Annotated in this window: 51 protein-coding genes (2 of these 51 running past the window's edge); 24 read left to right on the top strand and 27 right to left on the bottom strand. The window is 60.4% G+C overall.

The features are described from left to right. The 3 genes from addB to trxA form a co-directional block, all read left to right on the top strand. Window positions 1-1,509 carry the final stretch of a double-strand break repair protein AddB gene (addB, locus tag FHT75_RS29040; protein ID WP_183845302.1) on the top strand. The gene continues 1,686 nt to the left of window position 1, outside the view, so the window shows 1,509 of its 3,195 coding nt (coding positions 1,687-3,195); its start codon lies beyond the left edge, outside the window; its stop codon occupies window positions 1,507-1,509. After that, a complete protein-coding gene (gene addA, locus FHT75_RS29035; protein ID WP_097596026.1) occupies window positions 1,502-5,053 on the top strand; it encodes a double-strand break repair helicase AddA in 3,552 nt (1,183 codons plus the stop codon). The genes addB and addA overlap by 8 nt, the downstream gene beginning before the upstream one ends. 74 nt (window positions 5,054-5,127) lie before the next feature. After that, window positions 5,128-5,448, top strand: a complete 321-nt coding sequence (trxA, locus tag FHT75_RS29030) for a thioredoxin (RefSeq protein WP_063473894.1) — start codon at window positions 5,128-5,130, stop codon at window positions 5,446-5,448. A gap of 71 nt (window positions 5,449-5,519) precedes the next feature. Here trxA and FHT75_RS29025 read toward each other — a convergent pair whose 3' ends face one another. From FHT75_RS29025 to FHT75_RS28980, 10 genes are all read right to left on the bottom strand, one after another. Further along, the gene (locus FHT75_RS29025) at window positions 5,520-6,872 is read right to left on the bottom strand and encodes a folylpolyglutamate synthase/dihydrofolate synthase family protein (protein ID WP_176707334.1); all 1,353 of its coding nucleotides are present in this window, start codon (window positions 6,870-6,872) and stop codon (window positions 5,520-5,522) included. 27 nt (window positions 6,873-6,899) lie between these two features. Next, on the bottom strand, window positions 6,900-7,805 hold the full coding sequence (gene accD, locus FHT75_RS29020) for an acetyl-CoA carboxylase, carboxyltransferase subunit beta (RefSeq protein ID WP_047615946.1): 906 nt from the start codon (window positions 7,803-7,805) through the stop codon (window positions 6,900-6,902). 137 nt (window positions 7,806-7,942) lie between these two features. Then, window positions 7,943-8,782 carry a tryptophan synthase subunit alpha gene (trpA, locus tag FHT75_RS29015; protein ID WP_047615944.1) on the bottom strand — a complete coding sequence of 280 codons (840 nt, stop codon included), beginning with the start codon at window positions 8,780-8,782 and terminating at the stop codon, window positions 7,943-7,945. Window positions 8,783-8,785: 3 nt separating this feature from the next. Beyond that, window positions 8,786-10,006 (bottom strand): tryptophan synthase subunit beta, encoded by a 1,221-nt coding sequence (gene trpB, locus FHT75_RS29010; RefSeq protein WP_063473892.1) that lies wholly within the window; start codon window positions 10,004-10,006, stop codon window positions 8,786-8,788. A gap of 2 nt (window positions 10,007-10,008) precedes the next feature. After that, the gene (locus FHT75_RS29005; RefSeq protein WP_063473891.1) at window positions 10,009-10,677 is read right to left on the bottom strand and encodes a phosphoribosylanthranilate isomerase; all 669 of its coding nucleotides are present in this window, start codon (window positions 10,675-10,677) and stop codon (window positions 10,009-10,011) included. Between the two features lie 75 nt (window positions 10,678-10,752). Continuing rightward, window positions 10,753-11,511, bottom strand: coding sequence for a M48 family metallopeptidase (locus tag FHT75_RS29000; RefSeq protein ID WP_063473890.1), 759 nt, complete (start codon window positions 11,509-11,511; stop codon window positions 10,753-10,755). Between the two features lie 108 nt (window positions 11,512-11,619). After that, window positions 11,620-12,054, bottom strand: coding sequence for a DUF2852 domain-containing protein (locus tag FHT75_RS28995; RefSeq protein WP_063473889.1), 435 nt, complete (start codon window positions 12,052-12,054; stop codon window positions 11,620-11,622). 144 nt (window positions 12,055-12,198) lie between these two features. Continuing rightward, window positions 12,199-13,476, bottom strand: a complete 1,278-nt coding sequence (locus tag FHT75_RS28990; RefSeq protein WP_183845303.1) for a polyhydroxyalkanoate depolymerase — start codon at window positions 13,474-13,476, stop codon at window positions 12,199-12,201. A gap of 204 nt (window positions 13,477-13,680) precedes the next feature. After that, a complete protein-coding gene (locus FHT75_RS28985; protein ID WP_047615929.1) occupies window positions 13,681-14,523 on the bottom strand; it encodes a fumarylacetoacetate hydrolase family protein in 843 nt (280 codons plus the stop codon). Window positions 14,524-14,672: 149 nt separating this feature from the next. Then, entirely contained in the window at window positions 14,673-15,626 is a 954-nt protein-coding gene (locus tag FHT75_RS28980) for a glutathione S-transferase family protein (RefSeq protein WP_082849667.1), read from the bottom strand. Window positions 15,627-15,796: 170 nt separating this feature from the next. On the opposite strand from FHT75_RS28980, the gene FHT75_RS28975 reads away from it, so the two are divergent. Together FHT75_RS28975 and FHT75_RS28970 are read left to right on the top strand one after the other, a co-directional pair. Further along, on the top strand, window positions 15,797-16,081 hold the full coding sequence (locus FHT75_RS28975) for a DUF2218 domain-containing protein (RefSeq protein ID WP_047616089.1): 285 nt from the start codon (window positions 15,797-15,799) through the stop codon (window positions 16,079-16,081). Window positions 16,082-16,127: 46 nt separating this feature from the next. Beyond that, window positions 16,128-16,727, top strand: a complete 600-nt coding sequence (locus FHT75_RS28970) for a nitroreductase family protein (protein WP_047615924.1) — start codon at window positions 16,128-16,130, stop codon at window positions 16,725-16,727. 87 nt (window positions 16,728-16,814) lie between these two features. On the opposite strand, the gene gyrB is transcribed toward FHT75_RS28970, so the two are convergent. From gyrB to FHT75_RS28945, 5 genes are all read right to left on the bottom strand, one after another. Further along, entirely contained in the window at window positions 16,815-19,250 is a 2,436-nt protein-coding gene (gyrB, locus tag FHT75_RS28965; protein WP_047615921.1) for a DNA topoisomerase (ATP-hydrolyzing) subunit B, read from the bottom strand. A 134-nt stretch (window positions 19,251-19,384) separates the two neighbouring features. Next, on the bottom strand, window positions 19,385-19,762 hold the full coding sequence (locus FHT75_RS28960; protein WP_047615918.1) for a helix-turn-helix domain-containing protein: 378 nt from the start codon (window positions 19,760-19,762) through the stop codon (window positions 19,385-19,387). After that, entirely contained in the window at window positions 19,759-20,325 is a 567-nt protein-coding gene (locus FHT75_RS28955; RefSeq protein WP_047615916.1) for a Smr/MutS family protein, read from the bottom strand. Before FHT75_RS28955 ends, FHT75_RS28960 begins: the two co-directional genes overlap by 4 nt. Beyond that, entirely contained in the window at window positions 20,325-21,464 is a 1,140-nt protein-coding gene (locus FHT75_RS28950; protein ID WP_063473887.1) for a murein transglycosylase A, read from the bottom strand. Before FHT75_RS28950 ends, FHT75_RS28955 begins: the two co-directional genes overlap by 1 nt. Then, window positions 21,457-22,161 carry a Tim44/TimA family putative adaptor protein gene (locus tag FHT75_RS28945; RefSeq protein WP_047615912.1) on the bottom strand — a complete coding sequence of 235 codons (705 nt, stop codon included), beginning with the start codon at window positions 22,159-22,161 and terminating at the stop codon, window positions 21,457-21,459. Before FHT75_RS28945 ends, FHT75_RS28950 begins: the two co-directional genes overlap by 8 nt. Window positions 22,162-22,292: 131 nt before the next feature. On the opposite strand from FHT75_RS28945, the gene FHT75_RS28940 reads away from it, so the two are divergent. Both FHT75_RS28940 and secB read left to right on the top strand, forming a co-directional pair. Then, window positions 22,293-22,799 carry an FxsA family protein gene (locus tag FHT75_RS28940; RefSeq protein WP_048338427.1) on the top strand — a complete coding sequence of 169 codons (507 nt, stop codon included), beginning with the start codon at window positions 22,293-22,295 and terminating at the stop codon, window positions 22,797-22,799. Between the two features lie 101 nt (window positions 22,800-22,900). Then, a complete protein-coding gene (gene secB / locus FHT75_RS28935) occupies window positions 22,901-23,383 on the top strand; it encodes a protein-export chaperone SecB (protein ID WP_047616084.1) in 483 nt (160 codons plus the stop codon). Between the two features lie 66 nt (window positions 23,384-23,449). On the opposite strand, the gene dnaQ is transcribed toward secB, so the two are convergent. The 5 genes from dnaQ to FHT75_RS28910 are packed head-to-tail and all read right to left on the bottom strand — an operon-like array spanning window position 23,450 to window position 27,080. Then, entirely contained in the window at window positions 23,450-24,172 is a 723-nt protein-coding gene (dnaQ, locus tag FHT75_RS28930) for a DNA polymerase III subunit epsilon (RefSeq protein WP_063473886.1), read from the bottom strand. Further along, window positions 24,165-24,776: a dephospho-CoA kinase gene (gene coaE / locus FHT75_RS28925; protein WP_047615905.1), complete on the bottom strand. Its 612-nt coding sequence runs from the start codon at window positions 24,774-24,776 to the stop codon at window positions 24,165-24,167. The genes dnaQ and coaE overlap by 8 nt, the downstream gene beginning before the upstream one ends. Then, entirely contained in the window at window positions 24,776-25,633 is an 858-nt protein-coding gene (locus tag FHT75_RS28920; RefSeq protein ID WP_063473885.1) for a shikimate dehydrogenase, read from the bottom strand. Before FHT75_RS28920 ends, coaE begins: the two co-directional genes overlap by 1 nt. Beyond that, the gene (locus FHT75_RS28915; protein WP_063473884.1) at window positions 25,626-26,225 is read right to left on the bottom strand and encodes a Maf-like protein; all 600 of its coding nucleotides are present in this window, start codon (window positions 26,223-26,225) and stop codon (window positions 25,626-25,628) included. The genes FHT75_RS28920 and FHT75_RS28915 overlap by 8 nt, the downstream gene beginning before the upstream one ends. Window positions 26,226-26,258: 33 nt before the next feature. Further along, window positions 26,259-27,080 (bottom strand): pyruvate, water dikinase regulatory protein, encoded by an 822-nt coding sequence (locus tag FHT75_RS28910; RefSeq protein WP_047615900.1) that lies wholly within the window; start codon window positions 27,078-27,080, stop codon window positions 26,259-26,261. Between the two features lie 31 nt (window positions 27,081-27,111). Here FHT75_RS28910 and FHT75_RS28905 point away from each other — a divergent pair, with 31 nt between their 5' ends. The 9 genes from FHT75_RS28905 (at window position 27,112) to FHT75_RS28865 (ending at window position 36,275) form a co-directional block, all read left to right on the top strand. Beyond that, window positions 27,112-27,414, top strand: a complete 303-nt coding sequence (locus FHT75_RS28905; RefSeq protein ID WP_176707332.1) for a hypothetical protein — start codon at window positions 27,112-27,114, stop codon at window positions 27,412-27,414. A gap of 66 nt (window positions 27,415-27,480) precedes the next feature. Continuing rightward, entirely contained in the window at window positions 27,481-28,527 is a 1,047-nt protein-coding gene (hemE, locus tag FHT75_RS28900) for a uroporphyrinogen decarboxylase (RefSeq protein ID WP_063473883.1), read from the top strand. Between the two features lie 2 nt (window positions 28,528-28,529). Then, window positions 28,530-29,066: a protoporphyrinogen oxidase HemJ gene (gene hemJ / locus FHT75_RS28895; RefSeq protein ID WP_047615896.1), complete on the top strand. Its 537-nt coding sequence runs from the start codon at window positions 28,530-28,532 to the stop codon at window positions 29,064-29,066. A 199-nt stretch (window positions 29,067-29,265) separates the two neighbouring features. Continuing rightward, window positions 29,266-30,531, top strand: a complete 1,266-nt coding sequence (rho, locus tag FHT75_RS28890; protein WP_011654069.1) for a transcription termination factor Rho — start codon at window positions 29,266-29,268, stop codon at window positions 30,529-30,531. 104 nt (window positions 30,532-30,635) lie between these two features. After that, window positions 30,636-31,955 carry a tRNA uridine-5-carboxymethylaminomethyl(34) synthesis GTPase MnmE gene (gene mnmE / locus FHT75_RS28885; protein WP_063473882.1) on the top strand — a complete coding sequence of 440 codons (1,320 nt, stop codon included), beginning with the start codon at window positions 30,636-30,638 and terminating at the stop codon, window positions 31,953-31,955. A 74-nt stretch (window positions 31,956-32,029) separates the two neighbouring features. Next, window positions 32,030-33,907 carry a tRNA uridine-5-carboxymethylaminomethyl(34) synthesis enzyme MnmG gene (gene mnmG / locus FHT75_RS28880; RefSeq protein ID WP_063473881.1) on the top strand — a complete coding sequence of 626 codons (1,878 nt, stop codon included), beginning with the start codon at window positions 32,030-32,032 and terminating at the stop codon, window positions 33,905-33,907. A gap of 25 nt (window positions 33,908-33,932) precedes the next feature. Continuing rightward, on the top strand, window positions 33,933-34,550 hold the full coding sequence (gene rsmG, locus FHT75_RS28875; RefSeq protein WP_047615890.1) for a 16S rRNA (guanine(527)-N(7))-methyltransferase RsmG: 618 nt from the start codon (window positions 33,933-33,935) through the stop codon (window positions 34,548-34,550). A gap of 19 nt (window positions 34,551-34,569) precedes the next feature. After that, on the top strand, window positions 34,570-35,364 hold the full coding sequence (locus tag FHT75_RS28870) for a ParA family protein (RefSeq protein WP_063473880.1): 795 nt from the start codon (window positions 34,570-34,572) through the stop codon (window positions 35,362-35,364). 32 nt (window positions 35,365-35,396) lie between these two features. Next, window positions 35,397-36,275: a ParB/RepB/Spo0J family partition protein gene (locus tag FHT75_RS28865; protein WP_063473879.1), complete on the top strand. Its 879-nt coding sequence runs from the start codon at window positions 35,397-35,399 to the stop codon at window positions 36,273-36,275. A 91-nt stretch (window positions 36,276-36,366) separates the two neighbouring features. Here the strand turns inward: FHT75_RS28865 and holA are convergent, their stop codons facing one another. The 3 genes from holA to leuS are packed head-to-tail and all read right to left on the bottom strand — an operon-like array spanning window position 36,367 to window position 40,557. Then, on the bottom strand, window positions 36,367-37,407 hold the full coding sequence (gene holA, locus FHT75_RS28860; protein ID WP_097596025.1) for a DNA polymerase III subunit delta: 1,041 nt from the start codon (window positions 37,405-37,407) through the stop codon (window positions 36,367-36,369). A gap of 8 nt (window positions 37,408-37,415) precedes the next feature. Next, window positions 37,416-37,937 (bottom strand): LPS assembly lipoprotein LptE, encoded by a 522-nt coding sequence (gene lptE / locus FHT75_RS28855; protein ID WP_063473877.1) that lies wholly within the window; start codon window positions 37,935-37,937, stop codon window positions 37,416-37,418. Continuing rightward, window positions 37,927-40,557 carry a leucine--tRNA ligase gene (gene leuS / locus FHT75_RS28850; protein ID WP_063473876.1) on the bottom strand — a complete coding sequence of 877 codons (2,631 nt, stop codon included), beginning with the start codon at window positions 40,555-40,557 and terminating at the stop codon, window positions 37,927-37,929. Before leuS ends, lptE begins: the two co-directional genes overlap by 11 nt. A 200-nt stretch (window positions 40,558-40,757) precedes the next feature. On the opposite strand from leuS, the gene FHT75_RS28845 reads away from it, so the two are divergent. The 3 genes from FHT75_RS28845 to FHT75_RS28835 all read left to right on the top strand — a co-directional run bounded on the left by FHT75_RS28845 (window position 40,758) and on the right by FHT75_RS28835 (window position 44,501). Next, complete coding sequence (locus FHT75_RS28845) at window positions 40,758-41,417, top strand: YggS family pyridoxal phosphate-dependent enzyme (RefSeq protein WP_047615880.1); 660 nt, start codon at window positions 40,758-40,760, stop codon at window positions 41,415-41,417. Window positions 41,418-41,499: 82 nt separating this feature from the next. Beyond that, the gene (locus tag FHT75_RS28840; protein WP_063473875.1) at window positions 41,500-43,410 is read left to right on the top strand and encodes a propionyl-CoA synthetase; all 1,911 of its coding nucleotides are present in this window, start codon (window positions 41,500-41,502) and stop codon (window positions 43,408-43,410) included. Between the two features lie 155 nt (window positions 43,411-43,565). Further along, a complete protein-coding gene (locus FHT75_RS28835) occupies window positions 43,566-44,501 on the top strand; it encodes a flagellin (RefSeq protein ID WP_063473874.1) in 936 nt (311 codons plus the stop codon). An 82-nt stretch (window positions 44,502-44,583) separates the two neighbouring features. Here the strand turns inward: FHT75_RS28835 and FHT75_RS28830 are convergent, their stop codons facing one another. Beyond that, entirely contained in the window at window positions 44,584-45,282 is a 699-nt protein-coding gene (locus FHT75_RS28830; protein ID WP_047615874.1) for a DUF1013 domain-containing protein, read from the bottom strand. Window positions 45,283-45,513: 231 nt separating this feature from the next. On the opposite strand from FHT75_RS28830, the gene acs reads away from it, so the two are divergent. Then, entirely contained in the window at window positions 45,514-47,469 is a 1,956-nt protein-coding gene (gene acs / locus FHT75_RS28825; protein ID WP_047615873.1) for an acetate--CoA ligase, read from the top strand. Window positions 47,470-47,737: 268 nt separating this feature from the next. Here acs and FHT75_RS28820 read toward each other — a convergent pair whose 3' ends face one another. Next, the gene (locus FHT75_RS28820; protein WP_047615871.1) at window positions 47,738-47,962 is read right to left on the bottom strand and encodes a DUF1674 domain-containing protein; all 225 of its coding nucleotides are present in this window, start codon (window positions 47,960-47,962) and stop codon (window positions 47,738-47,740) included. A 110-nt stretch (window positions 47,963-48,072) separates the two neighbouring features. On the opposite strand from FHT75_RS28820, the gene htpX reads away from it, so the two are divergent. The 4 genes from htpX to purH all read left to right on the top strand — a co-directional run bounded on the left by htpX (window position 48,073) and on the right by purH (window position 54,027). After that, entirely contained in the window at window positions 48,073-49,035 is a 963-nt protein-coding gene (gene htpX, locus FHT75_RS28815) for a zinc metalloprotease HtpX (RefSeq protein WP_047615869.1), read from the top strand. Continuing rightward, the gene (locus FHT75_RS28810) at window positions 49,026-50,414 is read left to right on the top strand and encodes an RsmB/NOP family class I SAM-dependent RNA methyltransferase (RefSeq protein WP_063473873.1); all 1,389 of its coding nucleotides are present in this window, start codon (window positions 49,026-49,028) and stop codon (window positions 50,412-50,414) included. Before htpX ends, FHT75_RS28810 begins: the two co-directional genes overlap by 10 nt. A gap of 215 nt (window positions 50,415-50,629) precedes the next feature. Next, window positions 50,630-52,303, top strand: a complete 1,674-nt coding sequence (locus FHT75_RS28805) for a heparinase II/III family protein (protein WP_063473872.1) — start codon at window positions 50,630-50,632, stop codon at window positions 52,301-52,303. A gap of 107 nt (window positions 52,304-52,410) precedes the next feature. After that, entirely contained in the window at window positions 52,411-54,027 is a 1,617-nt protein-coding gene (gene purH / locus FHT75_RS28800; RefSeq protein ID WP_063473871.1) for a bifunctional phosphoribosylaminoimidazolecarboxamide formyltransferase/IMP cyclohydrolase, read from the top strand. 52 nt (window positions 54,028-54,079) lie between these two features. On the opposite strand, the gene FHT75_RS28795 is transcribed toward purH, so the two are convergent. Further along, a complete protein-coding gene (locus tag FHT75_RS28795; RefSeq protein WP_052213387.1) occupies window positions 54,080-55,468 on the bottom strand; it encodes an MFS transporter in 1,389 nt (462 codons plus the stop codon). A gap of 24 nt (window positions 55,469-55,492) precedes the next feature. Further along, window positions 55,493-57,671 carry the end of an NAD-glutamate dehydrogenase gene (locus FHT75_RS28790; RefSeq protein WP_047615860.1) on the bottom strand. 2,597 nt of this gene lie beyond the right edge of the window, so only the last 2,179 of its 4,776 coding nucleotides appear in the window; its start codon lies beyond the right edge, outside the window — the gene reads right to left on this strand; its stop codon occupies window positions 55,493-55,495.

The raw sequence follows: 57,671 nt of genomic DNA, 5'->3' as shown, positions 1-57,671 counted from the left end.
TCCGAATGGGCGGAGCGCACCGGCCGTTCGCTCGAAGCGGTCGCGGTCGATCCGCAAGGCAATCTCGCCGATCTCTGGTCTGGTGAAGCGGGAGATGCACTCGCCACCCTGCTCAGCGAGGTGATCGACACGGACGGCCAGATGGAGGCCGACGGACCGCAATGGATCGACATCATGGCCGCCCTTGCCGCCGGTCATGCCGTGAAGCCGCGGGCGCTCAGCCATCCCCGCCTCTTCATCTTCGGCACGTTGGAAGCCCGCCTGCAGAGCGTCGATACGCTGATCCTCGGCGGCCTGAACGAGGGCACCTGGCCGGGGCAGACCGCCAATAACCCCTTCATTCCACGGATGATGAAGACGGAGATCGGCCTCGAACCGCCGGAACGACGCATCGGCCAGCTGGCGCATGATTTCGAGATGGCAAACGGCACGCGCCATCTGATCTATTCGCGCGCGCTGCGCCAGGGCTCGACGCCGACCGTCGCCTCGCGCTGGCTGCAGCGGCTGCTGGCGCTCGGCGGAGAGGCGTTCGAAGCGGAATTGAAAGGGCGGGGCAACCGGTTCCTGCAATGGGCCGGCCTCATCGATCGGGGAGATAGCCAGACGCCGGCGCAGCGACCCTCGCCGAAACCGCCGCTGGCATTGCAGCCGAAATCCTATTCCTTCAGCGAAGTCGGCCGGCTGCGCCGCGACCCCTATGCCATCTATGCCCGCCGCATCCTGCGTCTCGACCCCGTCGACGCGTTCAACCGCGATCCGGGTGCGGCCGAACGCGGAACGCTCTATCACAAGATCGTCGACCGGTTCATCCGCGAGGCTAATATTGCCGGGACACCGGATGCGGCAGCAGCCATGGAGCGCATCCTTTCCGAACTTTTCGACATGGAGCGGCTACCGCCGCATATCGATGCCGTGTGGCGGCCGCGCTTTCGCGAGGTGGCCCGCGCCTTCCTCGAATGGGAGGCCGGACGGCGGCATGGCATCCTGAAAACGTTGACGGAGGTGCGGGGCGGCATGGAGCTGGAGCCGATCAATATCCGGCTCACTGGCGTCGCGGACCGGATCGACATAACCGGACCACACTCGGCCGACATCATCGACTACAAGACCGGCTACAATCCCTCGCCGGCGCAGGCGCGCGTGCTTCTCGATCCGCAGCTTGCGCTTGAAGCGGCGGCCTTGAGCGCCGGCGCCTTCCGCGATGCCGGCAGCCTCGTGCCGCAAGACCTGCTCTATGTGCGTCTGCGACCCGGAAGCCGCTTCCAGGTCGATACGGTCAACAACGAAAACTCTACCCGCAGCGACAAGGCGAAATCCGCGATGGATCTCGCCGCCGAATCGATCGATCAGCTGGTCAAATTCGTGGGTTTGCTGCAATCCAGCGAAAGAGGTTTTACCGCGCGGCTGATCCCGGCCCAGCAATTCGATTTCGGCGGCGACTACGATCATTTGGCCCGCGTCTCCGAGTGGTCGACGGCCGAAACCGAAGAGGGCGGCGGCGATGAGTGATGTGACCGCGCTTCCCACCGACGACGATCCCGGCGCCTGGATCGGCTGGACGACCATCCAGCAGGCGATTGCCTCCGATCCGCTGCGTTCGGCGTGGGTTTCGGCCAATGCCGGCTCCGGCAAGACGCATGTGCTGACACAGCGCGTCATCCGGCTGCTGCTGGCCGGTGCGCGGCCTTCGGCCATCTTATGTCTCACCTATACCAAGGCTGCAGCCTCCGAAATGTCGAACCGGGTCTTCGAGCGGCTGGCGGATTGGGTGGTGCTCGATGATGACGACCTTAGCCGGCGGATCATGCAGATCGAGGGTACGGCTCCTGATGGATTAAAGCTTGCCGAGGCGCGCCGGCTGTTTGCAAAGGCGCTGGAGACGCCCGGCGGGCTGAAGATCCAGACGATCCACGCCTTTTGCGAGGCGCTGCTGCATCAGTTCCCGCTGGAGGCCAACGTTGCCGGGCATTTCTCGGTTCTCGACGATCGCGCGGCGGCGTCCCTGCTTTCCGATGCGCGCCGGGCGCTGCTGACGGCGACGGCGCCGGAGAAAGACAGCGCCCTTGCCGACGCATTCGCCTACGTGCTCAATCTCGGCGACGAATCCGGGCTGGAGAACCTGCTCGGCGATATCGTCGCCAACCGCAACGCCATTCGTCGTTTCACCGCGACGGCCGAACAGCAGGGCGGTATGGAGATGGTCCTGCACCAAAAGCTCGGCCTCGCCGCCGACGACACGGAAAGCCGGATCGCGGCGCAATATTGGCCTTTGCCGGAGCTTTCGGGCCGAACGCTGGAACTCTATCTCTCGCTTGCCGACCAGAAGGGTGGTGCGAAGGCGCAGGAGGTTGCCTACGGCCTCAGGCTCGCCGGGCGGGAGCGCGACGACGCAAGGCGCGCTGAGTTTCTCGAAAAAATCTTTCTGACCGTGAAGGGCGAGCCCAAGGCGGACTCGCAATTCTTCGTAAAGGCCATGCTTGCCGAGGCACCACAGTTGGCGGACGCCATCGCCATTGCCCGCGCGCATGTCGCAGCAAGCCGCGACCGGCTGAAACTGATGCGGATGTACGGCGCCACGCATGCAGCACTCGTGCTCGCCGACCGGCTGAACCACGACTACGAGGAGCTGAAGAAGCAGCGCAGCCAGCTTGATTTCGAGGACCTGATCACCCGCACCGCCGACCTTTTGACGAAAAGCGGCGTCGGCCCCTGGATCCACTATAAGCTCGATCGGGGTATCGATCATATCCTCGTCGACGAGGCGCAGGATACCAGCCCGATCCAGTGGAGCGTCATACAGTCGCTCGCCGAAGATTTCTTCTCCGGCGAAAGCGCCCGGCCGATCGTGCGCACGCTGTTTGCCGTCGGCGACGAAAAGCAGTCGATCTATTCCTTCCAAGGGGCGCGGCCCGAGCGTTTTTCCGAGGAGAGCGACCGGACGCGGCGGCGCGTGTCCGATAGCGGGCAGAGCTTTTCCTCTGTCCGGCTGCCGCTGTCGTTCCGCTCGACCGCCGACGTGCTCGAGGCCGTCGACCATATTTTCAAGACACCCGAGAACGCGCGCGGCCTCAGCGCGCTCGGCGAGCCGGTCGTGCACCGCTCCAGCCGCATCGGACATCCCGGCGCCGTCGACCTCTGGGAGATGGTCGCGCCGGAAGCGGTGGTGAAGGAGGAAGACTGGACGGCGCCCTTCGACGCGACGCCGGAAAGCGCGCCGGCCGCAATCCTCGCGCGGCGGATCGCCCACTCGATCGGCACGCTCGTCGGCCGCGAGACGATCGTCGACAAAGGCAAAGAGCGCCTGATTGAAGCCGGCGACATCCTGGTGCTGGTGCGCAAGCGCGACGCCTTCGTCAATGCATTGACGCGCGCCTTGAAGCGCCGCGGCGACATTCCCGTCGCCGGCGCCGACAGACTGGTGCTGACCAGCCATATCGCCGTGCAGGATCTGCTGGCGCTCGGCCGTTTCCTGCTTCTGCCGGAAGACGATCTTTCGCTCGCCGCGGTGCTCAAGAGCCCACTTTTCGATCTTTCCGAGGACGACATCTTTGCGATTGCCGGCCTGCGCGGCGATAATGAGAGCGCCTGGAGCCATCTCAAAAGCTTCGCCGCCGACGGCACCGAACGCTTCCGCGTTGCCGTCGAAAGGCTGGAATTGTTCCTCCGGCAGTCCAGAAGCCTGTCGGTTCATGATTTCTATGCCCGTGTGCTGGGCAGCCATGGCGGGCGACGACAATTCCTTGCCCGTCTCGGCACCGAGGTCAGCGATATTCTCGACGAATTCCTGACCTTCACGCTCGACCACGAGAGCTCCGGCCTTCCCGGTCTGCAATCCTTCATCTCGACGCTGGAACTCGAAGCACCCGTAATGAAGCGTGAGCAGGACAAGGGGCGCAACGAAGTGCGAATCATGACGGTGCATGCGTCCAAGGGTCTTGAAGCACCGATCGTTTTCCTGGTCGACGGCGGTTCGAAGGCCTTCACCCATACTCATCTGCCCAAGCTTCGCCTGATCGAGACGGACGCCGACGAGCCGCCGATGCCGGTCTGGGTTCCTGTCTCCGATCTTTCCAATTCGCTGACGCAGGACGATGCGGCGCGGATCCAGATGCTGGCGGAAGAAGAATATCGCCGGTTGCTTTATGTCGCCATGACGCGTGCCGCTGACCGGCTGGTCGTCTGCGGCTATCGCGGCGTGCGCGTAAACAACGACACCTGGCATATGATGATCTCGACGGCACTGAGCGACGATCATCCACTTGTGGAAGCGACCACATTCTCCGGTCCCGATGGGGAATGGCCGGGCATCAAATGGCGCGTGCCGCGGGTGGAACGAAGCTTCGAGCGTGTCAACCGCAGCGAGGAGCGTGACAACGAGGAGAGTTTGCCGGACGGCCTGTTACGGCCCTTGCCACCGCAGGCTGCGCTGCCCCGGCCGCTCAGCCCCTCCGGCGCCGGCACGATCATCGATGAAGACGAGGGCGGGTTGCTGGTCGTTTCGCCGCTGTTTACCGAGAAGCCGCGCAGCGATCGTTCACTGGAGAAGGGCAGACTGATCCATCGCATGCTGCAGGCGCTTCCCGACATTCCACCTGCCGAACAGCCCGATGCGGCGAGCCGTTATGCCGAACGGGCGGCTCGGTTCTGGCCGGAAGGCGAACGGCGCAAGCTTGTCGATTCGGTTCTGAAAATATTGGACGAGCAGGGCCTGCAGGACGTCCTCGGTGCGCAGGCCCAGCCCGAGGTCTCGATCATGGGAACGCTGACGCTCGAAGGCCGGCGCTATGCCGTCTCCGGCCGCATCGACCGGCTTGCCGTCCTTACCGATCGCGTCGTCATTCTCGACTACAAGACCAACCGGGTGCCGCCGGCAACGGAAGAGGCCATCCCCTTCGCGCACAAGGCGCAGCTCGCGATCTATCGCGAGATCCTGGCGCCGCTCTATCCTGATAAGCGGATCGACTGCATGCTTGTCTATACCGAGAACGCCTCGCTCTACACGCTGAGCGAAAAGGCGCTCGGTTTGGCGCTTGCAGGAGTCAAGACAAAGTGAAATACCGGACATTGAAAATTCGGCGCCGCACCATCACATGTGGTTCAACATCCAATCCGGTAAAGGAGCAGCCCATGGCTACCGTGAAAGTCGATATCAATAACTTCCAGTCGGAAGTTCTGGAATCCGCAGAACCCGTCGTCGTCGATTTCTGGGCTGAATGGTGCGGCCCGTGCAAGATGATTGCACCGAGCCTCGAAGAAATCGCCGTCGAGCTGGAAGGCAAGGTCAAGGTCGCCAAGCTCAATATCGATGAGAACCCGGAACTCGCCGCACAGTTCGGCGTGCGCTCCATTCCGACCCTTGCGATCTTCAAGGGCGGCGAAGTTGCCGATATCTCTGTCGGCGCCAAGCCGAAGACCGCCCTTTCGAACTGGATTTCGAACGCTGCCTGATTGATATCGCCCTGATGATATCGCATTGACGAAAAGCCCGGTTTCGACCGGGCTTTTTCAATTTGCAGGGTTCACTTCGGCGGCGTGCCGTTGTCGGAAAGCACATCGCCAACGAGATAGAGCGAGCCGCCGACCAGAATACGCGGCGGCAAGGCTTCCGGATCAAGCACGGCTTTGATGGTTTCCAGCGCATCGCCGACCGTCGACATCGGTTCGGCAACCAAGCCCGCATCATAGGCGGCATTCGACAATATCACCGGATCGATCATCGCTTCGCTGCCGCGGATCGGCACGCAGAAAACCTTCTCGACCAAGCCGGCAAAGGCCCTGAAATAACCGACCGGATCCTTGGTGTTGATCATACCGATGATCAGGAAAAGCGGCCGAGGCTGGCGCTCCTCGAAATTGGCCATGGCTTCGGCGATCACTTCACCGGCACCGGGATTATGCCCGCCATCGATCCAGATTTCGGCGCCGGCAGGCGCATGCGAGAGCAGCCGGCCCTCGCTCAAACGCTGGAGCCGGCCCGGCCATTCGACCGAACTCATCGCCTTTTCCATCATCGTCTCGGTGACGGTGAAACCGGCCGCCTTGACGGCACGAATGGCGGCGGCGGCATTGGCATATTGGTGGCGGCCGGGAAGGCGCGGCAGCGGCAGGTCGGCAAGACCGAACTCGTCCTGGTAGACGAGCCGGCCATATTCCTCATGCGCCATGAAATCCTGCCCGAAGACGGCGCTCGGGCAATGCAGCCGTTCGGCCGTCGACATCAGGACGTCGAGCGCTGCGTCATATTCCTGATGACCGATGACAACGGGAAATCCCGGCTTCATGATGCCGGCCTTTTCGACCGCAATCAGCTCCACTCTGTCGCCAAGATAGGGCTGGTGATCCAGCGAGATCGGCATGATCACCGAGACGGCCGGATCGGAAATGACATTCGTCGCGTCGAACCGGCCGCCGAGACCGACTTCGATGATCGCGGCATCGGCCGGATGTTCGGAAAACAGGATGAAGGTGACTGCCGTCAGGATTTCGAAGACGGTGATGTGCTGTCCTGCATTGGCATCGGCCACACGACGCACGGCCTCGGCGAAGACGGCATCATCCACGAGCTGTCCGCGTCCGCCTTTGACGCCGATGCGATAACGCTCGTGCCAATTGACGAGATGCGGCGAGGTGTGGACATGGGCGCTGTAGCCGCCGGCTTCGAGCAGGGCGCGGGAGAAGGCGGTAACCGACCCCTTGCCGTTGGTGCCGGCGACATGGATCACCGGCGGCAGTTTCCTGTGGGGATTGCCGAGCACATCGAGAAGACGGGTGATGCGATCGAGAGACAGATCGAACCCCTTGGGATGCAATCCCATGAGTTTTTCGATCTCCTGTGCTGCCTCACTCACCGCGGTTTGGCCTCTGGGTATCAATTCGGCACCCCGCCTGCTTATCGGTTATCAGGCGCTCGCCGCCAGAGCGATTGCGCCGCTATTCATGTTGTTCGCCGCCGAAACCGGCTTCTTCGTCAGGATCTTCAGGAGACGCGCCAGCGTTTCCGGAATATCGTGACGTTTGACGACCATATCGACCATACCATGCTCCAGCAGGTATTCGGAGGTCTGGAAGCCTTCGGGTAGTTTTTCACGCAGGGTCTGCTCGATCACGCGCTTGCCGGCAAAGCCGATTTCAGCCCCGGGTTCGGCCAGATGAATATCGCCAAGCATGGCATAGGAGGCGGTAACGCCGCCTGTGGTCGGATTGGTCAGCACAACGATATAGGGCTGGCCGGATTCCTTGAGCATGTCGACAGCAACCGTCGTGCGCGGCAGCTGCATCAGCGACAGGATGCCTTCCTGCATGCGCGCGCCGCCGGAAGCGGGGAACATGACCAGTGGGCATTTTTCAGCCGTCGCACGCTCGAAAGCCTTGACGATCGCCTCGCCGGCGGCAATGCCGAGCGAACCGCCGATAAAATTGAATTCGTGCACGACAGCCACGAGCTTCAATCCCCGCACCTTCCCGACACCGGCGAGGATCGTATCTTCCTGCTCGGTCTTGAGGCGGCTATCGCGCAAGCGATCGCTGTATTTCTTCGAATCGCGGAACTTCAGCGGGTCCTGCACGACCTTCGGCTGCGGCAGCGATTCGAACTCACCATTGTCGAAAAGATCAATCAGACGGGCCTTGGCCGGCATCTTCATGTGATAACCGGACGCCGGAATGACCCATTTGTTGCCTTCCAGATCCTTGTGGAAGACCATCTCGCCCGTTTCCGGGCACTTGATCCAGAGATTCTCCGGCACTTCGCGACGGCCCAGCATGGAATTGATCCGCGGGCGAACGTAGTTGGTGATCCAGTTCAACTCGAATACTCCTGATTGACCAGAGCGGTTCAGCTTTTAACGGAAGCGGCGAACCGCTCTATCCTTTTGTACGCAATTCCGGACGGAAAACCGCTGCACAGTTTTGCGCGACATGCCTGAGTGCCAATGTGGGCAAACTATTCGGCAGCAACAAGGCGCGCCGAACGTGTTCCCGTGGAAAGGCCGCGCACCAGCGTGGCAACGGCCTGAACCGTGTCCGCCGTTGCCTTTCCGTCATTCGTCAAGCTGGTCGCGACCTGATTGACGATCGCGGTGCCGACAACAACGCCGTCGGCCGAACCGCCGATAACCTTTGCATGTTCCGCCGTCTTGACGCCGAAGCCGACGCAGACGGGCAGCTTGGTGTGCTGCTTGATGCGCTCGACAGCGCCCGAAACCAGCGACGGATCGGGCAGCGCCGAACCGGTGATGCCGTTCATCGAGACGTAATAGACGAAGCCGGAGGTATTCTTCAGCACCTTCGGTAGGCGCTTCTCATCCGTCGTCGGCGTCGCCAGGCGAATGAAATTGATGCCCTTGCGGATCGCCGGAATGCAGAGCTCGTCATCCATCTCGGGCGGCAGGTCGACGACGATCAGGCCATCGATGCCGGCGGCGAGCGCGTCGTCGAGGAATTTCTCGACGCCGTAAATATAGATCGGGTTGTAGTAACCCATCATCACGATCGGCGTCGCATCGTTGGTTTTGCGGAAATCGGCCGCCAACTGCAGCGTCTTCTTCAGCGTCTGGCCGCCTTTCAGGGCGCGCTGGCCGGCCAGCTGGATCGCCGGGCCGTCAGCCATCGGATCGGAAAAGGGCATGCCGAGCTCGATGATGTCGGAGCCGGCCTCCGGCAGCGCCTTCATGATGCCGAGCGAGGTGTCATAATCGGGATCGCCGCCCATGAAATAGGTGACAAGCGCCGGACGGCCCTCGGCCTTCAGCTCGGCAAAGCGTTTATCCATGCGTGCGGTCATGTCTTACAGTCCCATTCCCAGAATCTTGCCGACGGTGAAGATGTCCTTGTCGCCACGGCCGGAGAGGTTCATCAGGATGATCTCGTCCTTGCCCATCGTCGGTGCGCGCTTGATGACCTCGGCAATCGCATGCGAGGGCTCGAGCGCCGGGATGATGCCTTCGAGGCGGGTCAGCGTCTGGAAAGCCTCGAGCGCTTCGTGATCCATGATCGGCACATAGTCGACGCGGCCGGTGTCGTTCAGCCAGGAATGTTCGGGGCCGATGCCGGGATAATCGAGACCGGCCGAAATCGAGTGGCCTTCCTTGATCTGGCCGTCGCCATCCTGCAGCAGATAGGTGCGGTTGCCGTGCAGCACGCCCGGTGAACCGGCGGTGATCGAGGCGCAATGTTCGTCGCCCTGCAGGCCCCTGCCGCCGGCTTCGACGCCGACGATCTTAACAGAGGGATCGTCGAGGAAGGGATGGAAGATGCCGATGGCATTCGAACCGCCGCCGACGGCAGCGACGACCAGATCCGGAAGACGGCCTTCGGCCGCCAGGATCTGCTCTTTCGCTTCGGTGCCGATCACCGACTGGAAATCGCGGACCATCTCCGGATAGGGATGCGGACCGGCTGCCGTTCCGATCAGGTAATAAGTATCCTCGACATTGGTGACCCAGTCGCGGAGCGCCTCGTTCATGGCGTCCTTCAGCGTCCCGCTGCCTGCCGTCACCGGTTTGACTTCCGCGCCGAGCAGCTTCATGCGGAATACGTTCGGCGCCTGACGCTCGACGTCGGTGGCGCCCATGTAGACGACGCAGGGAAGGCCAAAGCGGGCGGCAACGGTCGCAGAGGCGACGCCATGCTGGCCGGCACCGGTTTCGGCGATGATACGGGTCTTGCCCATACGCTTGGCAAGCAGGATCTGGCCGATGCAGTTGTTGATCTTGTGCGAGCCGGTGTGGTTCAGCTCCTCGCGCTTGAAATAGATCTTTGCGCCCCCGAGTTCGGCCGTCAGCCGCTCCGCGAAATAGAGCGGGCTCGGGCGACCGATATAATGTGCGCCGAGATGCTTCAATTCGGCCTGGAATGCCGGATCGTTCTTCGCCTTGTTCCACTCGTCCTGCAGATCGAGGATCAAAGGCATCAACGTTTCGGCAACGAAACGACCGCCATAAATACCAAAACGGCCGTCTTCATCGGGGCCGGAACGGAAGGAATTCGGTTTAGGCGTCTCGTTCACTCTCAACTCCCTGAGGCCATGACAGGCGCATTCGCCTTCTCGACCGCGTCAAAAAATTCATCGATCTTCGCGACGCTCTTCACGCCAGGCGCAGTTTCGACGCCTGAGGAAGCGTCAATGCCCGGTGCTTTGGTGATGAATAGCGCATCCGCGACATTGTCCTTGTTCAGCCCGCCGGAAAGCATGTAGTCGACGCTGCCGTCAAGCCAAGCGAGAAGGCTCCAATCAAAGGAAACACCATTGCCGCCTGGCAATTCGGAACCCTTCGGCGGCTTGGCATCGAAGAGGAAACGATCGGCGATGCCGATATAGGCCTCGACGCGCTTCAGATCGTCGGCCGTGCGCACCGGAAGTGCCTTCATCACAGGCAGACCATAGACCGCCTTTATGGTCAGCACATGTTCGGGGCTCTCGTTGCCGTGCAGCTGCAGCATGTCCGGCTTCAACAGCGATACGATCTCATCCAGTTCGTCATTGGTGGGATCAACGACGACGGCGACGATTTTCGCCTTGCCACGTGCAGGTTCGGCAAGTTTTGCCGCCAGGTCCGGCTCGATATAGCGCGGGCTTTTTTCGAAGAAGATAAAACCGATATGGGTCGCGCCGCGTTTCAGTGCGCGATCGACAGCGTCGGGCGTCTTCAAGCCACAGATCTTGATATCCGGTTTCATGGCAGCGAAGTGACACGAAATGCGGCAAGAGTCGAGCCAATTTGCATGGAAAGCTGTATTTAGCGCGGCTTTGGGCTAATCGAAATCGATGGCGTGCAACTGGCTGCCGTGCCGCTTCAGCCAGGATTTCGCTTCTTCCATATCCGGGCAAAGCTTCTTGCAAAGCGCCCAGAACCGCGGCCCATGATTCATTTCCTTGAGATGGGCGACCTCATGGGCGGCGAGATAATCGATCACCGCGGGCGGCGCCATGACGATGCGCCAGGAAAAGCTCAGATTTCCCTCCGACGAGCACGAGCCCCAGCGGCTGCGGGTATCTTTCATCGAGATCGAGCGGATCGGTGCCCGGATCGCTCCGGCATGCATGGTGGCCAGTCTGGCGAGATCGGCGCGCGCTTCCTTCTTGAGAAAGGTCGCGATGCGCCGTCCGACATGTTCCGGCATGCCGCTGACGCGCAGCACCGGCCTGCCGTCTATCAAGACCGCCTCCGTCAGCCCGCGCAAGCCGCCGGTATGCTGGATGTGATGGGAAACGCCGCGAAACAGAATTTGGCCGCCGTCGCGCAGGCCGGTATCGGTCGAAAACTTGGCAAGCTTGGTGAGCAACCAGCCCTGGTGGCGATCGAGGAAGGCATTGACCTCACGCGTCGCGAGGCCCCTCGGCACCGTCATCTTCAAGGCCCGGCCACCCGGTTCGATACGCAGCGTGATGCGCGTCGCCCGGTCATGCTGCTTGATGGTCAACGGCATCAGCCGGCCGGCGACGTCGAGCGTCCGCGTTTCGGGCGCAACCGGCTTTCGCGCTTTCGGCCTTGTCTTCAGAAGCGGAAACATGGCTGTTTTCTATCCGATTCGCCGCGGAATCTAAACGATTTAACAGGCAGGCAGACATGGAAAAACCGGCATCGGAAGATGCCGGTCATCAATTGATGGTTCAGGCGTTCACGGCGTCTGATATTCAGCGACCGGGCCGTTGTCATCGCGCTTGGCGTTCTTGCGGTCGCGCATGAAGCGGTCAAACTCTTCCTGATCCTTGGCGCGGCGGAGTTCACGCATGTAAGCGTCAAATTCCTCGCGCATTTCGTCGAGCTTGCGGCGCTCTTCCTCGATCCGGTCAATCTCGGCCTTGCGCCAGTCGTCGAAGGCGACGTTGCCGGTCGAGAAGTGCGGGCGGTGCCGTCCATGCGGGCGGCGGCAGGATGCAAAGAAGCCATCGGTCGCCTGGTTGACGTCACGCTTGAAGCCGCGCAGACGGTCGCCGAAGATGATGTAGGCAAGCATGGCGAGACCCAGAGGCCAGAAAACCATGAAGCCGAGAATCATCAGGGCAATGGTAGCCGGAGTCCAATCCGGTCGAAGCAATGCTGACTGGTTCATCGTGCGGGTATCCTCGCTTTCCGCGCCCGGCAGGATACCGAACGCTGAAATCGATGTGGTTACCGCAATAGGTGCCTTCAAGACGATTGCCCGCGAAATCGGACAAGGCCTTGAATCCGTTTTGCTAATTCAGCTGTCCCTGAATCAGCCCGTCCGACCGCCCTTGATGACACGCGGGACCGGAGGCTTAACGGCCGAACGGGAATGCTGGCGGACGAAATTGATGATGCGCGGCGCAATCTCGCGGCGGAAACGCGAACCGTTGAAAACGCCATAATGGCCGACATCCGGCTGGAGATAATGCATACGCATATCTTCGGGAATGTTCACGCAGATGGTCTGCGCCGCCTTTGTCTGGCCGACCCCCGAGATATCGTCATTCTCACCTTCGACGGTCAGAAGCGCCACCTTGCGAATTGCCGCCGGATCGACGCGTTTGCCGCGATGCATCAACTCGCCCTTCGGCAGTGAATGCTTGATGAAGACCTCCTCCACCGTCTGCAGATAGAATTCGGCGGTCAGATCCATGACGGCGAGATATTCGTCGTAGAAATCGCGATGTTTTTCCGGTTCGCCGTCGTTCTTCACGAGATGCATGAAGAATTCCTTGTGCGCGACGAGATGGCGATCGAGGTTCATCGACATGAAGCCCGAAAGCTGCAGGAATCCTGGATAGACCGGGCGCATGAAACCCGGCTGCGGCCAGGGCACGTTCATGATGACATTGTCGGAGAACCACTGCAGCGACCGCTCCTGCGCGAGCTTGTTGACCGCCGTCGGGTTGATGCGCGTGTCGATCGGGCCGCCCATCAGCGTCATCGATGAGGGCGACAGCGGATCATTGGCTTCCTCCATCACGGCTGCGGCTGCCAGCACAGGGACGGAAGGCTGACAGACGGCGATGACATGCGTGTCATGGCCGAGGAAATGCAGCATCTCGATGACATAATCGACGTAATCGTCGAAATCGAACGTGCCTTCCGTCATCGGCACCATGCGGGCGTCGATCCAGTCGGTGATGTAGACATCCGCACTCGGCAGCAGCGCCTCGACCGTACCGCGCAGCAGCGTGGCATAGTGGCCGGACATCGGCGCGACGATCAGGATGCGCGGGTCATTGCCGCGGGGCGGCGGAACATTGCGGGCGAAATGCAGGAGATTGCAGAAAGGTCGCGACCAGATGATCTCTTCGCGGACGGACACTGTCTGATCACCGATCGTGGTCTGCTTCAGTCCGAATTCCGGTTTGCCGTAGCGCCGCGTCGTGCGTTCGAACATTTCGAGGCTTGCCGCCATCGTCCGGCCGAACGGCGTGTGGGCGAACGGGTTCAGCGGATTGGCATAAGCAAACCGCATGATATCGGCCGCGGCGCGAAACGGCGCCATGGCGGCATGGTTCAATTCATAAAGCTGATAAAACATGGAAGGCGCCACCTTTCTCTATCGAAAAGATGACGCCGATTGAAAGGCATCGAGTCTTTTCGCCATGCGGGCACGTAACGCAGACTAACAGTTTTTTGTTGCACAGCAACATGGACGAGCCAGACCCACACAAGAAATGCCGCAGAATTGATCTCCGGCATCATCATCAGCCTGAAAACTTAAGTTTCTCAGCACGAAGCGTTGTTAACGATCCGCTACGAAGGTCTGCTTCTGCGTGCCGAGACCTTCGATGCCGAGTTCGACCACGTCGCCGGCCTTGAGATAACGCGGCGGCTTGAGGCCCATACCGACGCCCGGAGGCGTACCGGTCGAGATCACGTCACCGGGATGCAGCGACATGAACTGGCTGAGGTAGGAGACGAGGAAAGCAACGCCGTAAACCATCGTCTTCGACGAGCCGTTCTGCATCTTCTGGCCGTTGACCGTCAGCCACATGCCGAGGTTCTGCGGTTGCGGAATTTCATCCTTGGTGACGAGCCAGGGGCCGATCGGGCCAAAGGTGTCGCAGGATTTGCCCTTGGTCCATTGACCGGACCGCTCGGTCTGGAAAGCGCGCTCGGAAACGTCATTGGAGACGCAATAGCCGGCGACATAATCCAGCGCTTCGGCTTCCGTTACATATTTGGCAGTTTTGCCGATGACAACGCCGAGCTCGACTTCCCAATCGGTCTTTTCCGAACCGCGGGGGATGATGACATCGTCGTTCGGCCCGACGATCGCCGATGTTGCTTTCATGAAGATGATCGGCTCGGGCGGCACGGTCGCACCGGTTTCGGCAGCGTGATCCGAATAATTCAAGCCGATGCAGATGAACTTGCCAGTGCCGGCGACGCAGGCGCCGATGCGGCCCGGTGCGATTTCCGGAAGGCTCTTTGGATCGATCGCCGCAATCCTGGCAAGGCCTGAGGGCGTGATCGCCTCGCCGCCGATATCGGCGACATGACCGGAGAGATCGCGGATCTTGCCATCGGCATCGAGAAGCGCGGGTTTTTCACTGCCTGCTTCGCCAACACGCATCAGCTTCATGGAAATTCCTCCTCATCGAAAACGGATTTGCAACCACCTATGAACGAATTATTCATCGGTGTCATTACGGCTTTGCCAGGAAGCGGTACGGCTTTCCTGCGATTCGGATGATTTCTGCCGAAATTGCCCCATTCTTTCGGCATGACGCTTTAAAAAATTTCCGCCAGATCAGGGCCGGCAGGGACGATTTTCGTCGGATTGAGGCTTTCGACCGAATAGTAGCCGCGCTTGATGTGATCGAGATTCACCGTTTCTGCGATGCCCGGCCAATCCAGCATGCGACGGCAGAAGGCGCGCAGGTTCGGATAGTCGGAAAGACGGCGCAGATTGCATTTGAAGATGCCGTGATAGGCGACGTCGAAGCGCACCAGCGTCACGAAAAGCCGAATATCGCTTTCCGTCGGATGCTCAGCGAAAAGAAAAGGCCGGCCTTCGAATTGCGGATCGACCCAGTCGAGGCAGGAAAACACATCGGCGAAGGCTTCTTCGTAGGCGATCTGGGTGGTGGCGAAGCCGGCGCGGTAGACGCCGTTGTTGAGGGTCGGATAGATGCGATCGTTGAAAGCATCGATCTCGGCGCGCCTCTCCGCCGGGTAAAGATCGATCGGATTTTTTGCCAAGTTGCCGAAGCCGCCGTTCAGCATGCGCAGGATATCGGCGGATTCATTGTTGACGATGGTCTTTTTCCGCTTGTCCCAGAGAACCGGCACGGTGGCCCGGCCGGTGAAATCGGGTGCTGCCCTGGTATAGATTTCATGCATATAGGTTACGCCATTGACGTGATCCTGCGTCGCACCGGGATAATCACCGAAACGCCAGCCCTGCTTGCTCAGCAGCGGTTCGACGACGGAAACGGGGATGACGTCTTCCAGGCCCTTGAGTTTGCGGCCGATCAAGGTGCGCGAGGCCCAGGGGCAGATATAGGCGACATAGAGATGATAACGGCCGGCGCTGGCTTCAAAGCCGCCTTCGCCCGTCGGCCCGGCGGTGCCATCCGGGGTCACCCAATTGCGGAAACTCGAGGTCTGCCTGATGAAACCGCCCTTCTCGTCCTTGGCCTGGACGGGGTGCCAGTCTTCCGTCCATTTTCCGTTCACCAGCATGCGCAACTCTCCAATCGATTGACGAGACCGTTCATTATCCTGCTTCGACGCCGGCGTGAGGGCGCTTTTCTGGAGACAGTCTGTACACCCAAACTGCGACGATGCTGCGCTTGCCAAGCCGAGGACGCAGGAAATATGACTCCGCGATACAAGATGAAGTGGAGTTCGACATGCATCTCTCCAAGGCCGTCGTGCGGACCGAACATGCGAGCCGCTACCTGCAGCAGCTTTGCAAACACTGGAGCCACAAGTTCAGCGTCGATTTCGATCCCGTGAAGGGCCGGGTGCCGTTCAGCGATACGGCCGAGGTGACGTTTTCTGCCGACGATGCGGCGCTGACCATGACACTTTCCGTCGCCGATCCCGCGCAACAGCAAAGAATGCATGATGTCATCGACGATCACCTGAAGCGCTTCGCCTTCCGCGAGGAGCTCGACATCGTCTGGACCAACTGAGCCCGGCCCCCGATCCAAATTTTCGGCCCCGAACCCTGGAACAAGCATGACGAAGAGCAATCACCGCGAATCCGAATATCCGATCGATCCGATGTTTCTCGATCGCTGGTCGCCCCGCGCCTTCACCGGCGAAATCATCGAGGAAGCGCAGCTGCTCAGCCTGCTCGAAGCCGCCCATTGGGCTCCGTCCTCAGCCAACCATCAGCCCTGGCGCTTCATCTATGCGCTCAAAGGTTCGGAGCATTGGGAGAAATTCGTCGCATTGCTCGTCGACGCCAACCAGGAATGGGCGAGGAATGCGTCGGCCTTGATCTTCGTCGTGTCGCGCGCCTTCACCGGCGTTGCCGGCTCCGGCGAGGAGAAGCCGAGCTACACCCATTCCTTCGATGCCGGTGCGGCCTGGGGGCATCTGGCGATCCAGGCGCGGCTCTCCGGTTTCTACGCCCATGGCATGGGCGGCATCAAACACGAGGAGATCAGGCAGGCTTTCGCCATTCCCGAGGGGTACCGGGTCGAGGCAGGCGTCGCCGTCGGCAAGCTCGCCGACAAGAGCGTTCTTTCCGAACGCAATCAGGCGCGCGAATTCCCCAGCCAGCGCAAGCCGCTCTCCGACGTCGCCTTCAACGGCCGCTTCGCTGCGAACTGAGGCGAAGCCAGGGACCAAGCAGATATCCGGATAAACGAAAGCCCCGCCATCCAGGGATAGCGGGGCTTCTAATTCCTGAAATATCAATCAGATATCGAGGTTAGCGACGCTCAGCGCATTGTCCTGGATGAATTCGCGCCGCGGCTCGACTTCGTCGCCCATCAGACGGGCGAAGAGGCCGTCGGCATCGGTGGCGTCGTTGACCTTGACCTGCAGCAACGAGCGGACATTCGGATCGAGAGTCGTTTCCCAGAGCTGCTCGGCATTCATCTCGCCGAGGCCCTTGTAGCGCTGCATGGTCAGGCCCTTGCGGCCGCTGGCGAAGACCGCGTCGAGCAAGGCACGCGGGCCTGAGATCTCGACATCGCCTTCGCGCCGATGCAACGACGGCGGCGTCTGATAGATTTCCTTGAGACGTGCGGTCAGCTGGTCGATGTGACGGGCATCCGAAGAGCCGATCAACGCCATGTCGAGCACGACGATTTCCTTGACGCCGCGGACCATGCGTTCGAGGCGCAGGCCGCCATCGCTGGTCAGATCGCCCTGCCAGCCGCGCTCGGTTTCCTCGGCAATGATATCGAGGCGGCCTGCCACTTCGTTTGCCAGCGCCAGCGCCCTTGCCTGGTCGCTGACGAGGTCGGCGTTGAGCGCGCCGGCGATGGCAGCCTGTTCGACGACGGAACGATTGTAGCGCGAGTGGAGATTGTCGAGCAAAGCGCGCATGCGCAGCGCATCCAGGATGACCTCGCGCAGGTCTTGACCGGTGCGGACCTCGCCGCTGCCGAGCCGCAGTGCGGCATCTTCTAGACCCTGGCCGATCAAATATTCTTCGAGCGCCTTCTCATCCTTCAGATACTGCACCGATTTGCCGCGCGCGACCTTATAGAGCGGTGGCTGGGCGATGTAGAGATGGCCGCGTTCGATCAGTTCCGGCATCTGGCGGAAGAAGAAGGTCAGCAGCAGGGTGCGGATATGGGCGCCGTCGACATCGGCATCCGTCATGATGATGATCTTGTGGTAGCGCAGCTTTTCGACATTGAACTCGTCCTTGCCGATGCCGGTGCCAAGTGCTGTGATCAACGTGCCGATTTCCTGGCTCGACAGCATCTTGTCGAAACGAGCACGTTCAACATTCAGGATCTTGCCGCGCAGCGGCAGGATTGCCTGGTTTTCGCGCGAACGGCCCTGCTTGGCCGAACCGCCGGCAGAATCGCCCTCGACGAGGAAGACTTCGGATTTTGTCGGATCGCGCTCGGAGCAGTCGGCGAGCTTGCCCGGTAGCGAAGCGATATCGAGTGCGCCCTTGCGGCGGGTCAACTCGCGCGCCTTGCGGGCCGCTTCGCGGGCGGCGGCGGCCTCGACGACCTTGCCAACGAGGATCTTGGCTTCGCTTGGATGTTCTTCGAACCAGGTGCTCAGCGCCTCGTTGACCAGACTTTCGACAACAGGACGGACTTCCGAGGAAACGAGCTTATCCTTGGTCTGCGAGGAGAATTTCGGATCGGGCACCTTGACCGACAGAACCGCCGTCAGGCCTTCGCGGCAGTCTTCGCCCTGCAGCGTTACCTTTTCCTTTTTGGTGATGCCGGAACTGTCGGCATAGGAAACCACCTGGCGCGTCAGCGCGGCGCGGAAACCGGCCATATGCGTGCCGCCATCGCGCTGGGGAATGTTGTTGGTGAAGCAGAGCACGTTCTCGTGATAGCTGTCGTTCCACCACATCGCCACTTCGACGGTGATGCCGTCCTTTTCGCCGCGGATGGCAACCGGCTTGTCGACGAGCGACTTCTTGGCACGGTCGAGATAGGCGACGAAGGCCTCGAGGCCGCCATCGTAACGCAGTTCTTCCTGCTTGATATCGGAATGGCGCTTGTCGGTCAGCAGGATGCGCACGCCTGAGTTCAGGAAGGCGAGTTCGCGAAGGCGATGCTCTAGCGTGCCGTAATCGAACTCCGTCATCGTGAAGGTGTCGGTGCTCGGCATGAAGCTCACTTCGGTGCCGGTCTCATTCGGTGCTTCGCCCGTGACCTTCAGCGGCGCATCGGCCACGCCATGGCTGAAGCTCATTTCATGGATCTTGCCCTGGCGGCGGATCTTCAGTTTCAGCCAGACGGAAAGCGCATTGACGACGGAGACGCCGACGCCGTGCAGGCCGCCGGAGACCTTGTAGGAATTCTGGTCGAACTTACCGCCGGCATGGAGCTGCGTCATGATGACTTCGGCGGCCGAGACGCCTTCGCCGGTATGGATATCCGTCGGGATGCCGCGGCCGTTATCGGTGACCGTCACCGAGCCATCCGGATTGAGCGTGACGGTGACGATGTCGGCATGACCGGCAAGCGCTTCGTCGATTGCGTTGTCGACGACTTCATAGACCATGTGATGAAGGCCGGAGCCATCGTCGGTATCGCCGATATACATGCCGGGGCGCTTGCGCACGGCATCGAGGCCCTTCAGAACCTTGATGGAATCTGCGCCATATTCGGTGCTTACGCCGTTTTCCGTCGCGGATGTATCGCTCATTCTGTTGAGATTTTCCCTGTTGTCGTAAAGCTGCGGCGCGCCTTGCGAATCACCGGCTTTCTTCCCTCTTGTATATAGGTTTTTTGAACCCAGTTCCCATGGCACGCCCCTAAAACAGGGCATAAAACAGGGGATTATGACGCTTTTCCGTCGCCTTTGCCGCCATTTTCGAGAAGAGCCGATAGCCGGCCTATCTCCGCACTGTCAAGGCTGCGAATCCGCCGCGCCAGCCGGTTGGCAAATTCGGTATATTCGGGAGGCAGGCCTGACGTGTCGATGACGACACGCGGGTCGGATGAGCGGGCGAGCAGGAACAGTTCCTCGGCCTCATCCCAGATGATGTTGAAATAGCCGGCGATGCGCTGCAGCAGGTCGAATGTCGGCAGGCCACGCTTTCCATGTTCGAGCGCCGAGAGATAGGCGGGAGAGACGTTCAGCGCTTGCGCCATCTCCTTCTGCGAGACGCCCTTGCGCGCTCTCAGCCGGCGAACCGCCTCTCCGAAGGGTGTCATGGTCTTTCCCCATGCCGCCGCGACAGGCGAATATAGAGCGCGCCCTCGCCGCCATGATGCTGCGCGGCAGGTTCATATGACGAGATCAGGTAGCGGAATTCGGGCTTGGAGAACCAGAGCGGCACGGCCCGCTTCAGCGCGCCTTCGCTGCCCATCGAGCTGCCCTTGCCGGTGATGACAAGCACATGGCGCATGCCGCGCTCATGCGCCCGGATCAGGAAGTCGAGAAGGATGGAATGGGCCTCGCTCTGCACCAGCCCATGCAGGTCGATCCGCGCTTCGAGCGCCAGCCGGCCCTTGGCGATCTTGCGTTTGACCGGCTTTTCCAGCGGATGATGCACCCCCGCCGACGGTTTCGCCGCCGATGGTAGCGTCGGCTGCAGCGGCATGGGCGCGGCGGGTGTCTGTTTTTCCTGTTCCCGTTCGGCCGCCGCTTCGGCTTCGGCAAGAAAGGCGTCGAGTTCGGTCAGCGCGCCCGCCTTGCCGGGCATCGGCCGCGTGCTGCGGGCGACCTTGCCCCAGAGGATCCTCTCATCTGCGCTGAGCTTGCGATCCCTGGCCATCAGTCGAATCTTCCGGCGGCGGCATTGGGGATGAGGATGGCAAAATCGGCATCGTTGCGGACCGTGCCGGCACTTTCCCCAGCCATATCCCCCGAGCCGGTGAAGATGTCACCGCGCGCCGGCCCGACGATCGCCGAGCCGGTGTCGAGCGCCAGCATCAGCCGGCGGAACGGTCGACCGTGATCGAGATGGGTGAGGCTTTCGGCGCGAATGAAAAAGGGAAAACCGAACGTATGGATCATCCGGTCGACCGCAAGCGAGCGCCCGGCGAGAAGCGGCACCTTGGCGGCGGCGATCGGACCGGCCCCAGGATCGGCGGTTCGCAGGCTGAAAGCCTGCGAGGGCGCTTCCCGGAAGAAAATATAAGAGTGGTTATGCCACAGCACCTCGTCGACGCGCTCGGGATTGCGCGCCAGCCAGGCGCGGATCGCCTGCATCGAAATCTCCGCCCGATCGATCTCGCCCCTCTCGATCAGCAACTTGCCGATCGCCGAAAAAGCATGGCCGGCCTTCGCGGCATAGGTGATGCGGCCGATATGGCCATCCCGATAACGCAGGCGGGCAGCGCCCTGCACATGCACGAAGAAGACATCGACCTTCGACTTCGCCCAGGCGATTTCGAGGCCTCGGCCTTCGAGAAAACCCTGATCGATGGCGCGGCGGTCCGGATAGGCACCGATGCGGCCGTCATGCAGACGGCCGAAAGCATAGGCGCTGTCGAGCTCGGCGGGGCGATTGGCGTCGTCGAGATCGATCAGATCATCCGGGCGCCTGTAGAAAGGGAAACGGAATATTTCGTCCGGCCGCTCCGACACCTCGATGTCAGGCTCGTAGAAGGCGGTGACGAAGCCGGAATTGCCGTCCTTGCGGCGGATCAGAAAGGGTCGACAGTGCGTCTCGAAAAAGGCGCGCGCCGATGCCGGAGATGACGGACTGACATCTTCGGCGGCGACCAGAAGCGGGAGCAGGTCTTCCGAACTCAGGCCAAGCGATCCGGTGCGGTACGGTTTGACATCGCTGATTTGCCGCCGGCAGCGTCGCATGACTTCAAAAAGGCCGGAAGGATCATCATCCTTCCAGCCTTCCAGAGTGTCGAAGCTTATGGCCTGCAGGACGAAGTCCGCTGCGTGGTCACTCATGTTCCGATTCGGTCGCCACGAGTTTCCAGTTCGGGTCGCGCGAGCGGGTGTCGCGGGCAAAGGTCCAGAGGTCGTTGACCTCGGCGACGTTTTCGGCGTCGCCTTCGATCAGCACATCCGCCTTGTCGTAGGTGGCCGAAATGAGCTGGCTGATGATGCGCACGGTGATCTGCGCTTCGCTGCCCTTCGTCTCCGCATGGGTGATTTCGGCCTTGTCGATGCCGACGAAGGTGGACTTCACCTTCTCACCGCGGGCTTCGCGTTCGCCGATTGCCGCATCGAAACCGTCATAGACTTCACGGGACAGCAAGTTCTTGAGTGTTTTCCGGTCGCCATCGGCATAGGCCATGACGATCATCTCGTAAGCCATGCGGGCGCCGTTCAGAAACTCCTTCGGGCTGAAAGCGGGATCGGCCTTGTTCAGCGCACGCAGCGATTCGTTGAGCGGCGTTCCAGGCGCCGCAAAAGCATCGATGGCGGCGAAGCGATCCTCATCCTCGGTCGTCGCATCGCGCCGCGGCAGCGTTACGACTTTGCCGGCATCGGCGGCATCGGCCGGAGCCGCATCCCGCGGCGTATAGAGATCGCGCGGCGGCTTCTCATTTCCTGTGCGGCGCCCGAGCACGGAGCGAAGCTGAAAGAAAATCAGCACAGCCGCCACCAGGAAAAATAATGTGATGAAGTCGTTCGAACTCATATCGTATCGCAGCCGCCGTTAACATCTCTGATTTGTACTCCCATATAGTCCGCCTATACAGATGATTCAAATGATGGCTGGCATCTTCGCCGGCGCCAAGAGGAGACCGGCACGTCCGGGACATGACAGACATGCGTTTTTCGATCCTGCCAGCTTTCATTCTGCTGCTCCCGTTCGCCGAAATTGCCGGTTTCGTCGTCGTCGGCCGGGCGATCGGATTGTGGCTGACGCTCGCGCTCGTCATGCTGGGTTTCGTTCTCGGCGTGGTTCTGCTGCGCCGGCAAGGCATCGGTATTTTGCGCCGCATGTCGAGCGAAGGACGAAACGGGGTGATGCCTGGCCGAGATTTGCTGCGGCCGGCGATGAACGTCATCGCCTCGCTGCTGCTGATCATTCCCGGCTTCCTCACGGATATCATTGCCATCCTCATTCTCATTCCGCCGGTGCGCGATCTGGTCTGGCGGGCGATTGCCAAACGCTTCGTCGTCGTCAACGCCAAGGGCGGTTTTTCCTCCGAGCCACAACCCGATTTTCGCGACCGCAAGCCAAACTCAAAGGTGGTCGATCTCGACGAGGAGGACTATCATAGAGAGCCGGATCGCAACTCGCCGTGGTCCGGCAAGCATCTCGGCGATTGAGGCACTGCGGCTGATCAACCGCGCCAAGCGCTCAGGGTTGTAAGCCTTTCCCTGAAATGTTAGATGGCGGCACCATTCCCATGCCCCTCGAGGAAAAGCCAATGGCAGACGATAACAACAACAACGGTGCGGCCAACCCCACCCTTTCGATCCTTGCGCAATATACCAAGGATCTCTCCTTCGAAAATCCGGGTGCGCCGCGTTCGCTGCAGGCCCGCGACAAGGCGCCGACGATCAACATCAATGTGAACGTCAACGCCAACCCGCTTTCCGATACGGATTTCGATGTCGTGCTGTCGCTGAACGCCGAAGCCAAGGATGGCGACAAGACGGTCTTCCATACCGAACTCGCCTATGGCGGCGTCTTCCGCGTGGCCGGTTTCCCGCAGGAGCACATGCTGCCGGTTCTCTTTATCGAGTGCCCGCGCATGCTCTTCCCCTTCGCCCGTCAGATCATCGCCGACGTCACCCGCAACGGCGGTTTCCCGCCGCTGATGATCGACCCGATCGACTTTACGCAGATGTTCGCCCAGCGCGTCGCCGAAGAACAGGCCCGCGCCAAGGTTCAAGCCGTTCCAAACTGAGCGGATCTTTCTTCACTGAAATACGGATGCCCGGGCTGGTCCCGGGCATTTTCAATTGTGGCTGGTTCAATCGAGGTTGGCGTATTTCGCCCAGATACTTTTTTCCCCGAGCTTAGCGACGAGCGCCTCATGCGCCTGCTCCTCGGTTTGGCTGAGGCGGCTACCAAGCGGGCGGGGCCGCTCGAGCACTGCGGCAATCACTTCATCGTCATCCCCAGCCATGTCACCGCGAGCTGCCTGGTTGGATTTGCTGACCGTGCTCAGACCGAAGGCTGCCTGTCGGCCGCCGATCATCTCGATATAGACTTCGGCAAGCAGTTCGGAGTCGAGCAGCGCGCCGTGTTTGGTCCGGTGCGAATTGTCGATGCCGTAACGCCGGCAAAGCGCATCGAGCGAATTCGGCCCCATCGGATGTTTGCGTCGGGCCATCGACAAGGTATCGAGCACCCTTTCCGGCAGGATCGGCGGCAAGCCGATCCGCGCGAACTCCGCGTTGATGAAGCCCATATCGAAGGTGGCGTTGTGGGCAATCCACTTCGCATCGCCGAAAAAGGTAAGGATTTCTTCGGCGACGTCCGCAAAAGGCTTCTTGTCCTTCAGGAATTCATCGGTGATGCCGTGTACGGCGAGCGCATCCGGATGAACCTTCTGATCTCCGGGATTGATGAAGATATGGATCGTGTTGCCTGTGGGGAAATGGTTGAAGAGCTCGATGCCGCCGATTTCGATGATGCGGTCGGCGCGATTGTCGAGACCGGTGGTTTCCGTATCGAAGATGATCTCACGCATTCCGGAAATCTCCCTTGGCAATCCGCGTTTTCAGGTCGGCGACGATCTCGAGCACCCGTTCCCTCGTCTCCGCGATACTGTGACTGGTGTCGATCAGATAATCGGCCCGCCGCCGTTTTTCCGCGTCCGGTGTCTGGCGGGAGAGAATCATGCTGAATTTTTCCTCGGTCATGTCGGGACGCGCAAGCACCCTTTGACGCTGAATCTGTGGATCAGTGCTGACGACGACGATGACGTCGACTCTTTCCTCAGCGCCGGTTTCGAAGAGCAGCGGAATATCGAGCAGTACCATGTCGGCGCCAGCGGCACCTTGTTGCGCCAGAAATTCCATCTCGCGTTTGCGAACCAGCGGATGGACGATCGCTTCCAGGCGTTTAAAGCCGTCGGGATCAAGAGCGAGCTGGCGGCCAAGTTCATGCCGATCGACTGCTCCATCCTTCATCGTGCCGGGAAAGGCGGCATCCACCAGGGGCGCAGCCTCGCCGGCATAGAGATCGTGGACCACGGCATCAGAATCGTTCACCGGGATTCCGGCATCGGCAAAGAGCTTTGATGCCGTCGATTTTCCCATTCCGATGGAGCCGGTGAGACCGATCTTCAGCATCAGTGTGATTCCATATCTGCAATGATGAGCGCACGCAGTGCAGCGTCGACAACGGGACGCTGTCCGAACCATCTCTCGAATCCGGGCACGGCCTGATGCAACAGCATGCCGAGACCATCCACAATAGGAAATCCTTGCTCTTCTGCCTGTGCCAGGATCGGCGTCTTCAAGGGCACATAGACGATGTCGGTGACCACGGCATCGGCTGCAAGAGGTGAAAAATCGAGCTGGGGCGCAGCCTCGCCGTCCATGCCGAGCGAGGTGGTATTGATGAAGAGGCCGGCACCCTTCATGACGTCGGCAAGCGCACCCACCGGGTGGGCCTGAACTCTCGGGCCAAAGCGATCCGCGAGTTCACGCGCCCGATCGACGGTCCGGTTGACGACGTGGATCTCCCTGAAACCGCGATCGCGAATCGCCTGGATGATCGCACGGCTGGCGCCGCCGGCGCCAAAGACGACGGCCGTGCCATGCCGGTCCCAGCCGGGATGGCGTTCGTCGAGATTGGCGATGAAACCGCGACCGTCGGTATTCGTCGCATGCAGGACGCCATCCTCCAGCCAGAGCGTGTTCGAGGCGCCGAGTTCGTGCGACAGGGCGTCCGGTTTGTCGGCGAGCCGGAATGCCAGTTCCTTGTGGGGAATGGTGACATTGCCGCCGGTAAAGCCGGAACTGCCGTCCTTCAGAGAAAGAATGAAATCGGCAAAGGCCTCGGGTGCGACTTCGTGAGCGCGGTAGCTGCCCGGCAGGCCGAGCGTCTTCAGCCAATATCCGTGGATCAATGGCGAGCGTGAGTGCTTGATGGGAAAGCCCGTGACAAACGCTTTCGGCCCGAATGTTTCACGTGAATCAGCCATCGATCGCTCCGAGTTCTCGCAATTTTTTTAGAAGCGCCAGCATCGGCAGGCCGAGAATGGTGAAATAATCACCCTCGATCTTTTCGAAGAGCTGGATGCCCTCCCCCTCCAACTGATAGGCGCCGACACTGGAAAGTGCCCGTTCGCCAACCCGCGCCAGATGTCTGGCGATGAACTCCACCGTCAGCGGCCGCATCGTCAGTTCGGCATGCGCGAGATATTCCCACAAGAGCACACCATTGCGGACGATCGCGACGGCACTGTTCAATCGGTGGGTCACTCCGGAAAGGGCTTGAAGATGACGAGCCGCGTCGGCCATATCAGTCGGCTTGTGGAAGACGCGGTCGCCGAGCGACATGGTTTGATCCGACCCGATGACCAGGCTATCCGGAAAGCGGCTGCTCACTTCCTCGGCCTTGGCCTTGGCCAGGACGAGGGCAACGGCATCCGGCTTGGCGCCGGCTTTTTCCAGCGGCGCTTCGACCGCCCGTTCATCGATCCTTGCGGCATGCGCCTCGAAGGACAGACCGGCATTTACCATCAGCATCCGGCGAAAGGGACTCGACGATGCAAGGATGAGTTTCGGCGTCATGGGTTCCTCACAGTGCCGGCTTTTCGTCAGCGCTTAGCGCAGCTTCGGGCGCAGGGCAACGATTGCCGCAGCTGTTTCCTCGATCGAGCGGCGGGTGACGTCGATCAGCGGCCAGTTATGACGGGCACAGAGCGAGCGGGCATATTTCAGCTCCTCCGAAATCGCGGCGCGGTCGGTATAATGTTCGCGATCGAAACCCTGCGTCACTCCGAGCACCCGATTTTCCCGCACCTGGGAAATACGGTCGGTGGTGGCGATCAGGCAGACGATGAGCGGTTTGGTCGCGACGAAGAGGCTTTCCGGCAATGGCACGCCATAGACGATCGGAATGTTCGCCGTCTTGATGCCGCGGTTGGCGAGGTAGATGCTGGTCGGTGTTTTCGATGTACGGCTGATGCCGATGATGACGACATCGGCATCGTTATAGTCGTCCGGCATCTGGCCGTCGTCGTGATCCATGGTGAAATTCAGCGCTTCGATGCGCGCGAAGTAGCCAGCATTCATCACATGCTGCGCTCCGACCCGGCGGCGCGACGGGGCGCCGAGATAGATCTGGAATGCATTCATCACCGGCTCCAGCACATTCACCGAGGCCACGCCCATCTCGACGCAGCGCTCATCGATCAGGCTCGCGAGCTCCCGGTCGACAATGGTGTAGAGCACGATGCCGGGGGCGTCATCGATCGCTTGGAGAACCGGCAGCAGCTGCTTGCGATTGCGGATCAGCGGATAGACGTGTTCGATCGGCTGAGCGGATCTGAACTGCGCCGACGCGGCGCGGCCGGCGGAGATCAGAGTCTCTCCCGTTGAGTCAGAAATCAGATGCAGATGAAAGAAGTTCGTTCTGTTCTCCACGCTATTTTCCGCTGCCTGTTGAAAAGACTGGATGAAACAGAGCTACGGTGCCGAGGCAGCCTCCGGCAAGGGAAAACATGCCTCTTTATCCACATTTCGAATTTTGCGGATCGGTTTCAGCCGACCCTGTGGACGATGGGGAAGAGATCGATTTGTTGAAAGCTGGTCCACAGCCTATCCACAGGCACAAGAAAAATCACCGATCCGGAAGGACTTGGAATCATTTTCAGATTCGGATTTTCCCCGAACATCGGAAAAAATGGCGAAATCCTTCCGATGTTTTTTGCAGGCGCGCGACAAATGGCATCGGCGGTGGATGGATTTTAATCCTTGATAGACACCGACTCTAAGAAATAGAAACCTTTTAAAATATCTTTGATTTTTTATAGGGAAGAAGCGCTTGAGCGAGACGCGCCGAAAGATCATGAGGGTTCTGGATGGCGAAAGCCTCTCCCCTCCTCCTCTCTGGCTGATGAGGCAGGCGGGGCGCTATCTGCCGGAATATCGGGAGACACGGGCAAAGGCAGGGAGTTTTCTCGATCTTTGCTATACGCCCGATCACGCCGTCGAAGTGACATTGCAGCCGATCCGCCGCTATGGCTTCGATGCAGCCATCCTGTTTTCCGATATCCTGGTCATTCCCGATGCAATGAAGCGGAACGTCCGGTTCACCGAAGGCCATGGTCCTGAGATGGATCCAATCGATGAAGCCGGGATCAGCAGATTGAATGGCGAAGAGGTTGTCGATTATCTCAGGCCGGTGCTGGAGACGGTGCGGCGGCTGCGTGAGGGGCTGCCAGCCGAGACGACGCTGCTCGGCTTCTGCGGCGCGCCTTGGACGGTCGCGACCTATATGATCGCCGGACATGGCACGCCGGATCAGGCGCCTGCCCGCCTTTTCGCGTATCGGCATGCTCGCGCCTTCGAGCATCTGCTGATGCTGCTTGCTGACGTATCGGCCGATTATCTCGTGGCCCAGATTGATGCCGGCGCCGATGCCGTGCAGATTTTCGATTCCTGGGCCGGCGTTCTCGGTGAGAGGGAATTCGAGGCGTTCGCGATCAGGCCGGTTGCGCGGATGATCGCTTCGGTCAAATCGCAGCGGCCACACGCGCGCATCATCGCTTTCGCCAAGGGCGCCGGCTACCAGCTGAAAACCTATCGCCAGAAGACTGGTGCGGATGCGATCGGTCTCGACTGGTCTGTCCCGCTGGCCTTTGCCGCCGAACTTCAAAAGGACGGGCCGGTGCAGGGCAACCTCGATCCTATGCGCGTCGTTGCCGGCGGTCGGGCGCTTGAAGAGGGCATCGACGATATTCTGCAGCATCTCGGCAATGGGCCGCTGATCTTCAATCTCGGTCACGGCATCACGCCGCAGGCCGACCCCGAGCATGTGCGTCTGCTGGTCGATCGTGTGCGTGGCGGGCGGATGCGAGGCGGGGCGTGACGATGGAGAAGCAGACCGATCGGAGACCTGGCGCTTACGCCCGGCGCCGAGCCCATTTTGCGCTGGTCTTCTTCGCGCTGATGGCGGTCGGGCTTTTCGCCTGGAACCCCGATAATCTCTATCTCTGGATCAAGGCACTGCACATCATCGCGGTCATTTCCTGGATGGCTGGATTGTTCTATATGCCGCGGCTGTTCATCTATCACACCGATGCCGAACCGGGTTCGGTGCAATCGGAAACCTTCAAGGTGATGGAACGCCGGCTGCTTCGAATCATCATGACGCCGGCGATGATGCTGACGTGGATTTTTGGCCTCTATCTCGCTTGGTCGGTCTATGGATTCCAAGGCGGCTGGCTGCACGCCAAGATCGGTCTCGTTGTGCTGCTGACGGGCGTTCATATGTTCTTCAGCCGTGCCGTCAGAGCCTTCGAGCGGGATGAAAACCGCCGCTCTGCGCGCTATTGGCGGTTCATGAACGAGGCACCGACATTGCTGATGATCCTGATCGTGATCCTCGTCGTGGTGAAGCCATTCTGAGGCAAAATCCATACTCAGGTTAAATTTGCTTCATTTTAAGCAGCCCTCTTGCGGCAGCGATTGCGAGTCGCTATTTTCCGCGCATCTCATCTACGTGGCATGTGTGTAGAGTTCAGTCGTCTGCGAGCCCTTTCGCAGTACCGAATACGACCCAACATCGCCTTTCCCCTTCGAAATTGAAAAGAGTATTGGTCACTTCATGGCTGAAATGAAGCTTCAGGAACTTAAGAGCAAATCCCCGACGGATCTTCTGGCTTTCGCCGAATCGCTCGAGGTTGAGAATGCCAGCACGATGCGCAAACAGGAATTGATGTTTGCTATCCTCAAGATGCTCGCCAGCCAGGATGTCGAAATCATCGGCGAAGGTGTCGTCGAAGTGCTCCAGGATGGTTTCGGTTTCCTGCGTTCCGCAAATGCCAACTATCTGCCAGGCCCAGATGATATTTATATCTCCCCCTCGCAGATCCGCCGTTTCTCGCTGAAAACAGGTGATACGGTCGAAGGCCCCATCCGCGGGCCGAAGGAAGGCGAGCGCTATTTTGCGCTGCTCAAGGTCAACACTATCAATTTCGACGATCCGGAAAAGATTCGTCATAAGGTTCATTTCGACAATCTGACGCCGCTCTATCCGAACGAGCGTTTCAAGATGGAACTCGATATTCCCACCACCAAGGATCTGTCGCCGCGCGTGATCGACCTGGTGGCGCCGCTCGGCAAGGGCCAGCGTGGACTGATCGTCGCGCCGCCCCGCACCGGTAAGACCGTGCTGCTGCAGAATATCGCGCATTCGATTACCGCGAACCATCCGGAGTGCTATCTCATCGTTCTTCTGATCGATGAGCGTCCTGAGGAAGTGACCGACATGCAGCGTTCCGTTCGCGGCGAGGTCATCTCCTCGACCTTCGACGAACCGGCCGTACGTCACGTCCAGGTGGCGGAAATGGTCATTGAAAAGGCAAAGCGTCTTGTCGAACATGGGCGCGACGTCGTCATCCTGCTCGATTCGATCACGCGCCTCGGCCGTGCCTACAACACCGTGGTTCCCTCCTCAGGCAAGGTCCTGACCGGCGGTGTCGACGCCAATGCGTTGCAGCGTCCTAAGCGCTTCTTCGGTGCGGCGCGCAATATCGAGGAAGGCGGTTCCTTGACGATCATCGCCACGGCGCTGATCGATACCGGCAGCCGTATGGATGAAGTGATCTTCGAAGAATTCAAGGGCACCGGCAACTCGGAAATCGTCCTTGATCGCAAGGTCGCCGACAAGCGCATCTTCCCGGCGATGGACATCCTCAAGTCCGGCACGCGCAAGGAAGACCTTCTCGTCCCACGCCAGGATCTGCAGAAGATCTTTGTGCTCCGCCGCATCCTTGCGCCAATGGGCACGACCGATGCGATCGAATTCCTGATCGACAAGCTGAAACAGACGAAGAACAATTCCGACTTCTTCGATTCGATGAATACATAATCCTTAGCCGGATTCATCCTATGAGAGCTGGAGGCATCGTGATGATGTCGCCAGCTTTTCTATTTAGGAGGAACCGATTCGAATTCGAAGATTAACCAGGCAATATGGCCATGTTGAATGATACCATATATGCGCTATCGAGCGGTGCTGCACCTTCAGGTGTTTCGGTTATTCGCATCAGCGGTCCGCTGACCAGAGACATATTGGTGAGCCTCGTCGGCTCGGTGCCGAAAGCTCGATACGCATCGCACCGAACGATTCGGACTCGTAACGACCAACCGATCGACAGTGGTCTGGTGCTGTTTTTTCCGGGGCCAAATTCATTTACCGGGGAAGATGTCGCGGAGCTACAGCTCCATGGCAGCAAGGCTGTCCTGGCGGCGCTGTTTCACACGCTTGGCGACATTCCAGGTGTTCGAATGGCTGTTGAGGGTGAGTTCTCCCGCCGGGCTTTTGAGAACGGCAAGCTTGACCTGGTCGAGGTCGAAGGACTGGCCGACCTCATCGGCGCCGAGACGGAAATGCAGCGACGCCTTGCGGTCGAACATAGCGCCGGCGGACTTTCCGCAATTTACGATGCGTGGGCGGAACGATTAACGCGCGCACGAGCGTTGATCGAGGCGGAACTTGATTTTCCCGACGAGGATGATGTTCCAGGGTCGGTATCGGACATGGTCTGGGCCGATATGGGTAAGCTTCGCACCGATATCGAACACCATTTGGCGGCGGCTTCGGCAGGTGAGATTATCAGAGACGGCTTCAAGGTGGTCATCGCCGGTGCGCCGAACGCCGGAAAATCGAGCCTGCTGAATGCCCTGGCGCGGCGCGATGTTGCGATCGTCACCGAGATCGCCGGCACCACCCGCGATGTTCTGCAGGTCGATCTCGATATCGATGGCTACCTGATCAAGCTCTATGACACAGCCGGCCTGCGGGACGCTGAGGACCGGGTGGAAATGGAGGGCGTTCGGCGCGCGCGTGTTGCACTTCGCGATGCCGATCTTGTGCTGCTCCTGGTCGACATGGCGAATCCGCTGCTCCCTGGAGACTTGGAGGCAACTTGGCCTCATGTTACAGTCGGGACGAAGAAGGATCTCGTTGAGGTCGGCTCGGACCGGTACGATCTGCAGATTTCGACGACAACCGGTGACGGCTTGCTGGAATTGCGGCAGTTGATCGGCGACAATGTCGCAGCGCGGTTCAGCGGCCTGTCCATGGCGATCCCCAGTCGGCAACGGCATAAAGATTCGCTAACGAAATGTTTGGCGGCGCTTGATACTGCGATTACGCAGAAGGACGTAAATCTCGAACTGCGGACCGAGCAGCTTCGAATTGCCGCCGAGTATTTGGGGAGAATTACCGGAAGAGTGGATGTCGAACAGCTGCTTGGGGTGATCTTCTCGGAGTTTTGTATCGGGAAATGATTCACGTGAAACGCGATCGGTGTCACGTTTATGGCTGGTTTCACGTGAAACGTACACACGATCTGGAGTCTTGAATGACCGATAATGTCTATGATGTGATCGTGATCGGTGGCGGCCATGCGGGGTCGGAAGCCGCCAGCGCGGCCGCGCGGCTCGGTGCGAAAACCGCCTTGGTGACGCACAGGCGGGACACGATCGGTGTGATGTCCTGCAATCCGGCAATCGGCGGGCTTGGTAAGGGTCACTTGGTTCGCGAGATCGACGCTATGGATGGCCTGATGGGTCGTATCGCCGACGCTGCGGGCATTCAGTTCAGGATGCTGAACAAGAAAAAAGGGGCAGCCGTTCGAGGACCGCGAACCCAGGCCGATCGAAAGCTCTATCGTTTGGCGATGCTGGCGGCGATTGAGGCCACACCTGGTCTGGACATCGTCGAAGGCGATGCGTTTGATCTGGACGTTGTCGACGGGCGTGTTGCCGGGGTGGTCATGAAGGATGGTCGAACCCTAAAGACTCCTGCCGTCGTTTTGACGACTGGAACCTTCCTGCGTGGACTTATTCATATCGGTTCGGAAAAGACGCCGGCCGGTCGTGTCGGTGAAGCGCCGTCGATCGGGTTGTCTGCCACGCTGGCCAGGCTGGGATTGCGCTTGGGACGACTGAAGACCGGGACACCGGCGCGGTTGGACGGAAAGACCATAGACTGGCAATCCGTCGGCCGGCAGGGGGCTGACGAGGAACTCGTGCCCTTCTCCTTTATGACCGACAGGATTACGACGCCGCAGATCGAATGCGGGGTCACCAGGACGACTGAAGCGACCCATCGCATCATTGTCGACAACATCATGCGATCGGCGATGTATTCCGGACAGATCGAAGGCGTCGGTCCTCGCTATTGCCCGTCTATCGAAGACAAGCTGGTAAAATTTGGAGAGCGGGATGGGCATCAAGTCTTTCTCGAGCCCGAGGGACTGGACGACGACACAGTTTATCCGAACGGTATTTCCACCTCTTTGCCGGCGGACGTCCAGGCAGATTTCATCAAGACAATTCCCGGGCTTGAAGCGGCAAGAATTCTGCAACCCGGCTATGCAATCGAATATGATCACGTTGACCCGAGAGAGTTGACGCCGTCGTTGGAAGTCAAACGGCTGAAAGGTCTCTTTCTTGCGGGCCAGATCAATGGCACCACCGGCTATGAGGAGGCGGCCGCCCAAGGCTTGGCTGCAGGTCTAAACGCGGCGTTGCAGAGCAGCGATTCGGATCCGTTTCATTTTAGTCGGACCAGCTCCTATATTGGCGTCATGATCGACGATCTCACGTCACGTGGCGTTACGGAGCCGTATCGAATGTTTACCTCGCGGGCGGAATATCGGCTGACTTTGCGTGCTGACAATGCCGATATGCGGTTGACGCCATTGGCCATGCGGTTGGGCTGCGCCAACGGCGCACGCGCGCAGCGATTTACAGCCTATCAGAATGAGATGGACATGGGTCGAGCGCTCTTGCATTCGCTCACCGTTACGCCGAATGAAGCGCGGCGGGCCGGCTTGAATATCAATCTCGATGGGCAGCGCCGAACCGCTTATGATTTGTTGTCCTATCCGTATTATGATTTTGCTGAACTTCGCCGTGTTTGGCCTGAGACATTTGGTACGATGGGATCCAAGGTCGCGGAAGCGTTGGAAATTGAGGCCGGCTATTCAGTTTATCTGGATCGGCAAGCCACGGCGATTGCCGATCAGCAACGCGACGAGCAACGGCAGATACCGCTCGATTTCGATTACGATGCGCTTTCCGGCCTCTCCAACGAACTCAAGGTGAAGCTCAGCGCGGCTCGCCCCTTCAACATTGCCCAGGCCTCCGTCGTTGAGGGGATGACGCCGGCGGCAATCGCATTGCTGCTTGTGCATTTGCGCCGCCTAACGTCTGCCGAGCGTCAAAGCGCCTGACGACGAGATTTGAAAGTCTTTCGGAATGGAATTAAACGGTTTGCGTGTTTCACGTGAAACACAGGAACGGCTTCAACACTTCGCGGTACTTTTTCAGAAGTGGGCCAAAACGATCAATCTGGTGGCGCCGTCGACACTCGAAGATCTATGGCACCGGCATATCGCTGATAGCAGCCAGGTGTTTCAGATCCATCCTCAACCGATCACCTGGGTTGATCTCGGCAGTGGCGGGGGCTTTCCGGGCGTTATTACGGCGATTTTTCTGGCCGAGCTGCAAAGCGGCTGGGTGCATCTGGTCGAAAGCAACCATAAAAAGGCGGCCTTTCTGCGGACAGCGCTGCGAGAGACGCAGGCGCGTGGGAGTGTGCATACCAATCGAATCGAAGATGCCTATGCCGAGATTGGCGACTGCGGTGCGATTTCAGCCCGAGCGTTGGCCGACCTGGACGGGCTCATGGACTATTCGGCTCCGTGGATGCTGGGCAAGCAAAATTGCCGTGGCTTTTTTCATAAAGGCCGGGATTACCTGCGGGAAATCGACAAAGCACGTGGTCGGTGGGAATTCGATCTGTTAGAACATAAGAGCGCCGTCGAGCAGGAATCTGTTATTTTGGAAGTATCAAATCTCCGGCGCTTGGTTTAACAGATCGGATATTGCGGCAATGGCTGGCGAACGACACCGGATTATCACCATCGCAAATCAGAAGGGTGGTGTTGGCAAAACAACCACCGCAATCAACCTGGCAACGGCTCTTGCTGCCATTGGCGAGCGTGTCTTGATCGTTGATCTCGATCCGCAAGGCAATGCCAGCACCGGCCTCGGTATCGACCGTCGCGATCGCAAACTCTCCTCCTATGATCTGATGGTTGGCGATCGCGGTATCACCGAGGTGACGCTCGAAACAGTGGTTCCCAATCTTTTTATCGTCCCGTCGACGATGGATCTGCTTGGCGTCGAGATGGAAATCTCGCAGCAAAGCGATCGAGTCTTCAAATTGCGGAAAGCCTTGTCTTCGCCTGAAGCAATGGCGTTCTCCTATATTCTTCTGGATTGCCCGCCGTCATTCAATCTTTTGACGATGAATGCCATGGCGGCCGCGCATTCCGTGCTGGTGCCGCTGCAATGTGAATTTTTCGCGCTGGAGGGGCTGAGCCAGTTGCTCGAGACCGTCAGCCAGGTTCGTCGAACGGTGAATCCGCGCCTGGATATCCAGGGGATCGTCTTGACAATGTTTGATGCGCGCAACAATCTCGCCCAGCAAGTGGTCAATGATGTGCGCACCCATCTCGGCGAAAAGGTTTACCATACGTTAATTCCGCGCAATGTCCGGGTTTCCGAGGCGCCGTCCTACGGCAAGCCAGCTATTCTCTATGATCTGAAATGCGCGGGCAGCCAGGCCTATCTGCAACTGGCCTCAGAGGTCATTCAACGGGAGCGCCAGAGACTGGCCGCGTAATATCATTTCAGGGGTGTAGGTGAGTGTAGATCATGAATGACGATGTATCGAAAAGGCGATTGGGCCGTGGCCTCGCGGCGCTGATAGGCGAAATGGATCAGCCTGTCCCGGTGGAAGCCGAGCGGACCATCAGTGCCGACAGGATGATCCCGATCGAGTTCGTCAGCCGTAACCCCCGCAATCCTCGTCGTTTCTTCGATGACACTGAGCTGCACGATCTCGCAAGCTCCATTCGTCAGCATGGTATCGTGCAGCCGATCGTGGTGCGAACGATATCGCGGGATCGATATGAAATCATCGCTGGTGAGCGCCGCTGGCGCGCCGCTCAGCTTGCCGGATTGATCGAAATTCCAGTCATTGTCCGTGACGTCGATGACAAGACGGCGTTGGAAATCGCCATTGTCGAAAACGTGCAGCGCGCGGATCTCAATCCGCTTGAGGAAGCCTTGGGCTATGAGCAGCTCATCGCAGAATATGGCTACACCCAGAACGACCTCGGCGAGATCATCGGCAAAAGCCGCAGCCACGTTGCCAATTCTCTGCGCCTGTTGAAACTGCCGGACCCGGTTCGTGATCTGCTTGCTGCCGGCAGCCTGTCGGCCGGGCACGCACGCGCGCTGGTTTCGACGCCGGATCCGGCCAGTCTTGCCCGTACGATCGTTGCGAAGGGCATGTCGGTCCGCGATGCGGAGAAGCTGGCGCAGAACAATATCAAGGCACAATCCGAGCCTCCGCCGGCCCTACGGCGCGATCAGAAGGATTCCGACACGCTGGCCCTGGAAAGAACACTTTCCGATGCCCTCGGCCTTGACGTTGCGATCAATCACAAAACCAGTGGCGGGCAGATTAAAATTTCCTACAAGTCGCTGGAGCAGCTCGAGGAAATCTGCCGCTTGCTCGAGCGGCGTTAGAGCGATTCCCAGAAAATAGCGAAGCGGTTTTCCGTCCAGAAGGGCGTGAAGGGGCAGAGCGTGCTTCGGTTAGCAGCTGAAGCGCTCCAAATCACGCCGATTTTCGACCGGATTGAAGGGTGGTGGAAAGAAGCGTTTGCATCGCAACGCTGTCTTCCAGTACCTGGCGCCGCCGACTCTGCAGAATTGCGGCCTGCAGGCGATTGGATTCACGGGCGATGCTTTCGGCGGTCCATTGGCGCAGCGCCTGTTCGATGATCGGCTTGCGGCGAAAATGCAGATGCCGCCCCATGGTCTGCATGATCTGAGGCGGCTGCAGGCGTTTTTCCTCCATTTCAGCGCGCATCGTATCGAGAAGCTGAAACTGCTTCAGGCATGCCTGAAGCACGAGAAAGATTGCGGTTTTTGAACTGCTGATCTTCTGCATGGCGTGCAGAAAGGCCGTGAGATCGCCGCTGAGAATCGCGTCGACGGCATCGTCGACGGAGATCGCGCTGGCATCGCCAATTATTTCGGTAACGTGATGTTCTTCAACCGTATCGGCGCCGCGACAATAGAGCGCGAGCTTGCGCACCTCGTTTCGGGAAGCGATGCGATCACCGCCAATCAGTGCGATCAGCGCCTGCCGCGCGGCCGGCGTGATACCGAGTTTCTCTGCACCGAGTTCGGTATCGATCAGCGTATTCAGAGCACGGCTGTCATCGGCGTAAGAGGGGATCGTCATGACAGATCGCGCGGCTTCGGCGGTCTTGCGCAGCAGCGAACCCTTTTTCAGGTCGCCGGCCTCCACGATTAGATAGGCGGCTTCGAGTGGTTTTTCGGCGAGCAGGGCCAGGGAATCGACGAGGTATTTTTCGTTTGCGGCGCCGCGGATCCAAATCAGCTTCTCACCGCCGAACAGCCCGATCGACTGGACCTCATCGACCAATCGTCCGGGATCCTTCTGCAGATCGCCGATATCGAGCTTCGTCAGCGAGAATGGGTCGTCGAGGGCCACACCACTTTTACCGGCAAGCAGACCCGCCCGTTCCGAAACGAGGCCGCGATCCGGCCCATAGATGACGAAGATCCGATAGTTCCGCGCCGATTTCTGCAGAAAGGTCTCGAATTCGTGGGATTTTATCTCTGCCACATCTCGCCTCAGCGGCTGAGGGCAGCGGCGATGTCGGCCCCTACGAATTCCGCCGCCTGATCCGCTGCGCGGTTCTCGGCATCACGGATCGCCCGCTGCTTGGCAAATTGCTGTTCGGAGAAATCCACCAGCGCTGTGGCCTGACGGCTGCCGGCCTTGATGACATGATTGTCGGTTATGGCACGCAGCGTGTAGGTGACGGTGACGGTCACCCGGCCGGCTTTCGACGTATCGCCGGATTCCTGAAGCAGCGTATCGGCGACGCTCGAGGTGGCGTGCATCTCAACCTGATATTGCGGGTTTGCGGCTTCGCCGGCGCCACGTGCTGCAAAGAAGATCAGGTGATTGCGAACCTGCTGTTCAACCCGGCTGCCTGCCGAGGAAAAGCCGACGGAGGAAAGCTTTTCGGTGAGACCGGAATTCTCGGAGTAAAGCGGCCGGACCTGGCAGGCAGAGAGAAAAGCCGCGGAGGCAAGGATCATGGCGATGCCGGCATTGCGAGCCAGCTTGCAAGCGATATCAAACGACAATGTTTACAATCCTTTGGGGAACCACGATGATCTTCTTCGGTGCCTGTCCGTTCAGCGCGTTCTTCACCGCATCCAGATCCAGCACGGCGGCGGTGACGGCATTCTGATCTGCATCGCGAGAAATTGTCAATTCGGCGCGTTTCTTGCCGTTGATCTGTACCGGCAGAACGACGTCGTTTTCGACAACGAGCGTTTCGTCGTAGCGCGGCCAGCTTGTCCGGGCAAGCAGCCCTTCATTGCCGAGCGCCGTCCAGCACTCCTCAGCCAGATGCGGCGTCATCGGTGCGACCAGCTGGATCAGGATCTCTGCGGCATCGCGGACTGCCGCGCGATAGGCGGCATCACCCTCTCCCGCCGCAACCCTGGTCAGCGGTGCGGCCAGTGCGTTCACGAGTTCATAGATGCGGGCGACGGCCTTGTTGAACCAGAGCTTGTCATAATCGTTTTCGACAGCCTTCAGCGTCTTGTGGGCGACCTGTGAGATCGGCAAGGCTTCCCCCTCGCTCGCCGGCGCAGCTGCGACGGCGGAGAGTGCGTCCGCGGCTTCCGAAATCAGCCGCCACAGGCGTTGGGTGAAACGATGGGCGCCTTCGACACCCGCCTCGGACCAAATGACATCACGCTCGGGCGGAGAGTCGGACAGAACGAAGAAACGGGCGGTATCGGCGCCATAGGAGGCGATGATATCGTCGGGATCGACGACGTTCTTTTTCGACTTCGACATCTTCTCGATCGAGCCGATCGCAACTTCCTCGTTGTTGGTCAGCAGGAAGGCCCGGCGTTTGCCGTCGAGTTCGTCGATGCGGATATCGGCAGGGGCCACCCACTCGCGGCTGGCGCCGGCACCGCGGCTATAGGTTTCGTGGACCACCATGCCCTGGGTGAAGAGACCCTTGAAGGGTTCGGTGGCCGCCACGTGACCGGTTTCGCGCATGGCGCGGGTGAAGAAGCGCGAATAGAGCAGGTGCAGGATCGCGTGCTCGATGCCGCCGATATACTGGTCGACCGGCAGCCAGCGGTTCGCGGCTTCGGGATCGGTTGGTTTTCCTTCCCAGGGCGCGGTAAAGCGGGTGAAATACCAGCTCGAATCGACAAAAGTATCCATCGTATCCGTCTCGCGGCGGGCATCCTTGCCGCAGGTCGGGCAGGAGACATGACGCCAGGTCGGATGACGGTCGAGCGGGTTGCCGGGCTGATCGAAGGTAACGTCGTCGGGCAGCTTGACCGGCAGGTCCTTCTTCGGCACCGGCACGACGCCGCAATCATCGCAGTGGATGACCGGGATCGGGCAGCCCCAATAACGCTGACGGGAAATGCCCCAGTCGCGCAGGCGGAAATTGACCTTGCGCTCGCCCTGCGGCGCATTGCCGAGCGAAGCGGCCGCCAGGCGGTCGGCAACGATATTGAAGGCCTCCTCCGTCGTCTTGCCGTCGAGGAAGCGCGAATTGATCATCACGCCCTCACCGTCATAGGCGGTATCGCCGACGGCAAAGCTCGCAGCGTCGCCATCCCTCGGCATGACGACGGCCACGACCGGCAGGCCGTATTTGCGAGCAAAATCAAGGTCGCGCTGGTCGCCTGACGGGCAGCCGAAGATCGCGCCGGTGCCGTAATCCATCAGGACGAAGTTGGCGATATAGACAGGCAGCTCCCAGGAGGGATCAAGCGGATGTCTGACGCGGATACCGGTATCCATGCCTTTCTTTTCGGCGGTCTCGAGTGCGGCGAGCGACGTGCCGGCACGGCGGCACTCCTCGCAGAAGGCTTCGATATCGGCATTCTTTGCGGCGGCATCCTTTGCCAGCGGGTGATCGGCGGCGATCGCCAGGAAGGAGGCGCCGAACAGCGTGTCCGGCCGGGTGGTATAGACCGTGACCTCGCTCTCGCCGGCAGGCGCCGTTTCCGGCACAATCTCCCAACGAATCGTCAGGCCTTCCGAGCGGCCGATCCAGTTCTTCTGCATCAGCCGCACTTTTTCCGGCCACTGTTCAAGCGTGTCCAGCGCGTCGAGCAGATCCTGGCTGAAATCGGTGATCTTGAAGAACCACTGCGTCAGTTCGCGCTGTTCGACCAGCGCACCGGAACGCCAGCCGCGGCCATCGATCACCTGTTCGTTGGCGAGCACAGTGTTGTCGACAGGATCCCAATTGACCTTCGACTGCTTGCGGTAAACCAAGCCCTTTTCCAGGAAATCCAGGAAGAGATGCTGCTGGTGCTGGTAATATTCGACATCGCAGGTGGCGAATTCGCGGCTCCAGTCCAGCGAGAGCCCCATGGCCTTCAACTGCGCCTTCATCGAGCCGATATTCTGGTACGTCCAGGAAGCGGGATGCACGCCGCGCTCCATGGCGGCGTTCTCTGCCGGCATGCCGAAAGCGTCCCAGCCCATCGGGTGCAGCACATTATAGCCCCGCGCGCGCTTATAGCGGGCGACGACATCGCCCATGGCGTAATTGCGGACATGGCCCATATGGATGCGCCCCGACGGATAGGGGAACATTTCGAGGACGTAATATTTTTCGCGCGGATCGGCATTGTCGGTCTCGAAGACCTTGTCTTCATTCCATTTCTGCTGCCAGCGGGGCTCGGCATCGCGCGGATTATAACGTTCGGTGGCCATCGTATTCGTATTTCCGGAAAATCAGGGGAGTTGGTCGAGACCTTCACCATGAAACCACCGTAGCGTCAAGTTTTGCAGGCGCTGCAAGCGTCCGATCTTGATCACGTGCAAGCGATTTCGCGAAGGCGGGTCTTGGCAAGCACAGGTTGGCTGGTTAGTTCATTGCCAATCCTTTCATGCTGGTATGTCGAGGCAGAACGATGGAACTTCAAGAGCGGTTGAACGACGTGCGATCACGGATTGCGGCCGGGGAACGCGCGGCAGGTCGGCCGGCGGGTTCCGTTCAGCTGGTCGCGGTATCGAAGACCTTCGAGGCGGACGCGATCCGCCCGGCCATCGAAGCGGGACAGCGCGTCTTCGGCGAGAACCGGGTGCAGGAAAGCCAGGGCAAGTGGCCGGCGCTGAAGGCCGAGCGTCCGGATATCGAATTGCATCTGATCGGGCCGCTGCAATCGAACAAGGCGGCGGACGCGGTGGCGCTCTTCGACGTCATCGAGACGGTGGACCGGGAAAAGATCGCCCGCGCGCTTGCCGAGGAGATGAAGCGGCAGGCCAAGACGCCGCGGCTCTACGTCCAGGTCAATACCGGGCTTGAACCGCAGAAGGCCGGTATCGCTCCTGACGACACGCCAGCCTTTGTGGCGCTCTGTCGCGACGAGCTCGGCCTTTCTGTTGAAGGTTTGATGTGTATTCCGCCGGCCGAGGAAAATCCCGGGCCGCATTTTGCCCTGCTGGCAAGACTTGCGTCCAAATGCGGCGTCGGAAAACTTTCCATGGGAATGTCCGGTGACTACGAGATGGCAATCGCCTTCGGCGCCACCAGCGTCCGCGTCGGATCGGCGATTTTCGGCGCGCGCTGAAACTCTGCTTTGGTCGGGCTTCCCGTTCCTCTCACCGCTGCCTAGATTGATATCGAGGCGTGCATGTCCTGGGGAGGAGCAGATGCAGAACGACTATCATCAGGTCTACGCGGCCTGGAAACGCGATCCCGAAGCCTTCTGGCGTGAAGCCGCTGCCGACATAGACTGGTTCAAACCGCCGGAGCGGGTGTTCTCGCCCGACGACGGTGTCTATGGCCGTTGGTTCTCAGCCGGGGAAACCAATACCTGCCACAATTGCCTGGACCGGCATATCGCTGCCGGGCGCGGCGGCGAGACAGCCGTTATCTTCGACAGCGCGATGACCGGCGAGAAGCGGCGTTTCACTTACGACGAGGTGCTTGTCGAGGTAAAGGCGATCGCCGCAACGCTGCTCGAATTCGGCATCGGCAGGGGCGATCGCGTGATCCTCTATATGCCGATGCTACCGCAGGCGGTCTTTTCGATGCTCGCGTGCGCTCGCATCGGTGCGGTTCACTCCGTCGTTTTCGGTGGATTTGCCGCCAGCGAACTTGCAGCGCGCATCGACGATTGCGGTGCGAAGCTGGTGATCACCGCAAGCTGTGGGCTCGAGCCCGGCCGTATCATTGTCTATAAGCCCTTGGTCGACCAGGCGATCGAGATCGCGGGTTCGAAGCCGGAGCGTTGCCTGGTGCTGCAGCGGCCGGAGCTTCGGGCAGATCTCGTCAATGGCCGCGATCAGGATTTCGAGACGGCAGTGGCGCGCCATCGCGGCGCCGAGGTCGCCTGTGTTTCGGTCAAGGCGACCGATCCGCTCTATATCCTCTACACCTCCGGCACCACGGGCCAGCCGAAGGGTGTGGTGCGCGACAATGGCGGCCATATGGTTGCGCTCAACTGGTCGATGCGGAATATCTACGGCTTGAAGCCGGGTGAGGTCTTCTGGACGGCTTCGGATATCGGTTGGGTCGTCGGGCATTCCTATATCGTCTACGCTCCGCTGATATCAGGCGTAACCACCTTGATCTTCGAGGGAAAACCGGTCGGTACTCCGGATGCCGGCACATTCTGGCGCATCGTTTCGGAGCATAAGGTGCGGGTGCTATTCACGGCGCCGACGGCGTTCCGCGCCATTCGGCGGGAGGACGCGGACGGCGATCTGATACGCAAATATCCGATGCCGGATTTGCGGGCGCTGTTTCTTGCCGGCGAAAGGGCGGATCCGGAGACCCTGAAATGGGCGGAGCGCATGCTCGGCATACCCGTCATCGATCATTGGTGGCAGACGGAGACCGGCTGGCCGATCGCCGCAAATCCGCTCGGTCTCGGCGCCCTTCCCGTCAAGCACGGTTCGCCGGCGCTGCCGATGCCCGGTTATGAGATCGCGGTGCTCGACGATGCCGGCCATCCGATCGAGGCCGGAACGCTCGGCAATATCGTCGTGAAGCTGCCCTTGCCGCCCGGCTGTCTGCCGACCCTCTGGAACGCCGACCAGCGTTTTCGATCGGCTTATCTCGATGAGTTTCCGGGCTACTACAAGACGGCTGACGCCGGATATGTCGATGAAGACGGCTATCTCTTCATCATGTCGCGCACCGACGACATCATCAATTGCGCCGGTCATCGGCTCTCGACAGGGGCCATGGAGGAGGTCTGTGCGCGTCATCCCGATATCGCCGAATGCGCTGTTATCGGCGTGATCGATGCGCTGAAGGGTCAGGTGCCCTGCGGTTTCCTGGTGCTGAAGCGCCATGTTTCCCGTGAGGCGACGGTGATCGAATCAGAGGTCGTGGCGATGATTCGTGATTCGATCGGACCCGTCGCCGCCTTCAAGATGGCCATCATCGTTAACCGGTTGCCGAAGACGCGCTCCGGCAAAATCCTGCGCGGCACCATGCAGAAAATCGCCGACGGCATACCCTGGAAAATGCCTGCAACCATTGATGATCCAACGATTTTGGAAGAAATCGCCGAGGCGCTGCGGGCGCGCGGGTTCGGCTCGCTGCCGATGTGAATTAAACTTTCGGTAAGTCTAATTGAGGAATTGTTAACCATATCGATGCAAGCATTTGTTAACGGCAATGGCTTGCATAGCAGGCTTTGCATGACGCGGTCGCCGTTACCGGCTTAGTCCGGATTGCCCCTTTCTCAACGATTGTGGAACGGATCATGACAAGCATCCTCACCAACAACGCTGCCATGGCAGCGCTGCAGACTTTGCGCGGTGTAAACGATAGTCTCAAGGACACCCAGGGTCGCGTTTCCTCGGGTTATCGTGTTGAAAAGGCGGCTGATAATGCCGCCTATTGGTCGATCGCAACGACCATGCGTTCTGACAATAAAGCGCTTTCGGCCGTCTCGGATGCCCTCGGTCTCGGCGCGGCGAAGGTCGATACCGCCTATTCGGCCATGGACAGTGCCCTCGACATCGTCAGCGAAATCAAGGCGAAGATCGTCGCCGCCACGGAAAAAGGCGTCGACAAGACGAAGATCCAGCAGGAGCTCGATCAGCTGCAGGAGCAGCTGCTCAGCATCGCCCAATCGGCATCCTTCTCGGGTGAAAACTGGGTCGCCGGCGCTTCCGGCACGAAGAGCGTCGTCTCGTCCTTCGTCCGCGACGGCAGCAATGCCGTCTCGGTCAAGACGACGGACTATGTGCTCGATTCAGGCACGCTTGGAAACGTGCTCTTCGGCATGACCAGCACCGGCGCGATCGAAACGACCAGCGGCATCATCGGCACGGCTTTCAACGGAACCTATGGCGGCAAAGTTATCATCATGGCGTCGATCTATGATCTCGACATTACCGGTTTCACCCAGGGCCAGCTCGACGCGGCCTTGACCGGCGTCGAATTGGTCCTCGGCGCCATGACCGCCGCCGGCTCGGCTCTCGGCTCGATCTCGACCCGTATCCAGCTCCAGGAAAATTTCGTCAGCGGTCTTCACGATTCAATCGACTCCGGCGTCGGACGTCTGGTCGATGCCGATATGGAAGAGGAATCGAGCAGGCTCTCGGCGTTGCAGACGCAGCAGCAACTGGCCGTCCAGTCGCTGTCGATTGCCAACAGCTCGGCGCAGAACATCCTCACCCTGTTCCGCAGCTAAAGCGCGTCGTGATCTTCTACAGGCAATAGGCAATAAAAAACCCCGCCAGACCGGCGGGGTTTTTCATGAGATAACCGATATCTCAGTACTGGTCGTCGTCCTCGTCCTTCGGGGCTGAGCGCAGCGAGCTCAGCTTGCGGAAGACGGCGTCGGCATCGATTTCCTTTTCCTCTTCGCGCTCGTAGCTCGGGGTCAGGCGCTCGGTTTCCTGTGCCGATTGCAGCGTCGCGCCAAGCTCGGCGGCGGTCGGCAGCGGACGACCCTTGGAGGCCTTTTCCACTTCCATGTCCAGATCGATCTGGCTGCAGAGGCCGAGCGTTACCGGATCCATCGGCGCCAGGTTGGCCGAGTTCCAGTGGGTGCGCTCGCGGATCTGCTCGATGGTCGATTTCGTCGTGCCGACGAGGCGGGAAATCTGCGCGTCCTTCAGCTCCGGATGGTTGCGAACGAGCCAGAGAATGGCGTTCGGGCGGTCCTGACGCTTCGAAACCGGCGTATAACGCGGGCCGCGGCGCTTGGATTCCGGCACGCGCACCTTTGGTTCGGAAAGCTTCAGCTTGTGGTTCGGATTGGCTTCGGCGCGGGCGATCTCGTCGCGGGAGAGCTGTCCCGTCGAGATCGGGTCGAGGCCCTTGATACCCTGCGCCGCTTCGCCATCGGCGATCGCCTTGACTTCGAGCGGATGCAGTTTGCAGAACTGCGCAATCTGATCGAAAGACAGTGCCGTATTGTCGACGAGCCAGATGGCTGTCGCCTTCGGCATGAGCAGTGTTTGAGCCATGGATATAGTCCTTCTATCGTCCGCGCCGGTCGCGGTCCGTGGATTGTCACCACAATGTCCGGGAAATATGCCGCTATATAACCGCACTGTCGCAGAATTGCAATTCTTCCAAAATGAAATGACCTTTGTCTAATTGCCGCCACGATGCGAACTGCTATGAATTGCCCTGATTTGAAATCCAGGCCCGCTTTGCCGGCGCGGCCCATCGCATGTCCCATGAGGAGGAGTTCCATGTCGGAGAAGATCTATCCGGTTACGAAGCCGGTGAAGGCGCGCGCCCTGATCGATAAGGAAAAGTACCTGAAATGGTACGAGGAAAGCGTCGAGAACCCGGACAAGTTCTGGGGCAAGCACGGCAAGCGGATCGACTGGTTCAAGCCCTATACCAAGGTCAAGAACACCTCCTTTACCGGCAAGGTCTCGATCAAGTGGTTCGAGGACGGCCAGACCAACGTCTCCTACAACTGTATCGACCGACATCTGAAAACGAATGGCGACCAGGTGGCGATCATCTGGGAAGGTGACAACCCCTATATCGACAAGAAGGTCACCTATAACGAGCTCTACGAGCATGTCTGCCGGATGGCGAACGTCTTGAAGAAGCACGGCGTCAAAAAGGGCGATCGCGTCACCATCTATATGCCGATGATCCCGGAAGCCGCCTATGCGATGCTCGCCTGCGCCCGCATCGGCGCGGTGCATTCGGTCGTCTTCGGCGGTTTCTCGCCGGAGGCCTTAGCGGGGCGCATCGTTGACTGCGAATCCACCTTCGTCATCACATGCGACGAAGGTGTGCGCGGCGGCAAGCCGGTGCCGCTGAAGGACAATACTGATACCGCAATTCATATCGCGGCACGCCAGCACGTGATCGTGGAGAAGGTTCTGGTCGTTCGCCGCACCGGTGGCAAGACCGGCTGGGCGCCAGGCCGCGATCTCTGGCATCACCAGGAAATCGCCACCGTGAAGGCGGAATGCCCGCCGGTGAAGATGAAGGCGGAAGATCCGCTCTTCATTCTTTATACGTCAGGCTCAACCGGTAAGCCGAAAGGCGTGCTGCACACGACCGGCGGTTATCTCGTCTATGCGGCGATGACGCATGAATATGTCTTCGATTATCACGACGGCGACGTCTACTGGTGCACGGCCGATGTCGGCTGGGTCACCGGCCACTCCTATATCGTCTATGGGCCGCTCGCCAACTGCGCAACGACGCTGATGTTCGAGGGCGTGCCGAATTTCCCGGACCAGGGCCGCTTCTGGGAAGTCATCGACAAGCATAACGTCAATATCTTCTATACGGCGCCAACAGCGATCCGCTCGCTGATGGGCGCCGGCGACGACTTCGTCACGCGCTCCTCGCGCTCTTCGCTACGCCTGCTCGGCACCGTTGGCGAGCCGATCAACCCCGAAGCCTGGGAGTGGTATTACAATGTCGTCGGCGACAAGCGTTGCCCTGTCATCGACACGTGGTGGCAGACGGAAACCGGCGGCCATATGATCACGCCGCTGCCAGGTGCCACCGATCTGAAACCCGGTTCGGCGACGACCCCGTTCTTCGGCATCAAACCGCAGCTGGTCGACAATGAGGGCAAGGTGCTGGACGGCCCGGCCGACGGCAATCTGTGCATCACCGACAGCTGGCCGGGTCAGATGCGCACGGTCTACGGCGATCACGAGCGCTTCATCCAGACCTACTTCTCCACCTATAAGGGCAAGTATTTCACCGGCGACGGCTGCCGGCGCGATGCGGACGGTTATTACTGGATCACCGGCCGTGTCGACGACGTGCTGAACGTCTCCGGCCATCGGCTCGGCACGGCAGAGGTGGAATCGGCACTCGTCTCGCACAATCTGGTTTCGGAAGCTGCTGTTGTCGGTTATCCGCATCCGATCAAGGGCCAGGGTATCTATTGCTATGTGACGCTGATGGCCGGTCACGATGGTTCGGACGCGCTTCGCCAGGAACTGGTGAAACATGTGCGGGCGGAAATCGGCCCGATCGCCGCGCCCGACAAGATCCAGTTCGCGCCCGGTCTGCCGAAGACCCGGTCCGGAAAGATCATGCGCCGCATCCTGCGCAAGATCGCCGAGGACGATTTCGGTGCACTTGGCGACACCTCGACGCTCGCCGATCCCGCCGTGGTCGACGATCTGATCGCCAACCGACAGAACAAGGCGACGGCCTGAGATATGGAGCCGCTCCGTCCCTCGCGGCTTCCGGAGCGGCTCCCATTTCGTCGACGCATTGGCGTGCGTTGACCGCAATCACGGGCGAAGCCCTCGGTGAGGCAACGTCCGTCCGTCAAGACGACATCAGGATACGGCAAAAATACTGGAGCCTAAGGCTCGTTAGCCGGATTCTACTTACATAGGCCATCTGCGTGGAGTGCAGCTCCGCCATAGTGATTTCGTAAATCCGCATATTCCGATCGAAAGACGCCAATAGGAATATTACTCAGAAATCGATCGCCCGGCCGTTGATCTCATAGTCGCCGAAGCGCGCCGGTTCGGCTCCGCCGCGACCGCCGGTCTCCGGCGGCAGTTCCAGCGGTTTATGGTTCTTCCGCCGCTCTTCGGCTTCGGCAAGCGCGCGCCTGGCAGCCGGGGACAGCATCTTGCGCCGCGGCTCCGACCCCTCGGCTACCGGCGTTTCGCTATTGTCATTATCAGCGTCCTGCATGCCTTCTCCTGCCGGAAAATATTGAAAATGGCTGGTGAATAACCAAATCATAATGCGCCGGCGCCGGGATTGAAAGCTTGGGACGCCGAAATCGGAGATGGAGATCCGCAATGAACCTCGTCCGCACTGCCATGTTGCTTGCCTTCATGACGGCGCTTTTCATGTTCGTCGGCTTCCTGATCGGCGGTCGGGCCGGCATGATGATCGCCTTCGTCATTGCCGCCGGCATGAATTTCTTCTCCTACTGGAATTCCGATCGGATGGTGCTTTCGGCCTATCGCGCGCAGGAGGTCGACGAGCGCAACGCGCCTGAGTTTTTCCGGATCGTGCGCGATCTCGCCGGCAATGCCGGCTTGCCGATGCCGAAGGTCTATCTCTACGACAGCCCGCAGCCGAATGCCTTCGCCACCGGCCGCAATCCCGACAATGCTGCCGTGGCCGCCTCGACCGGCCTGCTCAGCGCATTGTCTCCCGAGGAGGTGGCGGGCGTAATGGCGCATGAACTGGCGCATATTCAGAACCGCGACACGCTGACGATGACGATCACGGCAACACTTGCCGGTGCGATCTCGATGCTTGGCAACTTCGCTTTCTTCTTCGGGGGCAATCGTGACAACAACAGCAATCCTCTCGGCTTCATCGGCGTCATCGTCGCGATGATCGTGGCGCCGCTCGCCGCCATGCTGGTGCAGATGGCGATCAGCCGCACGCGCGAATATTCGGCCGACCGCCGCGGCGCCGAGATCTGCGGCAATCCGCTCTGGCTCGCTTCGGCGCTCGGCAAGATCGCGCGCGGTGCCGCCCATGTTCCGAACGAGGATGCCGAGCGCAATCCGGCGACGGCACATATGTTCATCATCAATCCGCTCTCCGGAGAGCGGATGGACAATCTGTTTTCGACCCATCCGAACACGGAAAACCGCATCGCTGCCCTGTATGACATGGCGCAAGGCGGCATGAATGTCTCGACGTCGCCGGCGCGTGCTGCTAATCCGTCGCGCAAATCGCGCTCTGTTCCGGATACGGGCCTTGGTCGCGGTGGTTCGCAACCGCCAAAAGGTCCGTGGTCTTGAATTCAGACGGCACGAAGAAGCCATTCCGCAAGCAAAAGCCCTCCGCCGAGCGTTCCGCACCGGCTAAACCCGGCATGCAGGCGCGCGCCGCCGCGGCAAAAATTCTTGCTGCCGTCGTCGACCGCAAGCTGCCGCTCGACGGCGCTCTCGATCATGAACACGGCAATCCGGCCTATCGGGCGCTCGGCGAAAGCGACCGGGCGCTCGTCCGCGCCATCCTGAACACGACGCTGCGTCATCTGCCGCGCATCGATGCCGCCATTGCCGGGCTGCTGGATTCGCCGCTGCCGGAGGGGGCAAGGGCGCTGCATCATGTGCTTGCGATCGGCGCGGCGCAGATCCTCTATCTCGACGTGCCCGATCATTCGGCTGTCGATCTTGCCGTCGAGCAGGCCAATCAGGACCCGCGCAATCGCCGTTTCGCCAAGCTGGTCAATGCCATCCTCCGTCGGCTCGGCCGCGAAAAGGCTGAGGTGCTGGGTGAGATCGGCAAGGTCGCGCCGATGCCGGCCTGGTTCATCGCCAGGCTGGAGAAGGCTTATGGCCGGGATGCGGCGCTGGCGATTTCGGAATCCCAGCTCGAGCCGGCCGCGATCGATCTGACCGTCAAATCCGACCCTGAAGGCTGGGCCAAGCGGCTGAACGGTGTTGCCCTGCCGACGGGCGGTGTGCGGCTTGCTGCCTTCGACGGCGGCATTCCTGCGCTCGAAGGCTTCGATGAGGGCCAATGGTGGGTGCAGGATGCGGCAGCAAGCATCCCCGCCAAGCTTTTCGGCGATCTCTCGGGCAGACGTACCGCCGATCTCTGCGCCGCGCCCGGCGGCAAGACGGCGCAGCTCATTCTTGCCGGTGGCGAAGTCACCGCCCTCGACCAGTCGGAAAGCCGGCTAAGACGGCTGCGGTCGAATCTCGACCGGCTTGGCCTCAAAGCCGAGACGATTGCGGCAGACCTGACGACGTTCGAGCCGGCGGAGCGTTTCGATGCGATCCTGCTCGATGCCCCCTGCTCTTCCACCGGCACGACACGCCGGCACCCTGACGTGCTGTGGACCAAAGGAGCTGAGGATATTGCCAGGCTGGCGGCGCTACAGGAACGGCTGCTGCGCCATGCGCTGACATTGCTGAAGCCGGGCGGCACGCTGGTTTTTTCGAATTGCTCGCTCGACCCTGCCGAGGGTGAGGACGTCGTCGCCCGTGTTCTTTCCGATACGGATGCGGTCGAGCGCGTTTCGATCGGTGCCGGCGACTGGCCCGGCCTCGAGGCGGCGATCACACCGCTCGGCGAATTCCGTACGCTTCCCACCATGCTGAAAATGCCCGATGGCATTGCCTCCGGCCTCGACGGCTTCTATGCGGCTGTGCTGCGTCGCGTGGCCTGATTGCAGGCTTGAGCGCGCCCAGGCGAATCTCCGCCAAGCCAGACATTTCACAGCCCGGCATCACGCATGCCGTTCTCACAAAACCGCCCGCATGATGCCGTTGAAACGCGTTAATTGCGTATATTCGAACCTTGTCACGAATTAATTCATTGCGGACGATGAAATCGGCCGCTTTTCACCTATTCTTAACCACGAGGGTCAATAGACAATAGAATATGCAGTTTGGTCGGCGTTTTGCGAGCATGTATGTTCGGGAGGCTTGGCGGCGCGCCTTGCGCCGCGTCGCGTTGCTGCGCCTGAAGCTCTTTCGCCATTCGATCAAGGTGCCCGAGCGTCTGATCGTCGCGCCGACCGATCTGCGCAGCATCGATCCGCATGTGGCCGACGAGATCCTCAACGGACGTTTTCTCCTGGCCGGGCGGATGCTGGAAACCAACGGAAAGTCGCCCTTCACCTTCACCCTGCCCTCGCGCCCCTTCGCGATCCGTCTTCATAGCTTCGGCTGGTTGCGGCATATGCGGGCGAACAAGACGGAGCGCAGCTCGGCTGCCGCCCGCGCGATCGTCGACAGCTGGCTTTCCATCCATGCCGGCCGGATGGAGGGGGTCGCCTGGGAGACCGACGTCACCGCCCAGCGCGTCATTGCCTGGCTGTCGCATTCACCGGTGGTGCTGCAGAACGCCGATCGCGGCTTCTATCGCCGCTTCATGAAGTCGCTGGCGTTCCAGGTGAGGTTCCTGCACCGCATGGCGCCGTTCACCCTCGGCGGCCTGGAGCTGTTTCGGCTGCGTATTGCGCTCGCCATGGCCTCCGTTGCCATGCCGGCGCGCGCCTCCACGCTCAGAAGGGCGGCGCAGGCGCTCGACCGCGAGTTCGATAGCCAGATTCTGTCGGATGGCGGCCATATCTCGCGCAATCCACGTGTCGGGCTGGAATTGCTGCTTGATCTGCTGCCGCTCAGGCAGACCTATGTCAATCTCGGTCATGACCTGCCGCAGAAGCTGATCTCCGGCATCGACCGCATGTATCCGGCATTGCGGTTCTTTCGCCATCAGGACGGCGACCTGGCGCTCTTCAACGGAGCGACCTCGACGCTCGCAAACGAGCTGATGTCGGTGCTGCGATATGACGAGACCGCCGGTCAGCCGTTCAAAGCTTTGCCGCATTCGCGCTATCAGCGGCTTTCCGGCGGGAAGACGGTGATCATTGCCGATACCGGCACGCCGCCTTCGGCAGGCGGGCGGCGGACCGCGCATGCCGGCAGCCTCTCCTTCGAGATGTCGTCCGGCCGCCATCGCTTCATCGTCAATTCCGGCTCGCCGAAATTTGCCGGGCACCGCTATGTCCAGATGGCGCGCACGACTGCGGCGCATTCGACCGTCATCATCAACGACACCTCGTCCAGCCGTTTTTCGCCCTCGCCCTTCCTCAATCACGCGATCATCGAACCGGTCAAGACAGTCACCGTCGAGCGCGCCGAAACGGAGGATGGACGCGACGGCATCAAGCTCAGCCATGACGGTTATCTCAGGGTGTTCGGGGTGCTGCACGAGCGTGAACTGACCCTCAATGCCGCGGGCTCGATCGTGACAGGCCGCGACCGGCTCGTCGTCCGCGAAGGATATGAGAGTGACGAGCCCCTGAATGCTGTCGCCCGTTTTCATATCCATCCCGCGATCGTCCTGCATCAGAGTGACGGCGAGTCTGTGCTGTTGACGGCGCCGGACGGTGAGAGCTGGCTGTTTTCGGCACCCGGCAATGAAGTGCTGATCACCGAGGACATTTTTTTCGCCGACAGCTCCGGCATCTGCGGTTCGGACCAGATCGAGATCGATTTCGATCTTGCCGAGAAGACGGAAATCCGCTGGTTCCTGTCCCGCAAGGGCTAGATCATGTGCCGACGCCTGTTTGCGCGGCGGCAAAGCTGTGCTAACGCGACGCCAGCATGCGAGCATCCCTCGCGGATATCTCCCGAAGCCCGAACGGAGAAGGTTTCATGGCCGTCATTTCCAAGAAGATCCCCGCCCCCGACAAGGTCGAAATCAAGACCGCACTCATTTCCGTCTTCGACAAGACCGGGATCGTCGAGCTCGCCCGCGCCCTGTCTGCCAGGGGCGTCCGCCTGCTTTCGACCGGTGGCACCTATAAAGCGATCACTGCTGCCGGTCTCGCCGTCACCGATGTCTCCGAAATCACCGGGTTTCCGGAGATCATGGACGGGCGCGTCAAGACGTTGCATCCGACGGTGCATGGCGGTCTGCTGGCGATCCGCGACGACAGCGAACACCAGGAGGCGATGAAAACGCACGGTATCGAGAGCATCGACCTCGCCGTCATCAATCTCTACCCCTTCGAGGAGGTGCGCGCCGCCGGCGGCGACTATCCGACGACTGTCGAGAATATCGATATCGGCGGTCCGGCGATGATCCGCGCATCGGCCAAGAACCATGCCTATGTGACGATTCTGACCGATCCGGCCGATTATGCCGAACTCACGGAGCAGGTTTCCGCAGATGACGGCAAGACTGGCTATGCCTTCCGCCAGCGCATGGCCGCCAAGGCCTATGCCCGCACCGCCGCCTATGATGCGATGATTTCCAACTGGTTCGCCGAGGCGCTGTCGATCGACACGCCGCACCACCGGGTCATCGGCGGTGCGCTGAAGGAAGAGATGCGCTACGGCGAAAACCCGCATCAGAAGGCGGCCTTCTATGTCACCGGCGAGAAGCGCCCGGGTGTTTCTACGGCCACCCTTCTCCAGGGCAAGCAGCTCTCCTACAACAACATCAACGATACGGATGCCGCCTACGAGCTCGTCGCCGAGTTCCTGCCTGAGACAGCGCCGGCCTGCGCCATCATCAAGCATGCCAATCCCTGCGGTGTTGCCACCGGATCGAGCCTGGTCGAAGCCTATCAGCGGGCGCTCGCCTGCGATTCCGTTTCCGCCTTCGGCGGCATCATTGCCCTCAACCGGACGCTGGACGCCGAAACGGCCGAAGAGATCGTCAAGCTCTTCACCGAAGTGATCATCGCGCCGGATGTGACGGAGGAGGCGAAGGCGATCGTCGCCCGCAAACCGAATCTGCGGCTGCTGTCGGCCGGAGGCCTGCCCGATCCGCGTGCCGCAGGCCTGACGGCAAAGACCGTTTCCGGCGGCCTGCTGGTCCAGAGCCGGGACAACGGCATGGTCGAAGATCTGGAACTCAAGGTCGTCACCAGGCGCGCGCCGACGGCACGGGAACTTGATGACATGAAGTTTGCCTTCAAGGTCGGCAAACATGTGAAATCGAATGCCGTGGTCTATGCCAAGGACGGCCAGACAGCCGGTATCGGCGCCGGCCAGATGAGCCGCGTCGATTCGGCCCGCATCGCCGCTTTGAAGGCCGAGGAGGCCGCCAAGGCGCTCGGCCTTGCCGTGCCGATGACCCATGGTTCGGCAGTCGCCTCCGAAGCCTTCCTGCCTTTTGCTGACGGTCTTCTGTCGATGATCGCCGCAGGGGCGACCGCGGTTATCCAGCCGGGCGGCTCGATGCGCGACCAGGAAGTCATCGATGCCGCCAACGAACACGGCATCGCGATGGTGTTCACCGGCATGCGCCATTTCCGCCATTGAATAAGGATCGGGCGCGGCCACGCGCTCATCTCCGGCTTGATCGGGCCCGTTCCTATGCCCGATCGGCCGGATAGGGCGTGCGGATCAAGAGCACCAGTCCGCCGGCGAGAAACAGGATCAGCGTTGCCATTCCGAGCCGCGGTGATCCGCTGATATAGGTCACCAGCGAGAAGAGCAGCGTCGCCATGAAACTCGTGGCGCGCCCCGAAAGCGCATAAATGCCGAAATAGCGGCCGGCCTCCTCGGGGCTGACGCTGCGGGCGAGATAGGAGCGCGACGAGGCCTGCACCGGCCCGAAGGCGAGCCCGATCAGCAGACCATAGAGGATATAAGCCTTTTCCGCCGCGGTCCCGAAGAGGCCACCGGAATCGGCCATCGGCAGCGGCATCAGTCCGAACAGCGTGTAACCCGGTCCTGTCGAGATGATGCCGATGGTGGCGAGAAGCAGCATGGTCAGGCTGATGACGACGGTCACCTTCGAACCGACGCCCTTGTCGATGCGGCCGGCGATCAGGCAGCCGAAGATCGCGACGACATTCAGGATGATGCCGTAGATGCCGATCTCGATTGTCGCCCAGCCGAACATGCCGGCCGCAAAGATTCCACCGAGGATCAGCAGGCCGTTGACGCCGTCCTGATAGATCATCCGGGCAACGAGGAATGTCAGGATGCCGCGGCGCTCCTTAAGTTCGGCTAGCGTGTTTCTGAGCTCCCGCAAGCCGGAGCGGACGGCGGTGCCGAAGGGAAGACCCTTGCCGACATCGGGTGTGAACAAGAACATCGGCAGGATGAAGATCAGGTACCAGACGGCCGAGATCGGCCCGGTGATGCGTGCATCCTGGCCGGTCTTGGGATCGAGACCGAATAGCGGATCGAGGCCGAGGATGGTCTTGCCGCTCTCGGGGCTTGCCGCCAAAAGCGTCACGACGGCAATGAGCACGATCATGCCGCCGAGATAACCGAGCCCCCAGGCGGTGTTGGAGAGTTTTCCGACCTCGTGCCTGGCGACCAGGCGCGGCATCATCGAATCGTTGAAGACGATCGAAAACTCCGCCGAGATCGAGGCGAGGATCATGAAAATGACGGGATAGAGGACTGGTGAACCCGGGGCGGCAAACCACAGGCAGGAAAGGCTGGCGATCTTGATGACGGCGAAGAAGCCGATCCAGGGTTTGCGTGCGCCGGACTGGTCGGCGATCGAGCCGAGAACGGGTGAGAGCAGGGCGATGATCACCGAGGAGATCGTCGCCATGTTGCTCCACGTCGTCTGCGCGGAAACCGGGTCATCGGTCAGGCGGGAAACGAAATAGGGCCCGAAGATAAAGGTTGTGACCACGGTAAAGAAGGGCTGCGCTGCCCAATCGAAGAACATCCACCCCCATATGCCCTTCTCCGTGGCCTTCGGCGGTTGCGTTCCTGTCCAGTCAATGCGATTCAACATCCGCTCCTTTTTTCGCGGACTGTCTCACCTCGCCCGGTCGCGCGCAAGATCGGTCAGGATACCTGCGGCAACGGTAATACGCGCAAGGTTGGGATCGCCGCCGTCGCTGAGGCTCGAAAGCTCTTCGAGGATACGGTTGATGCGGATGCGATCCTGCGCATGCCAGGCCTGAACCGGAAGCTTTTCCTTGCCGTGATCGGAAAGAGCCGAGATGACGATGTCGCGTCTGGCGCTGGCGATCTGGTCGATGCTGCGGGCGAGCGCCAGATTCTCGTAATGGTCGGAGGTGAGGATCCGTCCGCCGGCCGCCAGCAGCCTAGCGATACGGAAGGTCTGCGACACCGCGAAGTAGTTTTCAGCGGCGCGCACCAGGGGCTCGCCGGTGCGTTCGGCAATCTGCATGATCTCCGGCACCAGCGCGAAGCTTTGGAGGTTGGCAATCTCGGCCGCGAGTTTTTCGGGCACGCCTGCGTGGCCGTACTCTGCCTGGCGGGCGGCGGTATCGCCGGCCGCCTGTTCGGCGAAGGCAGGCCTCAGCTTCTTCAGGGCCGCCTGCAGCCGGCTAATCACCTCCGCCATATCGGCCTTGGTCATGCCGGTCTTCAAGAGCAGGCGCGTCAACACGATAAAGCTATGGCTGATTTCCTCGTAGATGCGGTTCTGCATCTCACCTGATATCTTGCCGTCGAGAGCGTCCGTTTCGGACCAGAGCCGGGTCAGGTCGAACCCGTCGCGGGCAACGATCGCGGCGCGCACCACTTCCGGCGCCGAGGCCGCCGTCGCGTCCATCATGGCGACGGTGAAGCTCGGCCCGCCGCGGTTGATCGCTTCATTGGCAAGCACCGTCGCGACGATTTCGCGCTTCAGGCGATGGCTGGCGATATCGCCGGCATTCGTCTTCTGCATCTTGACGGGGAAATAATTCGAAAGCGTCGCGGTGAAATAGGGATCATCCGGCAGATCGCTTGCGGCCAGCGCATCGAAGAGCACGATCTTGGCATAAGACAGCAGCACGCCGATTTCCGGCCGCGTCAGCGGCTTGCCGGCAGCATAGCGTTCGGCGAGGGTCTGGTCATCCGGCAGCGTCTCGACCTTGCGATTCAGCTGCTTGGCGCCTTCGAGAACCGTCATGAAGCGCGCAAGTTCCAGGCCATTTGCCGTGCCCTTGCGTTCTGTCAGCGAGATCGCCAGCGACTGCAGGTAATTGTTGCGCAGCACCAGGGCCGCCACTTCGCCGGTCATCGAGGAAAGAAGCTGGTCGCGTTTTGCCCGCGTCAGGCGTCCGTCATGCATGGCGGCGGCCAGCGCGATCTTGATGTTGACCTCAACGTCCGAGGTGTTGACGCCGGCCGAGTTGTCGATGGCGTCGGAATTGCAGCGTCCACCCTTCAGACCATAGGCGATGCGGCCCTTCTGGGTAACGCCGAGGTTTGCGCCCTCGCCGATCACCTTGGCGCGCACCTCAACCGCGGTGATGCGGATTGGGTCGTTGGCGCGGTCGCCGACTTCGGTGTCGGTTTCGGAAGGCGCTTTCACATAGGTGCCGATGCCGCCGAACCAGAGCAGGTCGACCTCACTCTTCAGGATCGCCGTGATGATTTCGAAGGGCGTGGCCACGGCCTTGTCGATGCCGATTGCAGCAACCGCTTCCGGCGTCAGTGTGACCGATTTCGCCGAGCGAGAAATGATCATTGCCCCCTTCGAGAGCTTGCTCTTGTCGAAATCCTGCCAACTCGAACGCGGCAGGTCGAAGAGCCGCTGACGTTCGGCCAGCGCCTTTTCCATGTCGGGATCGGGATCGATGATGATGTCGCGATGATCGAAGGCGGCAATGAGCCGGATCTTTGGAGACAGCAGCATGCCGTTGCCGAAGACGTCGCCCGACATGTCGCCGACGCCGGCGACGGTAAAAGGTGTCGTCTGGATATCGATGTCCATTTCGCGGAAATGGCGTTTCACGGTTTCCCAGGCGCCGCGGGCGGTGATGCCCATCTTCTTGTGGTCATAACCGGCCGAGCCGCCGGAAGCGAAGGCGTCGTCCAACCAGAAGCCGGCTTCCTGCGCCAATGCATTGGCGGTGTCGGAGAAGGTCGCGGTGCCCTTGTCGGCGGCGACGACGAAATAGGGGTCGTCACCGTCGAGCCTGACCGTATCCTTCGGCGGCACGATATCGGCGCCCGATATATTGTCGGTGATCGAAAGC

The organism is Rhizobium sp. BK112 (assembly GCF_014193215.1).
Taxonomy (GTDB): domain Bacteria; phylum Pseudomonadota; class Alphaproteobacteria; order Rhizobiales; family Rhizobiaceae; genus Rhizobium; species Rhizobium anhuiense.
This window is presented reverse-complemented; position numbering and strand designations above follow the sequence as displayed.

Excerpts from the sequence above, each read along its gene's own strand:
- FHT75_RS28995 (WP_063473889.1), bottom strand. The coding sequence starts at position 12,054 with ATGAACCAGTCAGCATTGCTTCGACCGGATTGGACTCCGGCTACCATT.
- FHT75_RS28950 (WP_063473887.1), bottom strand. The coding sequence starts at position 21,464 with ATGAGTGACCACGCAGCGGACTTCGTCCTGCAGGCCATAAGCTTCGAC.
- addA (WP_097596026.1), top strand. The coding sequence starts at position 1,502 with ATGAGTGATGTGACCGCGCTTCCCACCGACGACGATCCCGGCGCCTGG.
- FHT75_RS28845 (WP_047615880.1), top strand. The coding sequence starts at position 40,758 with ATGGAACTTCAAGAGCGGTTGAACGACGTGCGATCACGGATTGCGGCC.
- FHT75_RS28915 (WP_063473884.1), bottom strand. The coding sequence starts at position 26,225 with ATGACGCCGAAACTCATCCTTGCATCGTCGAGTCCCTTTCGCCGGATG.
- FHT75_RS28865 (WP_063473879.1), top strand. The coding sequence starts at position 35,397 with ATGAATGACGATGTATCGAAAAGGCGATTGGGCCGTGGCCTCGCGGCG.
- FHT75_RS28905 (WP_176707332.1), top strand. The coding sequence starts at position 27,112 with ATGAAACAGAGCTACGGTGCCGAGGCAGCCTCCGGCAAGGGAAAACAT.
- FHT75_RS28955 (WP_047615916.1), bottom strand. The coding sequence starts at position 20,325 with ATGGCCAGGGATCGCAAGCTCAGCGCAGATGAGAGGATCCTCTGGGGC.
- FHT75_RS28960 (WP_047615918.1), bottom strand. The coding sequence starts at position 19,762 with ATGACACCCTTCGGAGAGGCGGTTCGCCGGCTGAGAGCGCGCAAGGGC.
- dnaQ (WP_063473886.1), bottom strand. The coding sequence starts at position 24,172 with ATGCGTGAGATCATCTTCGATACGGAAACCACCGGTCTCGACAATCGC.
- FHT75_RS28945 (WP_047615912.1), bottom strand. The coding sequence starts at position 22,161 with ATGAGTTCGAACGACTTCATCACATTATTTTTCCTGGTGGCGGCTGTG.
- FHT75_RS28805 (WP_063473872.1), top strand. The coding sequence starts at position 50,630 with ATGCAGTTTGGTCGGCGTTTTGCGAGCATGTATGTTCGGGAGGCTTGG.
- FHT75_RS28990 (WP_183845303.1), bottom strand. The coding sequence starts at position 13,476 with ATGTTTTATCAGCTTTATGAATTGAACCATGCCGCCATGGCGCCGTTT.
- FHT75_RS29000 (WP_063473890.1), bottom strand. The coding sequence starts at position 11,511 with ATGTTTCCGCTTCTGAAGACAAGGCCGAAAGCGCGAAAGCCGGTTGCG.
- acs (WP_047615873.1), top strand. The coding sequence starts at position 45,514 with ATGTCGGAGAAGATCTATCCGGTTACGAAGCCGGTGAAGGCGCGCGCC.
- secB (WP_047616084.1), top strand. The coding sequence starts at position 22,901 with ATGGCAGACGATAACAACAACAACGGTGCGGCCAACCCCACCCTTTCG.
- mnmG (WP_063473881.1), top strand. The coding sequence starts at position 32,030 with ATGACCGATAATGTCTATGATGTGATCGTGATCGGTGGCGGCCATGCG.
- htpX (WP_047615869.1), top strand. The coding sequence starts at position 48,073 with ATGAACCTCGTCCGCACTGCCATGTTGCTTGCCTTCATGACGGCGCTT.
- rho (WP_011654069.1), top strand. The coding sequence starts at position 29,266 with ATGGCTGAAATGAAGCTTCAGGAACTTAAGAGCAAATCCCCGACGGAT.
- FHT75_RS28840 (WP_063473875.1), top strand. The coding sequence starts at position 41,500 with ATGCAGAACGACTATCATCAGGTCTACGCGGCCTGGAAACGCGATCCC.
- hemJ (WP_047615896.1), top strand. The coding sequence starts at position 28,530 with ATGGAGAAGCAGACCGATCGGAGACCTGGCGCTTACGCCCGGCGCCGA.
- FHT75_RS28830 (WP_047615874.1), bottom strand. The coding sequence starts at position 45,282 with ATGGCTCAAACACTGCTCATGCCGAAGGCGACAGCCATCTGGCTCGTC.
- coaE (WP_047615905.1), bottom strand. The coding sequence starts at position 24,776 with ATGCTGAAGATCGGTCTCACCGGCTCCATCGGAATGGGAAAATCGACG.
- FHT75_RS28795 (WP_052213387.1), bottom strand. The coding sequence starts at position 55,468 with ATGTTGAATCGCATTGACTGGACAGGAACGCAACCGCCGAAGGCCACG.
- FHT75_RS28940 (WP_048338427.1), top strand. The coding sequence starts at position 22,293 with ATGCGTTTTTCGATCCTGCCAGCTTTCATTCTGCTGCTCCCGTTCGCC.
- purH (WP_063473871.1), top strand. The coding sequence starts at position 52,411 with ATGGCCGTCATTTCCAAGAAGATCCCCGCCCCCGACAAGGTCGAAATC.
- FHT75_RS28870 (WP_063473880.1), top strand. The coding sequence starts at position 34,570 with ATGGCTGGCGAACGACACCGGATTATCACCATCGCAAATCAGAAGGGT.
- FHT75_RS28835 (WP_063473874.1), top strand. The coding sequence starts at position 43,566 with ATGACAAGCATCCTCACCAACAACGCTGCCATGGCAGCGCTGCAGACT.
- FHT75_RS29005 (WP_063473891.1), bottom strand. The coding sequence starts at position 10,677 with ATGAAACCGGATATCAAGATCTGTGGCTTGAAGACGCCCGACGCTGTC.
- leuS (WP_063473876.1), bottom strand. The coding sequence starts at position 40,557 with ATGGCCACCGAACGTTATAATCCGCGCGATGCCGAGCCCCGCTGGCAG.
- gyrB (WP_047615921.1), bottom strand. The coding sequence starts at position 19,250 with ATGAGCGATACATCCGCGACGGAAAACGGCGTAAGCACCGAATATGGC.
- FHT75_RS28975 (WP_047616089.1), top strand. The coding sequence starts at position 15,797 with ATGCATCTCTCCAAGGCCGTCGTGCGGACCGAACATGCGAGCCGCTAC.
- FHT75_RS28985 (WP_047615929.1), bottom strand. The coding sequence starts at position 14,523 with ATGAAGCTGATGCGTGTTGGCGAAGCAGGCAGTGAAAAACCCGCGCTT.
- trpA (WP_047615944.1), bottom strand. The coding sequence starts at position 8,782 with ATGACCGCACGCATGGATAAACGCTTTGCCGAGCTGAAGGCCGAGGGC.
- FHT75_RS28820 (WP_047615871.1), bottom strand. The coding sequence starts at position 47,962 with ATGCAGGACGCTGATAATGACAATAGCGAAACGCCGGTAGCCGAGGGG.
- rsmG (WP_047615890.1), top strand. The coding sequence starts at position 33,933 with ATGGAATTAAACGGTTTGCGTGTTTCACGTGAAACACAGGAACGGCTT.
- trxA (WP_063473894.1), top strand. The coding sequence starts at position 5,128 with ATGGCTACCGTGAAAGTCGATATCAATAACTTCCAGTCGGAAGTTCTG.
- mnmE (WP_063473882.1), top strand. The coding sequence starts at position 30,636 with ATGGCCATGTTGAATGATACCATATATGCGCTATCGAGCGGTGCTGCA.
- FHT75_RS28920 (WP_063473885.1), bottom strand. The coding sequence starts at position 25,633 with ATGGCTGATTCACGTGAAACATTCGGGCCGAAAGCGTTTGTCACGGGC.
- FHT75_RS28980 (WP_082849667.1), bottom strand. The coding sequence starts at position 15,626 with ATGCTGGTGAACGGAAAATGGACGGAAGACTGGCACCCCGTCCAGGCC.
- FHT75_RS28970 (WP_047615924.1), top strand. The coding sequence starts at position 16,128 with ATGACGAAGAGCAATCACCGCGAATCCGAATATCCGATCGATCCGATG.